52 protein-coding genes, 1 tRNA gene and 1 pseudogene (1 of these 54 only partly in view) are annotated in these 55442 nt (G+C 69.5%); 27 read left to right on the forward strand and 27 right to left on the reverse strand.

Annotation, left to right across the window (positions count from 1 at the left end; all coding sequences use genetic code 11):
- Positions 1 to 139: 139 nt before the first annotated feature.
- Entirely contained in the window at positions 140 to 3664 is a 3525-nt protein-coding gene (locus METY_RS01855; protein ID WP_244593472.1) for a PAS domain-containing hybrid sensor histidine kinase/response regulator, read from the forward strand.
- Positions 3665 to 3804: 140 nt separating this feature from the next.
- Here the strand turns inward: METY_RS01855 and METY_RS01860 are convergent, their stop codons facing one another.
- Both METY_RS01860 and METY_RS01865 read right to left on the reverse strand, forming a co-directional pair.
- Positions 3805 to 4476 (reverse strand): response regulator, encoded by a 672-nt coding sequence (locus METY_RS01860; protein WP_200819570.1) that lies wholly within the window; start codon positions 4474 to 4476, stop codon positions 3805 to 3807.
- A 140-nt stretch (positions 4477 to 4616) separates the two neighbouring features.
- Positions 4617 to 5180, reverse strand: a complete 564-nt coding sequence (locus METY_RS01865) for a secondary thiamine-phosphate synthase enzyme YjbQ (RefSeq protein ID WP_103119682.1) — start codon at positions 5178 to 5180, stop codon at positions 4617 to 4619.
- Here METY_RS01865 and METY_RS01870 point away from each other — a divergent pair.
- The gene (locus METY_RS01870; RefSeq protein WP_103119683.1) at positions 5179 to 6135 is read left to right on the forward strand and encodes an alpha/beta hydrolase; all 957 of its coding nucleotides are present in this window, start codon (positions 5179 to 5181) and stop codon (positions 6133 to 6135) included. The two genes, METY_RS01865 and METY_RS01870, sit on opposite strands and share 2 nt — an antisense overlap.
- Before the next feature lie 7 nt (positions 6136 to 6142).
- Here METY_RS01870 and METY_RS01875 read toward each other — a convergent pair whose 3' ends face one another.
- The 3 genes from METY_RS01875 to METY_RS01885 all read right to left on the reverse strand — a co-directional run bounded on the left by METY_RS01875 (position 6143) and on the right by METY_RS01885 (position 7909).
- Positions 6143 to 6355 (reverse strand): hypothetical protein, encoded by a 213-nt coding sequence (locus METY_RS01875; RefSeq protein ID WP_020187760.1) that lies wholly within the window; start codon positions 6353 to 6355, stop codon positions 6143 to 6145.
- Positions 6356 to 6430: 75 nt separating this feature from the next.
- Positions 6431 to 7243, reverse strand: coding sequence for a creatininase family protein (locus tag METY_RS01880; RefSeq protein ID WP_103119684.1), 813 nt, complete (start codon positions 7241 to 7243; stop codon positions 6431 to 6433).
- Between the two features lie 18 nt (positions 7244 to 7261).
- Positions 7262 to 7909: a pyroglutamyl-peptidase I family protein gene (locus METY_RS01885; protein WP_244593473.1), complete on the reverse strand. Its 648-nt coding sequence runs from the start codon at positions 7907 to 7909 to the stop codon at positions 7262 to 7264.
- Between the two features lie 46 nt (positions 7910 to 7955).
- Between METY_RS01885 and METY_RS01890 the strand changes: the two genes are divergently transcribed.
- The 4 genes from METY_RS01890 to METY_RS01905 all read left to right on the forward strand — a co-directional run bounded on the left by METY_RS01890 (position 7956) and on the right by METY_RS01905 (position 11205).
- Positions 7956 to 8771: an ABC transporter ATP-binding protein gene (locus tag METY_RS01890; protein WP_103119767.1), complete on the forward strand. Its 816-nt coding sequence runs from the start codon at positions 7956 to 7958 to the stop codon at positions 8769 to 8771.
- Between the two features lie 94 nt (positions 8772 to 8865).
- Positions 8866 to 9354 carry a MarR family winged helix-turn-helix transcriptional regulator gene (locus METY_RS01895; protein ID WP_103119686.1) on the forward strand — a complete coding sequence of 163 codons (489 nt, stop codon included), beginning with the start codon at positions 8866 to 8868 and terminating at the stop codon, positions 9352 to 9354.
- Positions 9355 to 9502: 148 nt separating this feature from the next.
- On the forward strand, positions 9503 to 10252 hold the full coding sequence (locus tag METY_RS01900) for an SDR family NAD(P)-dependent oxidoreductase (protein ID WP_103119687.1): 750 nt from the start codon (positions 9503 to 9505) through the stop codon (positions 10250 to 10252).
- A complete protein-coding gene (locus METY_RS01905) occupies positions 10252 to 11205 on the forward strand; it encodes a DMT family transporter (RefSeq protein ID WP_103119688.1) in 954 nt (317 codons plus the stop codon). Before METY_RS01900 ends, METY_RS01905 begins: the two co-directional genes overlap by 1 nt.
- Before the next feature lie 51 nt (positions 11206 to 11256).
- Here METY_RS01905 and METY_RS01910 read toward each other — a convergent pair whose 3' ends face one another.
- The 5 genes from METY_RS01910 to METY_RS01930 form a co-directional block, all read right to left on the reverse strand.
- On the reverse strand, positions 11257 to 12144 hold the full coding sequence (locus METY_RS01910; RefSeq protein ID WP_103119689.1) for an NAD(P)-dependent oxidoreductase: 888 nt from the start codon (positions 12142 to 12144) through the stop codon (positions 11257 to 11259).
- A gap of 9 nt (positions 12145 to 12153) precedes the next feature.
- The gene (locus tag METY_RS01915; RefSeq protein ID WP_103119768.1) at positions 12154 to 12999 is read right to left on the reverse strand and encodes a carbohydrate ABC transporter permease; all 846 of its coding nucleotides are present in this window, start codon (positions 12997 to 12999) and stop codon (positions 12154 to 12156) included.
- Positions 13000 to 13207: 208 nt separating this feature from the next.
- Entirely contained in the window at positions 13208 to 14134 is a 927-nt protein-coding gene (locus METY_RS01920; protein ID WP_200819572.1) for a carbohydrate ABC transporter permease, read from the reverse strand.
- 155 nt (positions 14135 to 14289) lie between these two features.
- A complete protein-coding gene (locus METY_RS01925; RefSeq protein WP_103119691.1) occupies positions 14290 to 15594 on the reverse strand; it encodes an ABC transporter substrate-binding protein in 1305 nt (434 codons plus the stop codon).
- Positions 15595 to 15667: 73 nt separating this feature from the next.
- Positions 15668 to 16729 carry an ABC transporter ATP-binding protein gene (locus METY_RS01930; protein WP_103119692.1) on the reverse strand — a complete coding sequence of 354 codons (1062 nt, stop codon included), beginning with the start codon at positions 16727 to 16729 and terminating at the stop codon, positions 15668 to 15670.
- A gap of 207 nt (positions 16730 to 16936) precedes the next feature.
- On the opposite strand from METY_RS01930, the gene METY_RS01935 reads away from it, so the two are divergent.
- Positions 16937 to 17908, forward strand: a complete 972-nt coding sequence (locus METY_RS01935) for a 2-hydroxyacid dehydrogenase (protein WP_103119693.1) — start codon at positions 16937 to 16939, stop codon at positions 17906 to 17908.
- Positions 17909 to 17939: 31 nt separating this feature from the next.
- On the opposite strand, the gene METY_RS01940 is transcribed toward METY_RS01935, so the two are convergent.
- Both METY_RS01940 and rpmB read right to left on the reverse strand, forming a co-directional pair.
- Positions 17940 to 18551 carry a queuosine precursor transporter gene (locus METY_RS01940; RefSeq protein ID WP_103119694.1) on the reverse strand — a complete coding sequence of 204 codons (612 nt, stop codon included), beginning with the start codon at positions 18549 to 18551 and terminating at the stop codon, positions 17940 to 17942.
- A gap of 28 nt (positions 18552 to 18579) precedes the next feature.
- On the reverse strand, positions 18580 to 18888 hold the full coding sequence (gene rpmB / locus METY_RS01945) for a 50S ribosomal protein L28 (protein WP_103119695.1): 309 nt from the start codon (positions 18886 to 18888) through the stop codon (positions 18580 to 18582).
- A gap of 275 nt (positions 18889 to 19163) precedes the next feature.
- Between rpmB and METY_RS01950 the strand changes: the two genes are divergently transcribed.
- The 9 genes from METY_RS01950 (at position 19164) to METY_RS01985 (ending at position 28964) form a co-directional block, all read left to right on the forward strand.
- On the forward strand, positions 19164 to 20033 hold the full coding sequence (locus METY_RS01950) for a DUF3108 domain-containing protein (RefSeq protein WP_244593474.1): 870 nt from the start codon (positions 19164 to 19166) through the stop codon (positions 20031 to 20033).
- Between the two features lie 227 nt (positions 20034 to 20260).
- A complete protein-coding gene (locus METY_RS01955) occupies positions 20261 to 23749 on the forward strand; it encodes a helicase-related protein (RefSeq protein WP_103119696.1) in 3489 nt (1162 codons plus the stop codon).
- A 5-nt stretch (positions 23750 to 23754) separates the two neighbouring features.
- A complete protein-coding gene (locus METY_RS01960; RefSeq protein WP_103119697.1) occupies positions 23755 to 24081 on the forward strand; it encodes an RNA-binding S4 domain-containing protein in 327 nt (108 codons plus the stop codon).
- Between the two features lie 201 nt (positions 24082 to 24282).
- Positions 24283 to 24972 (forward strand): carbonic anhydrase, encoded by a 690-nt coding sequence (locus METY_RS01965; RefSeq protein ID WP_103119769.1) that lies wholly within the window; start codon positions 24283 to 24285, stop codon positions 24970 to 24972.
- An 11-nt stretch (positions 24973 to 24983) separates the two neighbouring features.
- Positions 24984 to 26048, forward strand: a complete 1065-nt coding sequence (locus METY_RS01970) for a SulP family inorganic anion transporter (protein WP_444849061.1) — start codon at positions 24984 to 24986, stop codon at positions 26046 to 26048.
- Positions 26018 to 26515: a hypothetical protein gene (locus METY_RS21725; RefSeq protein WP_444849062.1), complete on the forward strand. Its 498-nt coding sequence runs from the start codon at positions 26018 to 26020 to the stop codon at positions 26513 to 26515. Before METY_RS01970 ends, METY_RS21725 begins: the two co-directional genes overlap by 31 nt.
- A 98-nt stretch (positions 26516 to 26613) precedes the next feature.
- A complete protein-coding gene (gene fdxA, locus METY_RS01975) occupies positions 26614 to 26952 on the forward strand; it encodes a ferredoxin FdxA (RefSeq protein ID WP_103119698.1) in 339 nt (112 codons plus the stop codon).
- A 333-nt stretch (positions 26953 to 27285) separates the two neighbouring features.
- Positions 27286 to 27867, forward strand: a complete 582-nt coding sequence (locus tag METY_RS01980; RefSeq protein ID WP_103119699.1) for a CarD family transcriptional regulator — start codon at positions 27286 to 27288, stop codon at positions 27865 to 27867.
- A 227-nt stretch (positions 27868 to 28094) separates the two neighbouring features.
- Positions 28095 to 28964, forward strand: a complete 870-nt coding sequence (locus METY_RS01985) for an RNA polymerase factor sigma-32 (protein ID WP_024816596.1) — start codon at positions 28095 to 28097, stop codon at positions 28962 to 28964.
- A gap of 50 nt (positions 28965 to 29014) precedes the next feature.
- Here METY_RS01985 and METY_RS01990 read toward each other — a convergent pair whose 3' ends face one another.
- The 3 genes from METY_RS01990 to METY_RS02000 all read right to left on the reverse strand — a co-directional run bounded on the left by METY_RS01990 (position 29015) and on the right by METY_RS02000 (position 33367).
- Positions 29015 to 30445 (reverse strand): calcium-binding protein, encoded by a 1431-nt coding sequence (locus tag METY_RS01990; RefSeq protein WP_103119700.1) that lies wholly within the window; start codon positions 30443 to 30445, stop codon positions 29015 to 29017.
- A 215-nt stretch (positions 30446 to 30660) separates the two neighbouring features.
- Positions 30661 to 32007, reverse strand: a complete 1347-nt coding sequence (locus tag METY_RS01995) for a hypothetical protein (protein ID WP_103119701.1) — start codon at positions 32005 to 32007, stop codon at positions 30661 to 30663.
- A gap of 67 nt (positions 32008 to 32074) precedes the next feature.
- Positions 32075 to 33367 carry an adenylosuccinate synthase gene (locus METY_RS02000; protein WP_103119702.1) on the reverse strand — a complete coding sequence of 431 codons (1293 nt, stop codon included), beginning with the start codon at positions 33365 to 33367 and terminating at the stop codon, positions 32075 to 32077.
- Between the two features lie 279 nt (positions 33368 to 33646).
- Here METY_RS02000 and METY_RS02005 point away from each other — a divergent pair, with 279 nt between their 5' ends.
- A complete protein-coding gene (locus METY_RS02005) occupies positions 33647 to 34519 on the forward strand; it encodes a VOC family protein (RefSeq protein ID WP_103119703.1) in 873 nt (290 codons plus the stop codon).
- Between the two features lie 100 nt (positions 34520 to 34619).
- Here METY_RS02005 and rpoH read toward each other — a convergent pair whose 3' ends face one another.
- Entirely contained in the window at positions 34620 to 35501 is an 882-nt protein-coding gene (rpoH, locus tag METY_RS02010) for an RNA polymerase sigma factor RpoH (protein ID WP_103119704.1), read from the reverse strand.
- Positions 35502 to 35666: 165 nt separating this feature from the next.
- On the reverse strand, positions 35667 to 36683 hold the full coding sequence (locus METY_RS02015; RefSeq protein WP_244593475.1) for an RluA family pseudouridine synthase: 1017 nt from the start codon (positions 36681 to 36683) through the stop codon (positions 35667 to 35669).
- Between METY_RS02015 and METY_RS02020 the strand changes: the two genes are divergently transcribed.
- Both METY_RS02020 and METY_RS02025 read left to right on the forward strand, forming a co-directional pair.
- Entirely contained in the window at positions 36682 to 37068 is a 387-nt protein-coding gene (locus METY_RS02020; RefSeq protein WP_103119706.1) for a DUF6476 family protein, read from the forward strand. The genes METY_RS02015 and METY_RS02020 overlap by 2 nt on opposite strands.
- Before the next feature lie 139 nt (positions 37069 to 37207).
- A tRNA-Glu gene (locus METY_RS02025) sits at positions 37208 to 37283 on the forward strand.
- A gap of 99 nt (positions 37284 to 37382) precedes the next feature.
- On the opposite strand, the gene METY_RS02030 is transcribed toward METY_RS02025, so the two are convergent.
- From METY_RS02030 to METY_RS21730, 3 genes and pseudogenes are all read right to left on the reverse strand, one after another.
- Positions 37383 to 37949 carry an SCO family protein gene (locus tag METY_RS02030; RefSeq protein ID WP_103119707.1) on the reverse strand — a complete coding sequence of 189 codons (567 nt, stop codon included), beginning with the start codon at positions 37947 to 37949 and terminating at the stop codon, positions 37383 to 37385.
- The gene (locus METY_RS02035) at positions 37946 to 39463 is read right to left on the reverse strand and encodes a galactose oxidase-like domain-containing protein (RefSeq protein ID WP_244593476.1); all 1518 of its coding nucleotides are present in this window, start codon (positions 39461 to 39463) and stop codon (positions 37946 to 37948) included. The genes METY_RS02030 and METY_RS02035 overlap by 4 nt, the downstream gene beginning before the upstream one ends.
- Positions 39463 to 39861 (reverse strand): annotated as a pseudogene (locus METY_RS21730) (RICIN domain-containing protein); the annotation flags it as partial. The pseudogene METY_RS21730 and the gene METY_RS02035, both read right to left, overlap by 1 nt.
- 284 nt (positions 39862 to 40145) lie before the next feature.
- Here METY_RS21730 and METY_RS02045 point away from each other — a divergent pair.
- Positions 40146 to 40361: a hypothetical protein gene (locus METY_RS02045; protein WP_103119710.1), complete on the forward strand. Its 216-nt coding sequence runs from the start codon at positions 40146 to 40148 to the stop codon at positions 40359 to 40361.
- 49 nt (positions 40362 to 40410) lie between these two features.
- Here the strand turns inward: METY_RS02045 and METY_RS02050 are convergent, their stop codons facing one another.
- Positions 40411 to 41868 carry an NAD-dependent succinate-semialdehyde dehydrogenase gene (locus METY_RS02050; protein ID WP_103119711.1) on the reverse strand — a complete coding sequence of 486 codons (1458 nt, stop codon included), beginning with the start codon at positions 41866 to 41868 and terminating at the stop codon, positions 40411 to 40413.
- 108 nt (positions 41869 to 41976) lie between these two features.
- Positions 41977 to 43248, reverse strand: coding sequence for a D-amino acid dehydrogenase (locus tag METY_RS02055; protein WP_103119712.1), 1272 nt, complete (start codon positions 43246 to 43248; stop codon positions 41977 to 41979).
- Between the two features lie 196 nt (positions 43249 to 43444).
- Between METY_RS02055 and METY_RS02060 the strand changes: the two genes are divergently transcribed.
- Positions 43445 to 43963 (forward strand): methylated-DNA--[protein]-cysteine S-methyltransferase, encoded by a 519-nt coding sequence (locus METY_RS02060; protein WP_103119713.1) that lies wholly within the window; start codon positions 43445 to 43447, stop codon positions 43961 to 43963.
- An 18-nt stretch (positions 43964 to 43981) separates the two neighbouring features.
- On the opposite strand, the gene METY_RS02065 is transcribed toward METY_RS02060, so the two are convergent.
- The 3 genes from METY_RS02065 to ftsH all read right to left on the reverse strand — a co-directional run bounded on the left by METY_RS02065 (position 43982) and on the right by ftsH (position 47626).
- On the reverse strand, positions 43982 to 44998 hold the full coding sequence (locus tag METY_RS02065; protein WP_103119714.1) for a DUF808 domain-containing protein: 1017 nt from the start codon (positions 44996 to 44998) through the stop codon (positions 43982 to 43984).
- A 152-nt stretch (positions 44999 to 45150) separates the two neighbouring features.
- Positions 45151 to 45480 (reverse strand): hypothetical protein, encoded by a 330-nt coding sequence (locus METY_RS02070; RefSeq protein WP_103119715.1) that lies wholly within the window; start codon positions 45478 to 45480, stop codon positions 45151 to 45153.
- Positions 45481 to 45712: 232 nt separating this feature from the next.
- Positions 45713 to 47626, reverse strand: a complete 1914-nt coding sequence (ftsH, locus tag METY_RS02075) for an ATP-dependent zinc metalloprotease FtsH (RefSeq protein WP_103119716.1) — start codon at positions 47624 to 47626, stop codon at positions 45713 to 45715.
- A gap of 241 nt (positions 47627 to 47867) precedes the next feature.
- Here ftsH and METY_RS02080 point away from each other — a divergent pair, with 241 nt between their 5' ends.
- The 3 genes from METY_RS02080 to METY_RS02090 all read left to right on the forward strand — a co-directional run bounded on the left by METY_RS02080 (position 47868) and on the right by METY_RS02090 (position 50040).
- Positions 47868 to 48188 carry a DUF1476 domain-containing protein gene (locus METY_RS02080; protein ID WP_103119770.1) on the forward strand — a complete coding sequence of 107 codons (321 nt, stop codon included), beginning with the start codon at positions 47868 to 47870 and terminating at the stop codon, positions 48186 to 48188.
- 28 nt (positions 48189 to 48216) lie between these two features.
- On the forward strand, positions 48217 to 49017 hold the full coding sequence (locus METY_RS02085) for an HpcH/HpaI aldolase family protein (protein WP_103119717.1): 801 nt from the start codon (positions 48217 to 48219) through the stop codon (positions 49015 to 49017).
- 174 nt (positions 49018 to 49191) lie between these two features.
- The gene (locus METY_RS02090; RefSeq protein WP_103119718.1) at positions 49192 to 50040 is read left to right on the forward strand and encodes an SH3 domain-containing protein; all 849 of its coding nucleotides are present in this window, start codon (positions 49192 to 49194) and stop codon (positions 50038 to 50040) included.
- Between the two features lie 73 nt (positions 50041 to 50113).
- On the opposite strand, the gene METY_RS02095 is transcribed toward METY_RS02090, so the two are convergent.
- Positions 50114 to 51325, reverse strand: coding sequence for an NADP-dependent isocitrate dehydrogenase (locus METY_RS02095; protein ID WP_103119719.1), 1212 nt, complete (start codon positions 51323 to 51325; stop codon positions 50114 to 50116).
- Between the two features lie 189 nt (positions 51326 to 51514).
- Between METY_RS02095 and METY_RS02100 the strand changes: the two genes are divergently transcribed.
- The 3 genes from METY_RS02100 (at position 51515) to purB (ending at position 54980) form a co-directional block, all read left to right on the forward strand.
- Positions 51515 to 52708, forward strand: a complete 1194-nt coding sequence (locus METY_RS02100; protein WP_103119720.1) for an MFS transporter — start codon at positions 51515 to 51517, stop codon at positions 52706 to 52708.
- A 65-nt stretch (positions 52709 to 52773) separates the two neighbouring features.
- Positions 52774 to 53592, forward strand: a complete 819-nt coding sequence (locus METY_RS02105) for an RNA methyltransferase (RefSeq protein ID WP_103119721.1) — start codon at positions 52774 to 52776, stop codon at positions 53590 to 53592.
- Between the two features lie 80 nt (positions 53593 to 53672).
- Positions 53673 to 54980, forward strand: coding sequence for an adenylosuccinate lyase (purB, locus tag METY_RS02110; RefSeq protein WP_103119722.1), 1308 nt, complete (start codon positions 53673 to 53675; stop codon positions 54978 to 54980).
- A 201-nt stretch (positions 54981 to 55181) separates the two neighbouring features.
- Here the strand turns inward: purB and METY_RS02115 are convergent, their stop codons facing one another.
- On the reverse strand, positions 55182 to 55442 hold the 3' portion of the coding sequence (locus METY_RS02115) for a GNAT family N-acetyltransferase (protein ID WP_103119723.1). 222 nt of this gene lie beyond the right edge of the window; only the last 261 of its 483 coding nucleotides appear in the window; the start codon falls outside the window, past its right edge — the gene reads right to left on this strand; the stop codon is at positions 55182 to 55184.

Consider the following 55442-nt stretch of genomic DNA (forward strand, 5'->3'; position numbering starts at 1 on the left):
CCCCGGTTCATTCGGGGAATCCAGGCTGGTTATCGAGCGTCACGTCGACGGAAGGCTGGATGCCCCGGACAAACCGGGGCATGACGACTTTGAATTTGCGAGCACTCTGAGCTTCCTGGCGGACGTCTGGGTCGGGCGCGTGCTTTTTGGGCTGGAGGCGAACGTGCAGGGCTGGATCATCGTCGCGGTCGCCGCCGCCTATCTCGCCCTTCTGCTCGGCGTCGCGGCCTACGGCGAAGCGCGCCGGCCCGCCTGGCTCGCCGGCCGCATACGTCCGCATCTCTATGCGCTCGGCCTCGGCGTCTACTGCACCGCCTGGGCCTTCGCCGGCGCGATCGGTCTGGCGGCGAGCTCGGGCTGGACCTTCTTCGCGCTGACGCTCGGCGCAGTGGTCGCGATCGGCGCGTTCCGACCGCTCGTCGCGCGCGTGGTTCGGCTCGCCAAGGCCAACAACATCACCTCGATCGCCGACCTGATCGGGGCCCGCTACGGCAAGAGCCAGCGCGTCGCGGGCCTCGTTGCGATCGCCGCCGTGATCGGCGCGACGCCCTATCTCGCGCTGCAGCTCAAGGCGATCACCCTCGCGCTGGGGACGGCGCTGGGGCGCGATCTGCCGGTCGACCCCGCGCTCGCCGCCGCGCTCGCTCTCGCGGTCTTCGCCTGCCTGTTCGGGACCCGCCAAGTGGAGGCGACCGAGCGCCACGAAGGGCTGATGCTGGCGATCGCGACCGAATCGGTGGTCAAGCTCGGGGCGTTCCTCGCCGTCGGCGCGTTTGTGGTCTGGAGCCTATTCGACGGCCCAAAGGACCTCTACGCCCGGGCGTCCGCGGCCGGCGTGCTGGCGCCCTTCGAACACGCGCCCTCGGCCGCCTCCTTCGCCGCGCTCGCGCTGCTCTCGTTCCTCGGCGCTTTCCTGCTGCCGCGCCAGTTCCACGTCACGGTGGTCGAGGCCCGCGACGCCGACGAGACCGCCACCGCGGCCTGGCTGTTTCCACTCTACGCCCTGGCCATGAGCCTGTTCGTCGCGCCGATCGCGGCGGCAGGACTGACAATGTTCGGAGCCGGGCGCGGGGTCGATCCGGACGTCTACGTCCTCGCCCTGCCGCTCGCCGGCGAGGCGCCCTGGGTCGCGGTGATCGCGCTCACCGGCGTGCTGTCGGCCGCGACAGCGATGGTGCTGGTGGAGAGCGTCGCTCTCTCCATCATGGTGTCGAACGACCTCGTCATTCCCGCCCTGCTTAAAGGCCCCGAGACCTCCCGCCCGGACATGAGTCGCCGCCTGCTGGGCTTCCGGCGGCTCGCGATCCTGGTGATCCTCTTGGGCGCCTACGCCGCCCACCGGCTCGCGGGCGCGGCGCAGCTGGCGAGCCTCGGCCTCTTGTCGCTGGCGGCGATCGCCCAGCTTGCGCCGGCCTTCTTCGGCGGCCTCGCCTGGCGGCGCGCGACCGCGCGCGGCGCGATCGCCGGTCTCTCCGTCGGGCTTGCGACCTGGGCTTGGACGCTCGCCGTGCCGGCTCTGGCCAGCCACTGGCCGGGTTCGGTCGCGTTCCTGGACGATGGCCCCTACGGCCTCAGCTGGCTCGCGCCGCGCAGTCTGTTCGGCGCCGGCATGGCCGATCCGCTGGCGCACGGCGTGTTCTGGAGCCTGCTGCTCAACACGCTCGCCTTCGTGCTCGTCTCCCTGCTCCGCGCTCCGTCCCAGATCGAGAGCCAGCAGGCGGAAGCCTTCGCGGACGGGGGCGCGCCGCCTGCGCCGGCGCAGGCTGGCGGCAGCTTGCGCCCCTGGCGCTCGCGCGTGACGACGAGCGACCTCGTCCAGACCGTCGGGCGCTACCTCGGCGCCGAACGGGCCGACCGGGCCTTCGCGGGCTTCGCCCGCGGTCGCGGCGTGCCGTTGGAGTCGAAAGCGGAGGCCGACGTGCAGACGCTGCGCTTCGCCGAGCACCTGCTCGCCTCCGCCATCGGCGCGGCGTCGTCCCGTCTCGTGCTGTCGCTGCTGCTCAGCCGCCGCAACGTGACGACCCAGGACGCGCTGCGCCTGCTCGACGACGCCTCCGCCGCCATGCAGTCGAACCGCGACGTGCTGCAGACCGCGCTCGACAACGCCCGCCAGGGCATCACCGCGATCGACCGGGACATGAAGCTGGTCGCCTGGAACCGCGAGTTCCGGGAGCTGTTCGACCTGCCGGAGCAGATGATCCACGCTGGCGTGGGGCTGGACGACATCTTCCGCTTCAACGCCGCCCGCGGACTCTACGGCCCGGTCCACGAGGAGGAGTTCGTCGCCGACCGCATCCAGCGCTTCGTGGTGCGGCTGGAGACTTTGCGCACCCGCCTGCAGCCCTCGGGCCGCGTGATCGAGATCCGCTCCGCCCGCATGCCGGACGGCGGCGTTGTGACCACCTACACCGACATCACCGAGACGGTGAACGCCCAGCAGGCGCTGGAGCTCGCGAACGAAAACCTCGAGCGCCGAGTGCGCGAGCGCACCCGGGAGCTGACGCGCCTCAACCAAGAGCTCGCCCGCGCCAAGACGGTCGCCGACGAGGCCAACATCTCGAAGACGCGCTTCCTCGCCGCCGCCAGCCACGACATCCTGCAGCCGCTGAACGCCGCGCGCCTGTTCGCGACCAGCCTGGTGGAGCGCACGACCCCTGAGGAGGACTTCGGCCGGCTCTCGCGCAACGTCGACGCCTCGCTGGACGCGGTTGAGGAGATTCTCTCAGCCCTCCTCGACATCTCTCGGCTCGACACCGGCGCGATGAAGCCAGAGCTCTCGGTGTTCCGCCTCGACGAGATCACCGGCCAGCTCGGCCGGGAGTTCGCGCCGGTCGCGGCCGAGAAGGGGCTGAAGCTCGCCGTGGTGCCCACAAGCCTCGCCGTGCGCTCGGATCGTCGGCTCCTCCGCCGCCTGCTTCAGAACCTCGTCTCCAACGCCATCAAGTACACGCCCGCAGGACGCGTCATCGTCGGCGTGCGCCGGCTGCCGGACAGCCGCATCCGCGTGGAGGTCTGGGACACCGGCCTCGGCATCGCCTCAGGCCAGCAACAACTGGTGTTCCGCGAGTTCAAGCGTCTCGAGCAGGGCGCGAAGGTCGCGCCGGGCCTCGGCCTTGGCCTGTCGATCGTGGAGCGCATCGCCCGCGTGCTCGACCACCCCCTGACGCTGCGCTCCAAGCCGGGAATGGGCTCGGTGTTCTCCATCGAGCTGCCGACCGCGGTGGCGCTTCCTGCGCCGAAGCCCGTCGAGGGCCTCGTCGGCTCGCGTGGCGCCGCGCTCGTGGGGCTCGTGGTGCTCGCGATCGACAACGAGCCGGCGATCCTCGACGGCATGGCGACGCTGTTGAGCGGCTGGGGCTGCACCGCGCTCACCGCCGCCAACCAGCGCGAGGCCGAAGCGCTGATGCGCGCGCGCAAGCTAACGCCGGACGCGCTGCTCGCCGACTACCATCTTGACGAGGCGGACGGGCTTGAGGCGATCGTCAATCTCCGTTGGAAGCTCGGGCAGCCCATCCCCGCGATCCTGATCACCGCCGATCGATCGCCGGGCCTGCGGGAGCAAGCCGCGGAAAAGGACATCCAGGTGCTTCCGAAGCCGATCCGCCCCGCCGCGCTCCGCGCGTTGCTCGCCCAGCTCCTCGCCCAGCGCGCCGCGGCGGAGTGAGCGATCGACCCTGACGGGGGCGTCGAGGCTGAGCCCCTCGCTCCGCTCTCCGTGGTCCGGACATGCGAACGGCGCCGAATCCGATTCGGCGCCGTCGCTTCGTCAATCGTGCTCTGGACGGCTGCGCCGGAGCCGGGCTGTCAGCTCGCCGCGCGCTCCGGCCACTGGCCGGCTTCGATCTTGGAGGCGGCGATGACCGCCTGAGTGCGGCTCTCGACGCCGAGCTTGGCGAGGATCGCGGACACGTGGGCCTTCACAGTCGCTTCGGAGACGCTGAGCTCATAGGCGATCTGCTTGTTGAGCAGGCCCTGGCTCAGCATCATCAGCACGCGCACCTGCTGCGGCGTCAGCGTGCCGAGGCGGGAGACGAGCTTCGCGGTCTGGTCGTCGGTCGCCAGCGAAAGGTCGAGGTCCGGCGGCGTCCAGTTGTCTCCCGCCAGCACGGCGCGCACGGCGACTCGCATCTGGGACACGTCGAGGGTCTTGGGGATAAAGCCCGAGGCGCCGAAGTCCATGCAGCGACGAATGGTCGCCGGATCCTCGTTGGCCGACACGACCACGACCGGGATCGCGGGGTATTGCGCGCGGAGGTACATCAGGCCGGAGAAGCCGCTCACGCCGGGCATCGTGAGATCCAGCAGCACCAGATCGAAGGAGGAATCCTCCTCGAGAGCTTTGGTGGCGGCGTCGAAGGATCCAGCTTCGACAATCTCGGCCGCCTCTTCCTTCACCGCTTCTTTAAGTGCGGTGCGGAACAGCGGGTGATCGTCGGCGATGAGCAGGCGGTACGCGGAGGAGTCGGCGATCGTCATCATGAAGTCGTCTTAGCGCCCCCGCCACACGGAAGTCGATGCGTTACGTAGTCCGTGCCCACATCTTCAACACGTTCGCAGCGAAAGACGCAAGATTTCGTTGCAGCGCGAAGACCTTCCTTCCCCTGATGACAGCGCTGTCATAGCGTCGCTCCGATAAAATGAGCCACGATTTCCCGATCGTGGGGCCGATCGCGATGCTCGACGAGATAAATTCCCTGCCACGTCCCGAGCGCAGGGGCGCCGGCGATGACGGGTATCGAGAGCGAAACGCCGGTCAGCATGGTCTTCACATGGGCGGGCATGTCGTCCGGCCCCTCGAGGTCGTGCCGCCATCCAGCGTCGCGCGGGGCCAGCCTGTCCAAGGCGTCCAGAAGGTCGTCGCGCACCTCCGGGCTCGCGTTTTCCTGGATGGTCAGGGAGGCGGAGGTGTGGCGCACGAACAGCGTCAGGAGGCCGTCTCCGGCGCCCCCTTCGGTCAGCGCGGCCGCCACACGCGCGGTCACGTCGACGAGGCCCGGTCCGCGCGTGCGCACGGCGATGCGCGCGATCGATTGATGCGGCGCGGGGCCTGAGGACACGCCGGCGACTGTGGAATCCTGGCTCATCGGCTGAACGTCGCGCCGTCCCGGGCTTGCGGAAAGACCCCCGGCGGCGGTTTCCTTCCAGTCCCGCCGCGCCGCCAGCTTTCCGGACGCCACCATGACGCCGCTTCTGACGATTGACCCCGCCGCCTTCGCGCCCGACGCGGCTCCGGAGGGGACCGTCGCCCTGAACGAGCGCCTGATGGCGCAGGCCGCCGGCGCGCCGGACGCGTGGTCCATCGGCCCCGCGGCGGTGCGCGAGCGACGCAAGCTGGGGCTCAGCCCCTTCATCGGGGAGCCGAAGTCAGAGCGGGCCGAGATCGTCGCGATCCCGGGTCCGGGCGGCCCGCTGCAGCTCAGGGTGATCGCAGCCCCGGCGCGGGCGACCGGCGTCTATCTCCACATCCACGGCGGCGGCTGGACCTTCGGCTCCGCGGACCAGGACGACCCGCGCCTCGATCGCCTCGCCGCGAAGCTCGGCCTCGCCTGCGTATCGGTGGAGTACAGGCTCGCGCCGGAAAACCCCTATCCCGCCGCCCCCGACGACTGCGAGGCGGCGGCCCTCTGGCTGGTCCGCGAGGCGAAGGAACGGTTCGGCGTGGAACGGCTGCTGATCGGCGGCGAATCGGCCGGCGCGCATCTCGCGGTGGTCACCCTGCTGCGGCTGCGCGACCGGCATGGGCTGACGCCTTTTTCCCGCGCGAATCTTACCGCCGGCTGCTTCGACCTCGGCCTCACGCCGAGCGCCCGCAGCTTCCGGCCGGAGGGCCTCGTGCTCGGCGCGCGTGACCTCAGGATGTTCGTCGCCCAGTACCTGCAGGGCGGCGAGGACCGTCAGGCGCCCGACGTGTCCCCGCTCTACGGCGACCTCGCCGGACTGCCCCCCGCGCTCTTCACGGTGGGCGGGCGCGACCCGCTGGTGGACGATACGCTGTTCATGGCCGCCCGCTGGACCGCGGCGGGCAACAGTGCGGAGCTCGCCGTCTGGCCGGGCTCCCCCCACGTCCACGTGGCGCTGCCCGACCCGCAAGCCGAACCGGCGCTGAAACGGATCGAGGCGTTCTTGAAGGAGTGAGGCGGCGCTACGACGCCTTCGCGACCGTGGTCAGAAGCGTGCGGGCGACGTCGGCGGTGACCCGCCGCCGGTACTTCCGGTGGACCAGCTGGCCGTTGTGGTAGACGTCATGCTCCACGTAGAGCATCTCGCCGTCCCAGCGCAGAACGTTGTCGCTCTCCGTGGTCTCGATCACCGCGAGACCCTGGATCAGCTGCCCCTCCTGACGAACGTCCTGCATGGCGGTCGGCTTCCTGTTCTTGAACCTTTTTCGGCGCCCATGGTGGGACGGCTTGCGGCGCTTGTCGAGCCGATCTCAGCGGTCCAGGGGGCCCTTCGACAGCCGGTCGAGCGCGAACCGGCTCACGTCGCGGAGCAGTGCCACGAAAGCCGCCGCGCCGTGGTCGAGAGCGGCCTCGCCCGCTTCCGCCGTCGCGGAGGCGGCGTCGCCGACCGCGCCGGACAGGTGGAGGTCCTGCGTCATCCAGCCAAATCCGGCCGGCGTCGCGGCGCGGAGGTGCGTGAAGTCGCGCTCCATGGCGTAGGTCGCGGAGCGGAAGTGCTCGGCGCGGTCCATCTGCACGAGCTCGGGGCGTAGCGCGCGGATGACCGATGTCTCGATCTCGCCGCCGTGGATGCCGTGCCGGAGCTCGTCGGCGGAAAACAGGCCGGCCGGATAGCCCAGCCGGTGCCAGCTGGTGACCACCGCCAGCATGCCGTGGGCGATCCGAAGATTGCGCGCCACCACGTCGAGCGCGGAGGTGTTGCCGCCGTGGCTGTTGAGCAGGATCAGCTTGCGCACGCCGGCGCGCGCCACCGAGGCCCCGATCTCGGTCCAGGCGCGGATCGTCGTTTCGGCCGAAAGGGTCAGCGTGCCCGGGAAGGCGAGATGTTCTGCCGAAGCGCCGATGGTCTGCATCGGCAGCACCGTGACCGGCAGATCCTCCGGGACCAGCTCCAACGCGCGCTCGAGATAGCCGTCGCCCAGCATGGCGTCGACGCCGACGGGCAGGTGCGGCCCGTGCTGCTCGACGGCCGCCACCGGCAGCACGGCGATCCAGGTCGCCACGTCGCCGTTGCGGAACTCCTCCGTCGTCATCTCGGTCCAGCGGCGGCGGGGCAGCGTCATCGTCGATCCTCGGAGGCGTCAGCTTTCCGCGGCTGAGGCCGCCGCGAAACGCCTGCTATGCATCAGAAGCGCGCGGACCGCACGCCTCATATCGTCCAAAGGCAGCGTCGGCCGGCCGCCCTGCGCCGCGGGCAGACCCTCGGCCGCCTGCTCCGGCAGCAGCGGCAGATGCAGGAACGCCGCGTGCAGGCCTTCGACGCCAAGCGCGAGGTAGAGCGTCTGGTTGCAGAGATGGCGGCCCGCGTCGTGGGAGAGGACGACCGGCAGCCCGTCGCGCGCAAGCTGGTCGGCTGCGCCCGCGAGGTCCGGCCAGGTGGCGTCGCGCGTGTACGGCCCGCTGCCATCGACCGGCCCCAGCGCGCCGCAGCGTCCGCAGACGTCCGGCGTGCGCAGGTCCCGATCGTTCCGGGCGATCCGCTCGAGCGCGAGGTCGGCGCGGCCGGCCGCCTGCCCCATGAGCAGGATGTGCGTCGGTCGATGGGCCGCGAGCGCGACGCGCAGATGGCCGGCGATCGCTTCCGTGTCGACGGGGAGGCGAACGAAGGCGACCGGCCCGCCCCAGAGCGCGGTCAGCGTCGCGCGCTCGTCCTCCAAGGCGTCGAGCAGGCGCTCGGAGCAGTTCCAGCCGCCGTCGAAGGCGCCGAAGGCGGTGATCACCAGGCTCATGTCGCCATCATAGCGGAGCCCGCGCCGCGTCGGCATAGTGCCGCCGATGACGCACAGCCTATCGCCCACGCCCTTCGTCGCGCTCGAACGGGTGTCCAAGACCTTCGCCCAGATCAAGGCCGCTCCGCGAGCCCAAGGGGGCGAGCCCTCGGACCGTCCGATCGCCGCGCTCGACGGGTTCGACCTGAGGGTCGGCGAGGGCGAGGTGGTGGCGCTGCTCGGTCCGTCCGGCTGCGGCAAGTCCACCGCGCTTCGGATGATCGCAGGCCTGACCGAGCCGACCTCGGGCGCCGTCGTCTGGCGCGATCCGGCGGCGGCCGGAGACATCGGCGTGGTGCTGCAGGACCCTACGCTCGCGCCCTGGTCGACGGTTGCGGACAACGTGCGCCTGCCGCTGCGGCTGAAGGGACTGGGCCGCGCGGCTTCGGAGCCGCGGGTGGCGGAGGCGCTGACGCGCGTCGGGCTCGCCGACCGAGCCGGGGCCTATCCCGGGGAGCTCTCCGGCGGCATGCGTATGCGTGTCTCCATGGCGAGGGCCCTCGTCGCCCGCCCGCGCCTGCTGCTGCTCGACGAACCGTTCGGCGCGCTCGACGAGATCACCCGCTTCAAGCTCAACGACGAGTTGCTGGCCCTGAGACGCGAGCATGGATGGGCGGTGGTGTTCGTGACCCACTCCGTCTTCGAATCCGTCTATCTCGCCGATCGGATCGTGGTGATGACGCCGCGGCCCGGCCGGGCGGCGGCCGAGATCGCCGTGTCGGCGGACGAACCGCGCTCTTCAGGCTTTCGCATGAGCCCGGCCTACGCCGCGCTCTGCCGAGGGGTGTCGCAGGCGCTCGAGGCTGCAACCGAAGCGGGATAACAATCATGGCGCCTACGCCTAAAGAGTGAGGCGCCGCAGTCGACTTTAAGAAGTCTCTCACGCATAGCATCGGCTGGGCGGCCGAGGCAGATCAATGAAAAGCCCTTACTCCAAGACCGTCGGTTACGAGCTTGTTCACGCGGCGCGGCTGCACCGCGCCCGCGCCGCGCAGCTCCTCAGTGAACTCGGCCTATTTCCAGGGCAGGAGCAGGTTCTGACGCTGCTCGCCGGCGAAGACCGCACGATGGGCGATCTCGCCGCTCATCTGCGCGTGCGGCCTCCTACGGCCTCGAAGACCGTCGCTCGCCTCGCCGCGCAATCTCTGGTCGAGCGCCGGTCGGCGCCGGGCGGCGACGGCCGCGTGGTGCGCGTCGGGCTCACGGACGAGGGCCGGCGCCGTGCCGAAGCGGTCGAAGGCGTCTGGGCGAGGCTTGAGGCCGAGATGGTGGAAGGGCTGGACGGCAAGGACCGCAAACGGCTGAAGAAGCTGCTCCGCAAGATGGGCCGCACCCTCGGCGATCAGCTGGGCGGAGCGCCGGCGCCCGCGCCGGCGGACGACCTCGCCGAAGAGGCCGACGAGTAACCGTCGCCCTCGCCCTTGGGCCGTCGCATGAGCGGCGCTCATGCCCGGACGCCGCAAAGCGGGCTTGTTCTTTTTTTCATCTCGTGAACATTTTTGGCCTCCGGTCGCGCCGACGAGAAGATCGGCCGATCCCGTTCGAGGATGCGCCTTGGCCAACATCTATGATTTCGCCGACCGCGCCGCGGTCGTCACCGGGGGCGCGCGCGGCATCGGCCGCGCCGTCGCCGAACGTCTGATCGAAGGCGGCGCGCGCGTCGCGCTGTGGGACCGCGACGCGGCGAAGGCCGAAGAGACGGCCCGCGAGCTGGGACCCGCCGCCCTGGCCGTCGCCGTCGACGTGACGGACTACGGTTCGGTGGAGCGCGCCCGCGACGCCACGCTCGACCGATTCTCCCGGATCGACGTTCTGGTGAACAACGCCGGGATCGCCGGCCCCAACGCGCCGACCTGGGAGTATGACCTCGACGCCTGGCGCCAGGTGATGGCGATCAACCTCGACGGCCCGTTCCACTGCTGCCGCGCGGTGGCGCCTGTGATGATCGGCCAGGGCTACGGCCGCATCGTCAACGTCGCCTCGATCGCCGGCAAGGAGGGCAACCCGAACGCCCCCGCCTACTCCGCCTCGAAGGCGGCGCTGATCGCGCTGACGAAATCGCTGGGCAAGGAGCTCGCCGCCTATGACATCGCCGTCAACGCGGTGACGCCGGCGGCCGCTAAGACTGAGATCTTCTCGCAGATGACCGAGGAGTTCATCGGCTACATGCTATCGAAGATTCCACGCGGACGATTCGTCGAGGTGGAGGAGGTCGCGAGCCTCATCGTGTTCGCGGCGTCCAAGGAATGCTCCTTCACCACCGGATCGGTGTTCGACGTGTCGGGCGGCCGGGCGACCTACTGATGGCCGACGGCTCCCCGCGGTTCGCGGGCAATCTGGAGGCGACGAGCGAGGCGGCGCGCGCGGCGCGGCTGAAGGGCATCGGCCTGATGCTGGCGGCGCTCGCCTGCTTCGCGTGCCTCGACGCGATCGCGAAGACGCTGAATCACCAGATGCACGCGATCCAGGCGGTGTGGGCGCGGTACGCCTTTCACTTCCTGCTGGCCTTCGTTTTTCTGAATCCCTGGACCACGCCCGGCATCACGCGGACGAAGAAGCTGCCGCTGCAGATCGGGCGGGCGACGCTCCTGGTGCTCTCGACCGCCAGCAACTTCGTCGCGCTGAAGTACCTGCAGCTCGACGAAGCGATGACCATCACCTTCGCGACGCCGTTCGTGGTCGCGATTTTGGCCGGACCGATGCTCGGCGAGTGGGTCGGGCCCAAACGCCTTGCGGCGATCCTGGTCGGCTTCCTCGGCGTGCTGGTGGTGACCCGGCCGGGGCTCGGCGGGATCCATCCCGCCGCGGCGCTGTCGTTCCTGAACTGCCTGTTCTACGCGCTCTACATCATCACCACGCGCATGCTCGCGGGGCATGACGCCACCTCGACCACGCTGTTCTACTCGAGCCTGATCGGGGCCGCGCTCGTGACGCCGCTCGCGCCTTTCGTCTGGACCTGGCCGACGTGGCAGGGCTGGGCGCTCATGGTCGCTGTCGGCGGTTTCGGCGCGCTCGGCCACTACTTCTTCATCGCCGCCCACAGGCTCGCGCCGGCGGCCGTCCTGTCGCCGTTCATCTACACCCAGCTCATCGCCGCGGCGGCGCTTGGCTTCGTGATCTTCGGCCATGTGCCCGGCCTGTGGACGCTGGCGGGCGCCGGCATCGTCATCGGCTCGGGGCTCTACCTGCTGATGCGCGAGCGCCGCGGCCGCGTGGTGAAGACGGCAGACATCGCCCCCGCCGGACCGGAGCGCTGACGCGGGGGGCGCCCGCGTCTGTCCGGAGTCCGGCGGGAACGACGTCGTCCCTTACGCCTTCTCGATCGTCACGCCGTTGGCCTTCGCCACCAGTTCGGCGATCACCGGCACGTATTCGTCGCCGCGGCCCTGGCTGACAGCGTGGGCGAACATGTTCTTCACCGCGTTCGACAGCGGGTTCGACATCGCGAGGCCGTTCTCGAGCGACTCGAGGTAGAGGCAGTCCTTCAGCGCGTTGCGGGCGGTGAAGCGGAAGGCCTCGGTCTCGCCGTCGATCGCCGAGCGCATGAAGGTGTCGTAGTAGCCGTTCATCATCCGCGTTCCGCGCATCCAAGCGTCGAAGGTCTTGGGCGCGATGCCGGACTTGATGGCGACGGCGAGCGCCTCGGAGTAGAGCGCGCCGTAGCCCTGGGCGACGAAGTTGTTCACGAGCTTCAGCGTGTGGCCGGCGCCGAACGGCCCGACATGCACAACGTTCGAGGCGTAGGTCGACACGATCGGCTTCACCCGCGCGAAGGTCTCGGGATCGCAGCCGACCATGGTGTCGAGCTTGCCCTCCCACGCCTCGTTCGGCGTGCGGGCGAGCGGCGCGTCGACCAGCGTGACGCCGATCGCCTGCAGCTCGGCGTGAAGTTTGGCGGTCGAGGTCGGATCCGCCGTCGAGGCGTCGATCACCAGCGCGCCGGAGGCGAGCCGCCCCTTCAGGCCCGCCACGGTCTCCTCGACCTGCGGCGAACCCGTCACGCAGATCACGACCACGTCGGAGGCGCCGGCGAGCTCGTCCAAGCTCTTCGCTTCGGTCGCCCCGCGCGCGACGAGGTCCTCGACGGCCTCTCGCTTGCGATGCGCGATCACGGTGAGCGGATAACCCTTCTCGACCAGGTTCTTCGCCATGCCGTGTCCCATGAGGCCAAGGCCGACGAAACCGATGCGCTCCATTCCCAAGGCTTACTCCTTCACGGCGCCAGTCATCGACGAGACGTAGTAGTCCACGAAGAACGAGTAGAGGATGACGACCGGCAGGGACCCGAACAGCGCGCCCGCCATCAGCGAGCCCCACTCGTAGACGTCGGAACGCACGAGCTCCGTCAGCACGCCGGTCGGGATCGTCTTGCCCTCCGACGACTGGATGAAGGTCAGCGCGTAGATGAACTCGTTCCACGACAGCGTGAAGGCGAAGATGCCCGCCGAGATCAGGCCGGGCACCGCCAGGGGCAGCATGATCTTGGTGAGGATCTGCCAGCGGCTGGCGCCGTCGATCAGCGCGCACTCCTCCAGCTCGTACGGGATCGAGCGGAAGTAGCCCATCAGCAGCCAGGTGCAGAACGGCACAAGGAAGGTCGGGTAGGTCAGGATCAGCGCGAACTTTGTGTCGTAGAGCCCGAGCTTGAACACCATCAGCGCGAGCGGGATGAACAGGATCGACGGCGGCACGAGATAGGCGAGGAAGATGCCGAGGCCGACGATCTTGGAGCCGCGGAAGCGCAGGCGCTCGATCGCGTAGGCCGCGAACACCGAGGCGACCAGCGACAGCGCGGTGGCGCAGACCGAGATGACGACCGTGTTCCAGAGCCAGTTCGGGTACGAGGTCTGGAACAGCAGATACTTGATGTGGTCGAGCGTCGGTTTCGCCACCCAGAACGGGCTGTAGTTGGCGTAATCGGTCAGCTGCTCGTTCGGTTTGATCGCTGTGATCGCCATCCAGTAGAACGGGAACAGCAGCACGAACACGAAGATCGCGAGCGGTATGTAGATCGTGACGATCTTCCGCGGCAGCTTGTCGTGGAACCCCATGCCGCCTTCGTCGGCGACCTTGGCCTTCTTCGCTCGCGGCGCGGCGGCGGTGTGGACGGCGGTCATGAAAGCCTCGCAGTCGTCATCCCGGCCGCAGCGAAGCGGAGAGCCGGGATCGTGCGCCGGGAAAGGCGCTTTGTCCTTGGGGCGATCCCGGCTCTGTGCGGCTGAGCCGCTTCGTCCGGGATGACGATGAGGGGCCGTTCCATCAGTCCGCTCCCCCCTGCTGCCACTTGCGGCGCTGCAGGCCGAAATAGCTGAACAGGATCGCGCCCAGCAGGAACGGGATCATTGCGACCGCGATCGCGGCGCCTTCGCCCAGATTGCCGCCGGGGATGGCGCGCTGGAACGAGAGCGTCGCCATGAGGTGCGTCGCGTTCACCGGCCCGCCGCGGGTCAGCACGTAGATCAGCTGGAAGTCGGTGAAGGTGAAGAGCACCGAGAAGGTCATCACCACCGCGATGATCGGGGTAAGCATCGGCAGCGTGACGTGGCGGAAGCGCTGCCAGGAGGTGGCGCCGTCGAGCGTCGCGGCCTCGTGCAGCGAGGGCGAGATGGTCTGCAGGCCGGCGAGCAACGTGATGGCCACGAAGGGGATGCCGCGCCAGACGTTCGCCGCGATCACCGAGGCGCGCGCGGCCCAGGGATCGCCCAGGAAGTTGATGTTGCTGTCGATGATCCCGAGCTTGATCAGCGCCCAGGACAGCACCGAGAACTGCGCGTCGAAGATCCACCAGAAGGCGATCGCCGACAGCACGGTCGGCACCACCCATGGCAGCAGCACGACGGCGCGGAAGAACGCCTTGAACGGCAGGTGTTCGTTCAGGATCAGCGCGAGCCAGAGGCCGAGCGCGAACTTCAAGATCGACGCCACGAGCGTGTAGAAGATCGTGTTGAACACCGACAGCAGGAAGACGCTGTCTTCCATCAAGAGCTCGTAGTTCTCGAGCCCGATCCAGATGCCGTCGCGCCCGATCGTGGTGTCGGTGAAGCCGAGATAGACCCCAAGCCCGAGCGGATAGGTCAGGAACACGAGCAGCAGGATCGCCGCCGGCAGCATGAAGACGAGGCCGAGGAGGTGCCGGCTGTGCGCGATCCGCGACGTCAGCGAGCGCCTTGCGGCCGGATGGGTCAGGTGATCTGCGGCGGCGGTCATGCGTGCCTCTGGGCCGTCATCCCGGACGGCGGCGAAGCCGTCGAGCCGGGATCGTCATCAGGAAAGCGCCTCGTCCGGCGGACGACCCCGGATCGGCCTTAAAGCCGTCCGGGATGACGCTCCTCAGGGTCGGATCACGTCCGGTAGTAGCGCTCGGCGCGCTTGGCGGCGCGCTTGACCGCCTCTTCCGGGCTCCGCTGGCCGGTCACGGCTTCGGCGAACATGTCGACGAGCACGTAGTCCGCCATGAAGCCCGCCGATGCGGTGCCGAGCGGGCCGGCGTAGCCGTTCGGGCGGAGCGTCTCCGAGGCGACGGCGTAAGGAGCGGCGAGCGGGTCGGCGGTCCATACCGGGTTGTTCGCGTAGCCCTTCAGCGTCTGGCAGCAGTAGCCGCTCGACTGCGTGACCCAGTCGGCCATCTGCGCCTCGTCGTACATGAACTGCATGTACGCCTTCACCGCGTTGGGGAACTTCGTGTACTTGAACGCGATCAGCGTCGTGACCTGGAACAGCTCGACCTTCTTGCCCACCGGTCCCACGGGGAAGTTCGTGGTCTTCAGATCCGCCGCCATCTCGGCGAGCTTCGGATCCTTCTTGGTGGCGTAGGCGAGTGAGATGCCGTTGGCGGTCATCGACACTTCGCCCGCGAGGAAGGCGCGGTTGTTGTTGACGTCGAGCCAGCTCTCGGTGCCGGGGATGAAGGTCTTGTAGAGCTCGGAGGCGTACTTCACCGCCGCGATCGTCTCGGGGCTGTCGAGCACCACCTTGCTGTTCTCGTCGACCACTTGGCCGCCGTGGCTCCACAGCAGCCAGTGCGCGTAGTTGTTGCCGTCGCCGACGCCGTGGCCATGGGTGAAGCCGGCCGGATGGTTGATGCCCTTGAGCGCCTTGCAGAGCTCGAGGAAGCCCGCGGTGTCCTTCGGGAACTCGGAGAAGCCGGCCTGCTTGACCCAGCTGTCGCGGTAGCACACCGCGTTGCCGATGACCGCAAGCGGCAGGCCGACGAACTTGTCGCCGCTCTTGGCGTAGGACGCCGGACCTTCGTACCAGCCGCCATGGGCCGAGCCGATCTGGCCGGCGATGTCGCTCACGTCCAGCAGCTTGTCGGGATACTGCTGCGGATCGTCGAACCACACGAACATGATGTCCGGACCCGAGCCGACGTTTGCGGCGACCGCCGCCTTCGGACGGATGTCCTCCCAGCTTTCCTTGTCGATCCGAACCTCGACGCCGGTCGCTTCGGTGAACTTCTTGGTGTTCGCGATCCAGGCGTCTTCGTCGCCCTTCACGAAGGGGGACCAGCGCAGGACGCGCAGGCTTGCGCCCTTCTCCGGCTCGATCTTGGCCGCGCCTTGCGCAAAGGCGGGTACGCCGCCGATCAGAGAGGCCGCGCCGAGGCCGGCGCCGGTCGCGAGCACGTCGCGTCGGGTAAACTTCATCGGTTCCTCCTTGGGACGTCCGCCGATCGTTCTTGAGCGCCGGCGGTGCGTCGGAAAAAGACGTCGGGACAAATCAGATTCGGACGCCGGTCTCCGCGTCGAACAGGTGGACCAGGCCCGGGTTCGGAGCGAGCATGATCCTGTCGCCGGGGGCGATGGAGATCCGCTCGCGGAAGATGCCGACGACCTCCTTCTGGCCGAGCTTGGCGAAGACCTGGGTCTCGGAGCCGGTCGGCTCCACCACCACCACTTCGGCCGGAAGTCCGCTGTCGGACACCGTGAAGTGCTCGGGCCGCACGCCGTAGATCGCCGGGCGGCCGTCGGAGGCCGCAGGCGCGCGGGCGAGCGGCAAGTCCACTCCGTCGTCGGTGCGGAAGGTGGCCGAACCGTTGGTCGCCACCTTGCCCTTGATGAAGTTCATGGCCGGCGAACCGATGAAGCCCGCGACGAAGGTGTTCGCCGGGTTGTCGTAGAGATCCAGCGGCGCGCCGATCTGCTCGACGATCCCGTCGTGCATCACCACGATCTTGTCGGCCATGGTCATGGCCTCGATCTGGTCGTGGGTGACGTAGACCGTCGTGGTCTTGAGCCGCTGGTGCAGCTCTTTGATCTCGGTGCGGACCTCGACGCGCAGCTTGGCGTCGAGGTTCGACAGCGGCTCGTCGAACAGGAACACCTGCGGATCGCGCACGATGGCGCGCCCCATGGCGACGCGCTGACGCTGACCGCCGGAGAGCTGGCGCGGGTAGCGGTCAAGCAGCTTTTCCAGCCCGAGGATGCCGGCCGCGGTCTTCACGCGGGCGTCGATCTCGGACTGCGGCGCCTTCTTGAGCTTCATCGAGAAGCTCATGTTGTCCGCCACCGTCATGTGGGGGTAGAGCGCGTAGTTCTGGAACACCATGGCGATGTCCCGCTCCTTCGGCGGCACGTCGTTCACGACCCGCCCGCCGATCAGGATCTCGCCGCCGGTGATGCTCTCGAGACCCGCGATCATCCGCAGCAGCGTCGACTTTCCGCAGCCCGACGGCCCGACCAGGATGACGAACTCGCCGTCCTGGATGTCGACGCTGACGCCATGGATGACGGCGGTCGAACCATAGGCTTTGCGAACGTCGCGAATCTCGACGGATGCCATTCAGTGTCCTCCCTGCGCCGGCCGCGCTCTCGAGGGCGCCGCTCGGCAGAGCCGTCATACGCGATCCGCGCATCAGGCCTGCGCATATTGCACAGATGTTCGGAAGGCGCACAAGAAAATCGGAAGGCCGCTTTCACGTTTTGTGATGGCCTCCGGGAGCGGCTAAAGTCCGCGCGCTCCTCGTCAATCAATCAACAGGATCGCCTCATGACGCGCCCCGTTTTGCTCCTGACCGGCCGCCCGCCGGAGGCGACGCTCGCTGCGCTGGAGGAGGTTTTTGAGACCCATCGCCTGTGGGAAGCGAACCCCGAGGACACCCTCCTTTCGGAGATCGCCGAGGGCGTCCAAGCGATCGGCGTGTTCGGCAAGCGGCCGGTCAACGAGGCGCTGCTGTCGCGCTTCCCGAACCTCGCGATCGTGTCGAACTTCGGCGTCGGCTACGACCTGGTGGACGCCGGCTGGGCCTCGAAGAACGGGGTCGTCGTCACCAACACACCCGATGTGCTGAACGACGAGGTCGCCGACACCGCGGTCGGCCTGCTGATCGCCGCAGTGCGCGAGTTCGGGCCCGCGGAGGCGCATGTGCGCGAAGGGCGCTGGGCGAAAGAGGGCCCCTACCGGCTGACCTCGAGCCTGCGCGGACGCACGGTCGGCGTCGTCGGCATGGGCCGCATCGGGCAGGTGATCGCAAAGCGCCTGCAGGCCTTCGATCTGCCGATCGTCTACCACTCGCGCAAGCCGAACCCGGAGGTGAGCTTCCGGCACTACCCTGATCTCGTCGCCATGGCCCGCGACGTTGATACGCTGATCGTCATCATCCCCGGCGGACCGTCGACGGCGAAGCTCATCAACGCCGAGGTTCTGGAGGCGCTGGACTCCAACGGGGTGGTGGTGAACGTCGCGCGCGGCACGGTGATCGACGAGCAGGCGCTGATCGCCGCGCTTCGGGACGGGGTCATCCTGGCGGCCGGGCTCGACGTGTTCGAGAAGGAGCCGGAGGTGCCGGCCGAGCTGATCGCGCTCCCGAACGCCGTTTTGCTCCCGCATGTCGGCTCGGCCTCCGTCGCCACCCGTGCGGCGATGGCGCAGCTGGTGGTCGACAATCTCACCGCCTTCGCCAAGGGCGAGCCGCCGCTCACGCCGGTGGCGGAGACGCCGTTCTCAGGCTGGAAAAGCTGAGGCCTCCGCTAGCCGTCGCATCTCGCGCGGATCAACGCGCGGCCGTGGCCGTCTCGAACGGGCGGACCGCGCGCATCAGCGCGGCGTAGGGGGCGAGCAGGACGAACGCCCCCACGATCTTCACAAGGAAGTCGAAGCCCGCGAGGCTGATCCACAGCGGAACCGCCGGGCCGACGCCGAACGGCGTCACGGGGGCCGACATCGCGGCGTCGCCGGCGAAGGCGAGCGTGAAGAAGACAGCGGTGTCGACGGCCGAGCCGAGAAGGCTCGCGGCCAGCGGCGCCCGCCACCACGCCAACCGGCGCAGCTTCGAGAACACCGCGACGTCGAGCAATTGGCCGAACAGGAACGCGGCACCAGACGCGATCGCGATGCGCGGCGCAGCCAAACCCAACGACAGCAGCACGGCGGCGGCAAAGCCGACACAGACCACGCGGCGCGCGAGGGCGGGGCCGAACCGTCGGTTCGTCAGGTCCGTGACGAGAAAGGCGAGCGGATAGGTGAACGCGCCCCAGGTCAGCTTGTCCCCGAGACCGAAAGCCTCGACGGGATGCTGGACCAACACGTTCGACGCCGCGACGACCAGGGCCATCGCGGCGGCGGGAACGATCAGACTGGCAGGACCGAGAGCGGGACGCGCCATGAGGTGCGCCCTCCGCGGGACCGCAAGATCAGGAGGCAGCGGCCTCGGCGGCCGGAGCGTCGCCAGACTTGGCGATCTTGCGCTTCAGCTCGCGCGCGCCCTGGCTGAGGTCGAGCTCGGACGCCTTCGTCAGGAAGGCGTCGAGGCCGCCGCGGTGCTCCACCGAACGCAGAGCGTGGGCGGACACCCGCAGGCGGACCGAACGGCCGAGCGCCTCGGAGATCAGCGAGACCTGCACCAGGTTCGGGCGGAACTTGCGCTTGGTCTTGTGGTTCGAGTGGCTGACCTTGTGGCCGCTCAGCACGGCCTTGCCGGTCAATTCGCAGCGCCGCGACATGGGCTGACTCCTGAAAGTGTAGGTCTTCGACCCGTGTGTCGCCGCCGTTCGGACCAGTCGATCCGGGCGCGGGCGCCACGAGCCTCGAATTGAGAAGGCGTCGCTATAGACGCGAGGGCTCGAAGCGTCAAGAAATCAAAGCCGCGCGGGCCCGCCGAGCGAAACGAAGCCTCACAAAGGACCGAATCGGCCTTAGGCTGTATCCTTCGTTTCGTCGCACGCGTCGAACGCGCGCCGTCGTCGACCCAGTCGCTCCGCGAGACCTCAGCCCGCCCATGCCCACGTCAACGCCCGTCTGGACCCGCCGGCGCCTTGGCGCCTCGGCGCTCGCGCTCGCCGCCCTCGGCTGGGCGATTCCCGCCGCCGCGGCCGAAACCCGCGTCCGCGCCCGCTACGACCTGACGCTCGCCGGTTTCGGCATCGGCGCGGCTTCGATGCAGGCGGGGTTCAAGGGCTCATCCTACGACATGAACGTGAGCGCCCGGATGACCGGCCTCGCGAAATTCCTGACCGGAGGCCGCGGCGCCGCCACCTCGCGCGGAGCGTTCCGCGCCGACCATGTGACGCCGACCGCCTACGCCATCAACACCAAGTCCGGCGAGAAGGGCCAGGTGATCCGTTTCGCGCTGGTGTCCGGCGCCGTGCGGACCATGTCGGTCGAGCCCCCGCCCCGGACGGAGGGCATCGTGCCGATCTCCGAAGCCGACAAACGCGGCGTGGTCGATCCCGTGAGCGCGCTGATGATGCCGGTGGCGAGCGGCGGCGACCCGCTGGCGCCCGCGGCCTGCGACCGCACGCTGCCCGTGTTCGACGGCCGCCAGCGCTTCGACGTGGGGCTGAAGTTCGACCGCTTCGAGACGGTGAAACCCTCCACCCCAGGACCCGGCCAGTACGAAGGCAAGGTCGTCGTCTGCAAGGCGGCGTACAAGGCGATCTCCGGCCACCGGCCCGGCCGCAAGCAGGTCGAGTTCATGGAGAGCAACAAGGACATGGAGATCTGGCTCGCGCCAGTCGCCGGGACGCCTGTGTTGCTGCCATGGAAGATCGCCGTGCGCACCGAGATCGGGATGGCGGTCATTGCGGCCAGCTCGTTCACCGTCGGCGCGCCCGCGCAGCGCGCGTCGATCGAGGACAAGGATCTCTGATCCCGCTCGTGGGGCCCGAGGCGGCCTGGGGCTTTCAGCCGCAGAGCGCGGCCTCCGCAGAGCCCATCCGAAATCACGAGTCGATTCAAGCCCTTGGAACGAATCGCGAATTTCTTCCGAGTCGCCGATTCGCCCCCCGTTCGTTCCAGACTCGTTCCGGTCGAGCACCCTCATCCTTGACTCGCGGGGCGTGCATCCCGCCGCGTCGAGATGCTAAGGAGAGGTGAATGACCGACGTCGCAGAGCTTGCGCCGGCCGCCGCCTCGGACCTCGCCGCGCCTTTCCGCGGCCGTGGCGTCACGGCGGTGCTCGGACCCACCAACACCGGCAAGACCCACCTCGCCATCGAGCGCATGGCGGCGCATGGCTCCGGGCTGATCGGCCTGCCGCTGCGCCTGCTCGCGCGCGAGGTCTACGGCCGGCTGGTCGAGAAGGTCGGCGCGGAGAAGGTCGCTCTTGTCACGGGCGAGGAAAAGATCAAGCCGCTCGGCGCGCGCTACTGGGTCTCGACCGTCGAGGCCATGCCTCGCGACCTCGACGTCGATTTCGTCGCGATCGACGAGATCCAGCTCTGCGCGGACCTCGACCGCGGCCACGTTTTCACCGACCGGCTGCTGAACCGTCGGGGCCGCTACGAGACCCTGGTGCTCGGCGCCGCCACCATGCGGCCCTTGGTGGAGCGCCTGCTTCCCGGCGCGAACATCGTCACCCGGCCGCGCCTGTCGCAGCTCTTGTTCGCCGGCGAGCGCAAGATCACCCGTCTGCCTCCCCGCACCGCGATCGTCGCCTTCTCGGCCGAGGAGGTCTACGCCATCGCGGAGCTCATCCGTCGGCAGCGCGGCGGAGCGGCGGTGGTGCTCGGCAAACTCAGCCCCCGCACCCGCAACGCCCAGGTCGCGATGTACCAGGCGGGCGACGTCGACTACCTCGTCGCGACCGACGCGATCGGCATGGGGCTGAACCTCGACGTCGACCACGTCGCCTTCGCCGGCGACCGGAAGTTCGACGGCCACCAGCACCGCCGGCTGAACCCGGCCGAGATGGCCCAGATCGCGGGCCGCGCCGGCCGCCACCTCAAGGACGGCACCTTCGGCACCACCGGACGCTGCGCGCCGTTCGAGCCGGAGCTGGCCGAGCGCATCGAGGCTCACAGCTTCGACAGCGTCCGGGTGCTGCAGTGGCGGAACGGGAAGCTGGACTTCGCTTCGCCCGGCGCCCTGATCGACAGCCTGTCTCGACCTCCCGCGGAGCAAGGCCTTACGCGCGCGCCTGACGCCGACGATGTCCGCGCCCTGATGACCCTCGCGCGGGATCCTGACGTGAGGGACGCTGCGCGGGGCCGCGCGCGGACCGAACTGCTGTGGGACGTCTGCCAGGTGCCGGACTACCGCAAAATCGCGCCCGCCCAGCACGTCGAACTTCTCGCGGAGCTCTATGGTTTTCTGAGCTCTGCGGGTAAGGTCCCGACCGACTGGTTCGCGCGGCAGGTCGCAATGACAGACCGCGCCGACGGGGACATCGACACGCTTTCCGCGCGCATCGCGCATATCAGGACCTGGACGTTCGTCGCCAATCGCACGGATTGGCTGAGCGCCCCGGACCACTGGCAAGGAGTGACGCGCGGCGTCGAGGACAAGCTTTCGGACGCGCTGCACGAGCGGCTCGCCCAACGCTTCGTCGATCGCCGAACCAGCGTTCTCATGCGCCGCCTCAGGGAAAAGGACATGCTCGAGGCCGAAATCAACAAGGACGGCGACGTGGTCGTCGAGGGCCACCACGTCGGACGGCTCGCGGGCTTCCAGTTCGCCCCGGACTCGTCGGCCGACACCGTCGAGGGCAAGGCGCTGCGTGCGGCGGCCTCGAAGGCGCTCGCGGGCGAGATCGAGGCCAGGGCCAACCGGTTCTCCAATGTGGGCGACGGCGACGTGGTGCTCGCCTCCGACGGCGCGGTGCGCTGGCAGGGGGAGCTCGTCGGCAAGCTGTCGAAGGGCGACAAGACGCTCAGCCCCCGCATCCGCATCCTCGCCGACGACCAACTGACGGGCGCGGCGCGCGAGCAGGTCGAAAAGCGGCTTGACCAGTGGATCCGCGCGCATGTGCAGAAGCTGCTGGGGCCGCTCGCGGCGCTGGAGCAGGCCGAGGACGTCGCCGGCGTAGCCCGCGGCGTGGCGTTCCAGCTCGTGGAGGAGCTCGGCGTCCTCGACCGTGCGCAGGTGGCGGAGGAGGTCAAGGGCCTCGACCAGCCGTCACGCGCGGCGTTGCGCAAGTACGGCGTGCGCTTCGGCGCGCATCATCTCTACCTCCCGGCCCTGATGAAGCCGGCGCCGAGGGCGCTCGCCGCCCAGCTCTGGGCGCTGAGCCACGGCAAGGACTCGGACGGCAAGGTTGACGACATCGCCCACCTCGCCGCCTCCGGGCGCACCTCGATCCCGGTCGATGCCGAGATCGACAAGGGCGTGTACCGGGCGCTCGGTTACCGCGTCTGCGGCGAGCGGGCGATCCGCGTCGACATCCTCGAGCGGCTCGCCGACCTGATCCGCCCCGCGATCGCCTGGAAGCCCGGCCAGTCCGGCGCGATCCCGGCCGGCGCGTTCGGCGGCAACGCTTTCACCGTGACGGTGGCGATGACCTCGCTCGCCGGCTGTTCGGGCGAGGATTTCGCGACCATCCTGAAGTCGCTGGGCTACCGCATGGAACGGCGGCCCAAGGCTCAGGCGCCCGTGTCGCCTCCCGTCGCCGCCGCGCTCGCAGCGCCTGAGGCGGACGGCGCCGAGGCCATCGCGCCGGTCGACGACGTCGCGGAAACCGTCGAAACCGCCGCGCCCGACGTGGCTGAGCCCGACCTGTCGGTCGAGGGCGCAGTTTCCGACCTCAGCGACGAGGAGGTCGCCGCGACCTCCGACGAGCCGACGTTGAACGACGCCGCGGACGCCGACGACGCGGTCGTCGCCGCGGACACGCCGGTATTCGACGCCGGCGACCAGGCGCCCGCTCTGATCGACCCGATTGACGCCGACGAGCCGGAGCCGGAGACGGTTGAGGCGGCGTTGGAGGACGAAGGCGTCGAGACGCCGGAACTTACGGCCGAGATCGCGGAGGCCGCGGCTGAAAGCGCCGCCGAGGCCGCGCTCGACGCCGCGCCGGAAGCGCCCGCCGCCGACGCGGTGGCGACCGAGCCCGAGATGATCGAGGTGTGGCGTCCCGCGGGCTTCGGCCGGCGCGACAACCAGCGCCCTCGCGGCCGCGAACAGGGCCGCGCCGGAGAGCCGCGCGGCGAACGTCCGCATCAGGCGCGCGGACCCCGTCGCGAGAGCGGCGGCGCCGGGCAGCCGCGCCGTGAAGGCGGGGAGCCCCGTCGCGAAGGCGGGGAGCCCCGTCGCGATGGGGCGGGCCGCCCCGCGGGCGAGCGTCCTCGCTTCGGAAGCGACCGCAACCGCGGCGAAGGCCGGCCGGGCGGCGGCGAGCCGTTCCGCGGCCGTCGCGACGGCGGGCGCCCCGGGCAGGATCGCCCGCGTCCCGACCGCGAGGACCGTGGCGCGCGGCACGCCGCGCCGCCGTCGGCTAAGCGGCCCGATCGCGCGCCGGACCCGGACTCGCCCTTTGCGAAGCTCGCGGCCCTCAAGGCCCAGCTCGAGCAGGGCGGCAAGGGGAGCCCCGGCAAGACCGGCGGCAAGCCCGGCAAGGGTCCCGGCAAGAACGGCGACGCGGACGCCTGAACCCGATGGCGGGACCGGAGGACGTCGCCCCGGCCCGCCTGCGCATCGACGTCTGGCTGTGGCGCGCGCGGGTCGTGAAGACCCGCGCGCGGGCGGCTGAACTCGCGCAATCCGGCCACGTCCGCGTTAACGGCCAGCGGATCTCCGCGGCGGGCCGCGGCGTGAAGATCGGCGACGTCCTCACCATCGCTCTTGAGCGGACCGTCCGCGTCCTCCGCGTCGCCGACTTCGGCGACCGTCGCGGACCTGCGACGGAAGCGCGCGCCCTGTTCGAAGACTTGGCGCCGCATCAGAATGACAATGCTGCGCCGCAGGACGATCCCCTGGAATAACGCAACGATAATGCGTTCCAAAGCGATCGTCCGCACGCATCGTTCAAAAGCTCATTTTTCAGGCATATCTCACCGAATTCTAACTTTTCTGACGTTTCCGTGAGGAAGGTTGTCGGCCGATCTCATCGCCATTGTTATCGATGGAAGCACGCGATTTCGCGGTGCAGCATGCTTTCGTCGAACCTCTGCGAGGAGCTGGACATGGCCGACATCTTCGACGCCGCCCTGCGTTTCCAGGGTGAAGTCTTCACCAAGGACAAGGCGCTCTACCAACGCCTCGCCCGGGACGGGCAGAGCCCAAAAGCGCTGGTGATCTCCTGCGCCGACAGCCGCGTCGCGCCCGAACACATCACCCAGGCAGGGCCGGGCGAGATCTTCGTCTGCCGCAACGCGGGGAACATCGTCCCGCCTTTCGCGCAGATGAACGGCGGCGTGTCCTCGGCGATCGAATACGCCGTCGTGGCGCTGGGCGTCGCGGACATCGTGGTGTGTGGGCATTCCGAGTGCGGGGCGATGAAGGCTCTGCGTCATCCCGCGAGCCTTGAGCCGATGCCCAACGTGAAGGCTTGGCTCAAGCACGCCTCGGCCGCCCAGAGCATCGTCTGCGAGGCCTACCCGCCGGACATCGACGAGGCTGCGGCCTGTCGGGCGCTGTCGATGGAGAACGTAGTGGTGCAGATCAACCATCTGCGCACCCACCCCTCGGTCGCCGCCAAGCTCGCCCGCGGCGAGGTCCGCCTGCACGGTTGGTACTTCGAGATCGAGACCGGCACGATCTTCGCCTACGACGGCGAGGCCGGCCGGTTCGAGCCGATCCGTGGCGACCGGCCCACGCCCGTCGCGGTCGGCCCTGCGCGTCCTGCGGCGCCGCTTGCCATCGCGGCGGAATGAGGAGCGCGCCCGTGACCCTGTCCGCTCTGAAGCCGTCCCTTCCCGCCTCGCTGAGCCGGGATCTCCCCGCCTCGATCGTGGTCTTCATGGTCGCCCTGCCGCTGTGCATGGGCATCGCCGTCGCCTCCGGCGCGCCGGCGGAACTGGGCCTCGTCACCGGCATCGTCGGCGGCGTGGTCGTGGGCCTGATCGGCGGCTCGCCGCTCCAGGTCAGCGGTCCGGCCGCGGGCCTCGCGGTCGTGGTGTTCGAGATCGTCCGTGAGCATGGCCTCGAGATGCTGGGGCCCATCCTGCTGCTCGCCGGCGCGCTGCAGATCGCCGCCGGCCTGCTCGGCCTCGGCAAGTGGTTCAAGGCGATCTCGCCCGCCGTGGTTCACGGCATGCTCGCGGGCATCGGCGTGCTGATCGTGGTGGTCCAGCTCCATGTGCTGATCGACGGCGCTCCGCTGCCGAACGCGCTCGAAAGTCTGATCGCGATCCCCGCCGCCTTCGGCGACGTGATGCGGCTGACCACGGTGAAGGGTCCGGCGGCGCTCGCGGTCGGCCTCACGGCCATTCTGGCGATGACCGCCTGGGAAAAGCTTCGCCCGGCGAACCTGAGACTCATTCCCGGCGCGCTGGTGGGCGTGGCGGCGGGCACGGCGCTGGCCGCGGCTTTCGCGCTGCCGATCAAGCGGGTGGAAATTCCGGAGTCGATCCTCGGCGGCCTGAACCTCACCGACGCCGCTGGCCTCGCAGGGCTGATGGCGCCTGGGCCGCTGCTCGCGGCCGTGATCATCGCCGTGATCGCCAGCGCCGAAACGATGCTGTCGGCGGCGGCGGTCGACAAGATGCACGCCGGACCGCGCACGGCCTATGACCGCGAACTCTCGGCGCAGGGCGTGGGCAACGCGATCTGCGGCGCGCTGGGCGCGCTGCCGATGACGGGCGTCATCGTGCGCTCCTCGGCCAATGTGCAGGCCGGCGCCGTGTCGCGGTGGTCGGCGGTGCTGCACGGCCTGTGGATCCTGGCCTTCGTCGCCGCGATCCCGGGGCCCTGGAGGTTGTGCCGACCGCGGCCCTGGCCGGCATCCTGATCGTCACCGGTTGGCGTCTTGTGAGCGTCCAGCACGCCCGCGGCCTGTTCCGGCGGCACGGCGCCCTTCCCGCCGCGGTGTGGGCCGCGACGCTCATCGTCGTCGTCGCCGTGGACCTGCTCACCGGGGTGCTTGTCGGGCTCGCCCTCGCGGGCATCGAGATCGTGCCGCACCTGAAGCGCCGCTACCTCGTCGTGCGCCGCCACGAGACGAAGGACGGCGGCTTGGACATGCGGCTCGCGGGGGCCGCGACCTTCCTCCAGCTTCCCCAACTCGAGAAGGAGCTCGCCGCCGTGCCGGAGGGCGCGACCGTCACGCTGCGGACCAGCCATCTCTCCTACATCGACCACACCACGTCGGAGATGATCGCGGATTGGGCCGAACGCCGCACGGGCGGAACGCGGATGCCGGTCGATCGCTCGGCCCCCAGTCACGAGCGGAGGCTGGCGAACGCCCTTCCCGCCTGACCGCGACAGGCGGACGCGACCCCGGGGGCGGCGGCCATGCCGCCCTTGCGAAGCACCCGCGCGTCCGCTACGTCACCGGTGCGAACCGGGAGACTGGCATGACCTACGTGGTCACCGACAATTGCATCCGCTGCAAATACACGGACTGCGTGGAGGTGTGCCCCGTCGACTGCTTCTATGAAGGCGAGAACATGCTCGTCATTCATCCCGACGAGTGCATCGACTGCGGCGTCTGCGAGCCCGAGTGCCCCGCGGAGGCCATCAAGCCGGACACCGAGCCGGGGTTGGAAAGCTGGATTAAGCTGAACGGCGAGTACGCGAAGAGCTGGCCGAACATCACTGTGAAGCGCGACCCGCCGGAGGACGCTAAGGAGTTCGACGGCAAGACGAACAAGCTCGAGGAGTATTTTTCTCCCGAGCCCGGCCAGGGCGACTGACGCTCGCTCACGCGCGGCAGGGCTGTTGCGCGTGTGCATCTCTTCGTTGATTTTCGCGTCCGTTCGTGCTATCCCTGCACAACGGTCAAAAACGACGCGCGCCGCCTCGCCGCCATCCCGACGGCTTCAGATTTCGGCACAAAACCGAACAGGCTGAATCCTTCAGAGCCGCCTTCGGCCTGGAGCGCGGTCGTTTTTCTCTGACGAAACGAGGCTTCGGACGGCTGAGCTGGCTCTCGGACGTGCGGGTCTCGGCGCGATCGCCCCGGCGGTTTCCGGGAACGAGGGATGTCCTGGCCCGACCGGCCACGACGAGACGGAGTTCAGAGCAGCATGAGCACCAAGAAGATCTCCCCGAGCCGGCATGGTTTCAAGCCGCTCGAGCACGTCGTCTATCCGTCGCATGGCGTCGGCCAGATCGTCGCGATCGAGGAGCAGGAGATCGCCGGCCATACGCTGGAGCTCTTCGTCATCAGCTTCGAGAAGGACAAGATGACCCTTCGGGTGCCGGTCGCGAAGATCGCGAGCGCCGGCATGCGCAAGCTCTCGGAGCCGACCGTGGTCGCCAAGGCGCTCGAGACGCTGACCGGCCGCGCCCGCGTGAAGAAGACGATGTGGAGCCGTCGCGCGCAGGAGTACGAAGCGAAGATCAATTCGGGCGACATGATCGCGATCGCCGAGGTGGTCCGGGACCTGTACCGCGCCGACACCCAGCCGGAGCAGTCCTACTCCGAGCGCCAGCTCTATGAATCGGCGCTCGACCGCATGATGCGCGAAGTCGCCGCCGCCGAGCGGCTGAGCGACATTGAAGCGCAGAAGCTGATCGAGGCGCAGCTCGCCAAGGGCCCGCGTCGCGGCGGCAAGGCCGAGGACATCGAGGTCGACGGCGAGACCGAGCAGGACGAAGCCGCCTGATCGCGGCCAGCGCCCGCTTCTAGGACTGCAAAAGCCCGGCTCCGCCGGGCTTTTCTTTGTTTACGCGTGCGCGCTAGCGCGGTTTGCCTGCCTTCAAGGCCTTGAAACGGCGTGATCACGAAACCGTGATCAAAAATCTCCAGTGGGACCATGTCCTTTTTCGGGTCTCACGCGTTTGGCCTCCCGTGAACGCCGTCGTGACGACGGCGCCAACGGGGAGTGCCGAGATGTCGCAGATGGCCGGAGTTCGCCGCCGCTTCGTTCGGGCCGCCATGGAGGCGCCCTTCCTCGAGCGGCAGGAAGAACACGATCTGGCCGTCCAATGGAAAGACCAGAAGGATGAGCAGGCGCTGCACCGTCTCGCCGCGGCTCATATGCGCCTGGTCATCGCCATCGCGGCCCGCTTCCGTCATTACGGCCTGCCCATGCCCGACCTGATCCAGGAAGGCCACGTCGGCCTTCTGGAGGCGGCCGCCCGGTTCGAGCCGGAGCGCGAGGTGCGTTTCTCCACCTACGCGACCTGGTGGATCCGCGCGGCGATCCAGGACCACATCCTCCGCAACTGGTCGATCGTCCGCGGCGGCACGAGTTCCGCCCAGAAAGCGCTGTTCTTCAACCTCCGCCGCCTGCGGGCCCGCCTCAGCCGCACCGGGGAGGCGATGATGCCCGGCGCGCTGCACACCAAGATCGCGGAAGCGGTCGGCGTCTCGGTGAAGGACGTCGCGGTGATGGATTCGCGCCTGTCCGGCCCGGACATGTCGCTGAATGCGCCGATGGTCGACAGCGACCCGAACTCGTCGTCCGAGCGGATGGACTTCCTGGTCGACACGCAGCCGCTTCCGGACGAGACGGTGGGCGACTCGATCGACGGCGAACGCCGGGTGCGATGGCTGCGGTCCGCTCTCACCGTCCTCAACGAGCGCGAGCTGAAGATCGTCCGCGCCCGTCGCCTGGCCGAGAACGCCGTGACGCTGGAGGCCTTGGGCGAGCGTCTCGGAATTTCCAAGGAACGCGTTCGCCAGATCGAGAACCGCGCGCTCGAGAAGCTCCGTCGCGCGCTCGTCGAGCAGCAGCCCCAAGCGACCGCCGCGATGTAAGGTGAGGTCCGCGGCGAGACTTCATTCGCCGCGTCCTTGAGCCTGCCGGCTCAAACGATGATGACGCTCGTCGCGTCCACGACGCCGGTCAGATGCTGGAGCCGCGCGAACACCACCCATCCGCCGTCGCCCTCGGCGTCATAGGCGATCTCGCCTGTCCGGGCGTCGAACAGCAGGTGTTCGTAGATGTCGGCGGCGGTCGTCGCGCCCTTGGTGAAGGCGGTGAAGGCCGCGTCGTCCAGCATGATGTGGTCTTCGGCCGCATCGAACGTGCGGATGACGTCCACGTCGCCGTTCGGAGCCTCCGCGAAGCAGAATGAGTCGGCCCCAGCGCCGCCGTCGAGCGTGTCGACCCCCAAACCGCCCATCAGCGTGTCGTCGCCTCCGCCGCCCTTCAGCCAGTCCGCGCCACTGTAGCCGCGCAAGAGATCGTCGCCGTTCGAGCCGAGGATCGTGTTGGCGAAGGCGTTCCCGCGCAGTTGCAGGCCGACGTCGCCCAGTCCACGCAGGATCTCGATCTCCTGGCCGGAGCCGAGGGCGAAATCCGCCGTCGTCCGCACCGTATCGACCCCGCCCTTCTTCGCTTCCTCGACCACGTCATCGGACGAGTCCACGGTGTAGACATCGTCTCCCGCCCCGCCGCGCATGGTGTCGGCGCCGCCGCGGCCAATGATGATGTTGGCGTTGGAGTTGCCACGCAGGAGGTTGTCGAGGGCGTTGCCGATGGCGCTTACCGCTACGCCGTCCTTCAACCCGAGCTCTTCGATGTTCGCTCCCAGCCGCCAGTCGACGTCCGCAAAAACTCCGTCGTAGCCGCCATCAGCGCGCTCCACGATCACGTCGTTCGAGCCGACGCCACTGTAGAAGTCGTTGCCGAGGCCCCCGATCAACCGGTCGCCCCCTCCTCCGCCGAGAAAGAGGTCGTCGTAATCAGACCCGACGATACGATCCGCGCTGCCGGCCCGGCCGTTCAGCACTGTTTGAAAATGGCCCTCGCCTTCAAAGCGTAGGGAGGAGGCGTCGAGCGATGAGCGGTCAGGATCGGCGACCAGCCAAAGCTGGCCGTAGTCCCCCCGCCCGCCGACAAAAACAACATCGAGCGCTTCGAGCTGGCTCCCCAGCAGATAGATATTTGCCGACGAATAGAACTCGATGCGTTCGATGTTCGAGATCTGCGAGTTCAGGTAATAGCCTCTGGCGCCGACCAGCGTGTCCACGCCGTCGCCGCCGTCGATGGTGACCTGGTCACCGGACCAGACCTCCGCCAAGATCGTGTCGTCGCCGGCGCCCCCATCCACTACGACCCGATCAAGATCATCAGCCGCCAGAAAATCCGCGCCGTCGCCCCCGCGCAGCGTGTCGCCATCGCGGGCCGCCCAAAGCGTGTCGGCCCCGCCGAGCCCCAGAAGCTCGTTCGGCCCTGACGGCGTGCCGCCGCTCTCCAACCAGTCGTTGTCGTCCGTCCCGCGGATTACAGCCATCGCGCATGCCCCATCGCTCTCGAGCCATCGCGAGGTGGGCCGACGACGACCGGACTGCTCCGGATGGTCGAGCCGAGTTTGAAAAGTTGAAAGACCCCGCCTTGATGCGGGTTATACATCGATCGACTTGACGGGCACCCAACAGACGCGCCGCAAGCGGCGGCTGAGCGCCCCTATCGCAGATTAAGCTTAATCCGGCGCGACCTGGGGGCAGCCTACTGCTGCACGCCGGAGGTCGAGCCGCCCCAGGCGCCGAAGGCGTCGGCGAAAGCCTGGGTCCCCGGCGTGCCCTTCTCGAGCGTCAGCACCGCCCGGCGACCGTTGTCGTACAGGATCGGGATGTCGAGCCAGCCGCGATCGCGCAGCAGCTGCTCGTTCAACGTGCGCTCGTTCTCGATGTTCGACAGCCCGATCAGGAAGAAGCCGTTGGTGACGCGCACCGACAGGCCCTGCACGGGCGCGCCGCGGGTCGCTTCGTCGGCCTTCATCAGGATGCCCGGAACGTTGGCGACGCCGGCGTTGGCGAAGTTCTCCGGAAGCCGGAACTGCACCTCGATCGTGTGGCTGGCCGGCAGGGTGGCGTCGGCGTTGCGACGGATCGTGATGGTCGCCTTGATCTTGCGCGCGGGAATGTCGATGTCGCCGCGGATCGCGGTCTCGAGCGGCTGGCTCTGCCCGGCGTTTACGGACTCGGTGCGCCACAGCACCGTGCCCTCGGTCTGCTCGCCGGACTGCTGGTCGGAGCCCTCTTCATAGAGGATCGCGCGCTGGGCCACGAGCGGCCCCGGCTGCGACTGGGTTTCGGCGGGCGGAGCGGCCGGAGCGGCCGTCGGCGCGGCCGGGGGAGCCTGCGGGGCGGGCGCCGGCTCGGCCTGCGGCGCGGGCGCGGTGGGTTCGGGCGCGCGGGCGACGTCCGTCGACGGAGCTTGCGGCGTGGGTGCCGGGGCCGGCTCGTCGAGCAGGCGGTCGCTGTCTTTGCCGCCGTCGGGCTTAGGGGCGTTCTGCGGCGTGGGAGCCGGGGCGTCGGTCTTCGCCGTCTCCACCGGAGCCGTCTGCGTGGATCCGCCGTTAAACAGCGCCGCAATCTGGTGCCGTCCGGCCAGAGCGCCGGCGACCACTGCGATCACGACAAGCGCGGCCAAGGCCACCAGGAGTCCGGAGCGCCGGGCCTTCGGCGCATCGGCGCGCTCGCCTGCCGCGCGGACGATGGGGCGGCCGTCGGCGCGGGCCGCGGGCCGGTTCGCCGGACGATCCTCCGCCTTCGGCGCCGCAGGGGCCGCCGCATTCGAGGCGGCCTTCGCCACGACGGGAGGTTCCGGCGCGCGCGGCGGCTCGGGCGCGGCCGCCGGAGCGGGCGCGTGGGCGGCCTCGACCTTTCGGATCGCCTCTTCGAGCTGCATGCGCTCCCGGGCGATGTCCTCCTCGGCGATCGGAGGCTCGATGCTGCGCAACTGCCGGATGATCGCGCCGCGCGCGCGTTCGTAGACCGCGCGCCGGTTCTCGCCCGTGTTGGTCTCAAGCCCCGCGACCGCGCGCGAGAGAACTGGGAAATAATCCGCCATGAATCACGACATACGGCAGCGCCCGGCCCTCGTCGAGGGCCGGGAAGACACGGAGTCGCGCGGTTTTTCAGTCTTCGAAGGGATCCGCCACAAGAATCGTGTCGGCGCGCTCGGGAGAGGTCGACACCAGCGCCACCGGGCACTCGATCAGCTCCTCGATTCGCCGCACGTACTTGATCGCCTGCGCCGGCAGATCGGCCCAAGAGCGCGCGCCGGCCGTGGTTCCGGACCAGCCCTCGATGGTCTCGTAGATCGGCTTCACGCGCGCCTGGGACCCCTGGCTCGCCGGCAGGCGGTTGATCTGCCCGCCGTCGAGCTCGTAGCCGACGCAGACCTTGATCTCGTCGAAACCGTCGAGCACGTCGAGCTTGGTCAGCGCGATGCCGTCGATGCCGGACACGCTCGCCGTCTGGCGCAGCGCGACGGCGTCAAACCAGCCGCAGCGGCGCGGGCGGCCGGTGACGGTGCCGAACTCGTGACCGCGCTCGCCAAGGCGGCGGCCGATCTCGTCGGTCAGCTCCGTCGGGAACGGACCTTCGCCCACGCGGGTGGTGTAGGCCTTGGCGATGCCCAGCACGTAGCCGATGGCGCGCGGGCCGAGGCCGGAACCGGTCGCCGCCTGGCCGGCGCAGGTGTTGGACGAGGTCACGAACGGATAGGTGCCGTGGTCGACGTCGAGCAACGCGCCCTGGGCGCCCTCGAACAGGATGCGGTCGCCGGCGCGGCGGCGCTGCTCCAGCAGCTCCCAGGTCGCGGCGACGTAGGGCAGCACCTTGGGCGCCGCCGAAGCCAGCTCGTCGTAGATCGCGTCGACGGTCAGCTCGGGCAGGTTGAAGCCGCGGCGCAGCGCGTTGTGGTGGCTGAGCAGACGCTCGATCTTGGGCTTCAGCGTCGGCAGGTTGGCGAGGTCGCGCACGCGGATGGCGCGGCGGCCGACCTTGTCCTCGTAAGCCGGGCCGATGCCCCGCTTGGTGGTGCCGATGCGGGTGCCTTCGCTCGAGTCCTCGCGCAGGGCGTCGAGCTCGCGATGCACCGACAGGATCAGCGTGGCGTTGTCCGCGACCTTGAGGGTGTCAGGCGTCAACTCCACGCCCTGCCCCTGCAGGCGGCCGATCTCGTCGGCCAGCGCGTGGGGATCGACCACCACGCCGTTGCCGATGATCGAAAGCTTGTTCTTCCGCACCACGCCGGAGGGCAGCAGGCTGAGCTTGTAGGTGACGCCGTCGATGACGAGGGTGTGGCCCGCGTTGTGGCCGCCCTGGAAGCGGACGACGACGTCCGCCTTCTCCGAGAGCCAATCGACGATCTTGCCCTTGCCTTCGTCGCCCCACTGGGCGCCGACCACGACGACGTTCGCCATCTTGCAAAAATCCTTCCGCCAGACCGGCCGAGGGCAAAAAAAGACCCCGGCTCGGGAGAGCCGGGGTTCTCCCGCGGCTTGCTATCGGATCGGGGCCGGCGTGGCAAGGCGGAGGGCCGCAACGTGGCGGCGGCGCTCGCCGCCAGGCGATCCAAGGCATGCGTCTGAGCGACAGAGACGGCTTGCGGTCCCGCACGATCTTGCAGTGACGCAACGTCAAGCGGGTGGCGGGTCTTCGAAAGCGAGCCGATATCTCAAGGAGTTCAGAGGATCACTCACATGGCCGACGCCGCATCCGCTTCATCCGCCCTTCCCGACGCGCTGCGCCTCGGCGTCGCCGAACTCGGCGTGTCCGATCTCGGGCGCTCGGTCGCCTTCTATGAAGGCGTGGTCGGGCTTCGGACGGTCGACCGCGCAGCTCGGGTCGCGACGCTCGGCGGCGCCGACGGCTCGGCCGTGCTCCGCTTGGTGGAGACGCCCGGCGCCCGGCCGAAGCCGAAGGACGCGCCGGGCCTGTTTCACGTCGCGATCCTCGTACCCGAGCGACGCGACCTCGCCGTGGTTCTCGCGCGGCTCGCCCGCGACCGGGTCCGTCTCGGCGCTTCGGACCACCTGGTGAGCGAGGCGCTCTACCTCGACGATCCCGACGGCAACGGCCTCGAGATCTACCGTGACCGTCCAAAGGCCGAGTGGCCCTACCGCGACGGCGCGCTCAGGATGGCGACCGAGCCGATGGCCGCGCAGGAGGTCCTCGCCGAGCTCTCGCCCGGCGCGGATCTCGACGCCGCGATGCCGGGGGGAACCGTCGTCGGCCACGTCCATCTTCAGGTCGGGGATCTCGCGGCGGCGCGCAGCTTCTGGATCGACGCCGTCGGCTTCGCCCTCACCACCACCTATCCCGGCGCGCTCTTCATGAGCGCGGGCGGCTACCACCATCACGTGGCCGCGAACGTCTGGTCCTCGCGCGGGCGCGGTCCGGCGCCCGAGGACGTGGCGGGACTAAGGTCGTTCGAGGCGGTCCTGCCGGACGCGAACGCGCTCGACGTCGTCGCCACCCGCTTGGAGGCCGGGGGCGTGCGCGGCCTCCGCGACGAGCGCGGCGTGACTGCGAGCGATCCATGGGGCTCGACGATCGTCTTCGTCGCGCCGTAAGCGCTTTTCCGGAGCCTCAAGGGTCAGCCGGACATGAAAAAGGCCGCCACGGCGTACCGTGGCGGCCCTCTCGATGGACAGCGCGCGAGGCGGGGGCCGTTTAAGCCCGCGCCTCGATCTCCGCGACGTTCTTGCGAACCGCGTCCTGCACCTTTTCAAAGGCGCGCACCTCGATCTGGCGCACGCGCTCGCGCGACACGCCGAACTCGCTCGAGAGCTCTTCCAGCGTCAGCGGATCGTCCGCCAGACGTCGCGCCTCGAAGATGCGGCGCTCGCGGTCGTTCAGCACCATCAGCGCGCCCGAGAGCGCCTGGCGGCGGTTGTCGAGCTCCTCGTTCTCCACGAGGCGGCTCTCCTGGCTGTCGCTGTCATCGACCAGCCAGTCCTGCCACTCCGAGGAGCCTTCGTCTTCGCGCAGCGGCGCGTTGAGCGAGGCGTCGCCGCCGAGACGGCGGTTCATGTCCACCACGTCCTGCTCATTGACGCCGAGCTTGACCGCAATCTGCTTGACCTGGTCCGGCCTGAGATCGCCCTCGTCCAGCGCCGAGATCTGGCTCTTCGCCTTGCGCAGGTTGAAGAACAGCTTCTTCTGGTTCGCGGTGGTGCCCATCTTCACCAGCGACCAGGAGCGCAGGATGTACTCCTGGATCGAGGCGCGGATCCACCACATGGCGTAGGTCGCGAGCCTGAAGCCCTTCTCGGGCTCGAAGCGCTTCACAGCCTGCATCAGGCCGACGTTGCCCTCGGACACGACCTCGCCGATCGGCAGGCCGTAGCCGCGGTAGCCCATCGCGATCTTGGCGACGAGGCGAAGGTGGCTGGTGACGAGCTTGTGGGCCGCGTCGCGGTCGCCATGCTCACGCCAACGTTTGGCGAGCATGTACTCCTGCTGCGGCTCCAGCATGGGAAATTTGCGGATCTCGTCGAGGTACTTCGAGAGACCGTTGTCGCTTACAAGGATTGGGAGTGCGGCCGAGGCCATATGCGTCTCCTTCGTCTAAGGCCCCCGCCCTTGCGGCAGGCCCTGTCGCGACCGCGGGATGCGCCGATCGCTCTGTTGTCCGCAGTATAACGCGAGGCGTGGCCGAAAGGTGTCAAAACCGCTTCACGGCGCCGTGCGTTTACGCATGGCCGATCTTTGATCTTCTCAATGATCCGGCCGGACCCTCAGCGCCGTCGCGAGGGCCGCGAGGTCGTCGGGGAGCGCGCTCTCGAACCGCATCGTCTCGCCGGTCGCAGGGTGCGCGAAGCCGAGGACGGCGGCGTGCAACGCCTGCCGGCCGAGGCCGAGGAGCGCGGCGCGGGCGTCCTCGTCAAGCTTCGAGGCCTTGGTCCGATGGCTCGCGCCATAGACCGCGTCGCCCATCAGCGGATGGCCGAGCGAGGCCATGTGCACGCGGATCTGATGCGTGCGGCCGGTCTCGAGCCGGCACTCCACCAGACTGGCGTCCGACGCCTCGAAGCGCTCGAGCGTCTCCCAGTGGGTGACGGCGAAGCGCCCGTCGCTGCGGATCGCGATCTTCTCGCGGTTGCGCTCGCTGCGGCCGAGCGGCGCGTCCACCACGCCGCGGGGATGCCGTGGCAGCCCCCAGACGAAGGCGAGGTAGGAGCGCGCCAGCGGGCCGGTGCGGCCATGGTCGGCGAACTGAGCGCTCAGCGCCCGATGGGCGAGATCGTGCTTCGCGACCACCATCAGCCCGCTGGTGTCCTTGTCGAGCCGGTGCACGATGCCAGGGCGCGCCACGCCGCCGACGCCGGACAGGCTCGCGCCGCAATGGGCGAGCAGGGCGTTGACGAGCGTGCCGTCGGCGTGGCCGGCGGCGGGGTGCACCACGAGGCCGGCGGGCTTGTCGATGACGATGAGGTGGTCGTCCTCGAACACCACGTCGAGCGCGATCGCCTGCGCCTGCGGCGCGGCGGGCGCGGGCGGCGGCGCGGCCACCACATAGGTTTCGCCCGCGTTGACCCGTGCGGAGGGGTCCTCTAGCGTCCGCGCGCCCGCCGAGACGGCCCCCTGGCGCATCAGCGCCTGCAGGCGGGCGCGGGACAGGTCCGGCAGCCGGGCGGCGAGAAAGCGGTCGATCCGCTCGCCGGCGTCGTCCGGGCCGGCGACGACGGACAGCACGCCGGGGGCCGGCGCCCCTTCAGGAACGGATTGAGACATGACGGCGCACGGCGGCTCGAACGGAGCCCCTCTCGGTGATGGCGCGGACGACGAGGATCCCCGCGTCCAGCGTGTCTACGCCCGCCTCCGCAGACTGACGATTGTCGGCGGCCTGACGATGGGCGTGGGCTTTCTCGCGCTGATCTCGGTGATCGCGTACCGCGTCGTCAAGTCGACGCCCGCGCCGAGAGTCTTCGTCGAGCGCGCCCTGGCGCTTCCCGGGGGCGCCCGCGTGGTCTCGACCGCCGCCGACGCCGGGCGCATCTTGGTGACGGTCGAGAGCGAGGGACGCCTCAGCGTACACGTGGTCGACGCCGCGACGCTCACGGAGACCGGCCGCCTCGACCTCGCCCCCGGCGGCCCCTCCGCGCCCCCGCTGCGCTGACGCGCTCGTCGCTCCGCCCTCTCGCAACCTCGCCGCGCCGAACCGCCGCAGAGCGCGGGGAGGTCCACCGTCTTCGAATTGTCGCAGCCGAGGCTTGCCGCCGCGGCCGATCGCGGCTATAGGGTGCGCCGCGCGAAACGCTCCCATCGTCTAGCGGTCTAGGACGTCGCCCTCTCACGGCGAAAACAGGGGTTCGAGTCCCCTTGGGAGCGCCACGCTCTATGATCTCCCATAACATTCGCATCTTAGCGCCAGGCGGCGCGCCTGGTTCTCCAGGTGCGGCAGTGTTCGTTCGAGCGCTCCGCGGCTCCGCCTCATCCTCCTTCGATCCACCGCCGCAGGCGGGCGGCGATGGCCTCGGGCGGGTCGCTTGGGGAGATGCGGTCGACGAGGAGGCCGTTGGCGTCGACGACGAACAGGCCGGAGCTGTGCTCCATGGTGTAGCCGCCGTCCGGCAGCCCCGCCTTGCGGGCGGAGGCGCCAAAGGCCCGCGCCGCCGCGGCGACCTCGGCCGGGGAGCCTGTAAGCCCCACGATCCTGGGGTCAAAGGACGCGAGGAAGGCTTTTAGCGCGCCCGCGTCGTCGCGCTCTGGGTCAATGTCGATGAAGAACGCCCGGAGGCTTTCCCCCGCGCGGCCGAGCAGCTTGAGCGCCAACGCAAGGTCGTTGAGGGTCGTCGGGCAGACGTCGGGGCACCGCATGAAGCCGAACACGACGACGTAAGGCGCGCCGTCCAGCTGGAGCGCGTCGAGCCGGCCGCCGTCGGTCCGGTCGAGCGCGAACGGGCCGACCTGGGTCACCGCCGCAGTCAAACCGTCGAGGCTGGCGCCCAAAGCCGTGAGCGCGATCGCGGCTGCGGCCAGCAGGCCCCGGCGCCTCATTGGATCCTCACGATCTTCGCCACGCTCGGCACGCCGCGGGCGTTCATGGCGAACAGCATCCAGTCGCCCTTGAGCAGCGCGCTCGTCCGCGGCAGCCGGATCTGGTAAGTGAGGCCGTCGGTGGTGGCGGCTCCCACGGCCAGCCGGCGCTGGTCGTTGTTGACCGAGTGCGTGACCGCCCCGAGCCGCACGATCGCGAAGTTGCGGACCGGTCCGTCGGTCGTCACCGTGAAGGGCCCCGTCGCCGGCGTGGTCGCAGGGGCTGTCAGGATCGTGGGGCGCGCCGCCGGCGTTCCGTCGGAATTCAGCAGATAGGGCGGCGTCAGGATCTCCGCGTCCGGGTGGTTCGTCGTGCAGATTCCGCACAAGCCGCCGCCGCCGACGAACACCCGGCCGTCGAGCATCAGCACCGCCACGCTGTGGTAGTTGCGCGGCACGGTCATCGCGGCGAGCCGCACGAAGGTCCCGCTGCCAGGGCTCCACAGCTCCGCGGCCATCACCGACTTGTCGTCGCTGAAGGCGATGGGCACGTTCATGCCGCCTGCCACGACCACCTGTCCGTTCGGCAGCGGGACGGCGTTGGCGAAGGCGCGCGGAAACTGCATCGGCCCCTGCTTGACGACCGGCACGGGGAGCGAGGGCCCACGGCTGAAGTCGATGACGTAGGCCGCGTCTGAGGCCTGCAGGCTCTCATAGGCCGGCGCGCCCCCGAGCTTGAGCAGCTTATTGGCGGCGTACATCACCACGTCGCCGTTCTGCGAATAGACGTCGTCGCCGCGGGCGCCGGCGGAGGCGATCGCTCCGGCGCCGCGGACGTCGATCCAGTGCATGGCCGCGCTCGGACCCGCCTTGAGGACGTAGTCGTTGCTCCAGGCGAACAGCCACATGTGGTTGTCGGAGCGGAAGGGCCCGTCGGGGTCGGGGCCGGCCAGGTCCTCCCCGTTGACGTTCGGCAACTCGCGCCAGCCCTGGGCCGCGTTCCACACCTCGCTCGTCTTGTATCCGATGCCCCCGCTCCACGAGCCGCCGACGGTGAGGACGTCCCCGTTCGGAAGCACGGTGTCTCCCTGGTAGCCGCGAGGAACGTTCATGGCCGCGCCGGTCGTCCAGGTGTTGGAGCCCGGATCGTAGATGCTGGTCTTGGCGCTGCTCGACCCGCCGTTGACGAGGATCCGCCCGTCGGTCAACACCGCGGTGCCCGGGCAGAACATGTCGTGGCCGGTGTTCGAGATCGTCATGGACGACGACGTTCCCGTCTGCGGGTCGAAGATCGTCGTGAAGGTCTTCCCCTGGTCTTCCCCGAAGCTGAACCGGTCGTGCGACGCCCACAGCAGGATCTTGCCGTTGCGTAAGGTCGAGGCGGCGACGGGAACGAGCGGCAGCGAGATCCGGCTGGACCAGAGCGAGGGCTTCGGCTGCGCGGACAGCGTCCATTTCTGGCTCGCCGCCCCCCGCAGGGCGCACGCGTTACGGGGGCGGCGTCGTCGATCGAGACGCTCGCGACGTCGAGGCACTCTCCGGACGCGACGGACACGATCTCGGCCCAAGCGGCGTTCGCGCGCAGGGTCCACGACTGGCTCGCCTCGCCATTGCAGGGAAACTGGGTGACGCCCGGGCCGTCGACCGCGCGCGCCGCAAGGCACATGCCGCTCGCGGCGTTCACGATCCGGTACGCCCCAGCGGTCGCCTTGAAACGCCACTGCTGACGGCTGAGGTCGAGGCAGCGGTTCTGCGCGACGGCGGACCCCACCCCTGCGCCGACCGCGGGAATCTCGGCGCACATCCCGCTGTTCCGGTTGACGAGCAGCACCACGGCCCGCGTCGGCTTCAGCGAGGTCTGGGCGTGGGCCGGCCCCACCGCCGCCGCGAGCGCCGCGAGCAAGACGCATCCCGAGACAACTGTTCGCATCATGGCTTCGCGCGGGCTGGAGACTTAGGCGCGCGGAGAGTTCCGCCCCACGCTACAGGGGGCAAGATCGACTATCAGCGCGCGCGCATCTCCCAATTTCCAGTGCGCGGATGCGGCCTACACCTTTCGGCGTATGGGCGTGCCTGCCCCTCTGTTCGTTGGTTGTGCATCGTAGGCGACGCGCGTTCCCAGCAGTCGTTCGGGCCGATATAAGCAAACGACAAAGTGTCTCGCCCTTCGCCGTCGCGGGCGTCGGAAGCGGGCCACGCGCATGGGAGGATGAAGCGATGGAAGTGCGCAGCGCGCTCGAGGCCGTGTGCTCCAGCCCGATGACATGGCCGAAGCCGCAGCGGCGGGCCTTCCTCATCGGCCTGCCCGTGACCCTGCCGCTGTGGCTGGTCGCCGCAGGGCTCGGCCTTCTGGTCCTGGTCGCGACGACGGCTTTTGTGAATGCGACGAGCCTCGTCCAGGAGGCCTGGGCGGACATTCGCGGCGCGGACTGACGGGACGCGCCGCGCCGCCTTCGTCGCTAGGCCGGCTGATGACGTCGCGTCACAGCCCGCCGATGCTGAGGTACTTCATGTCGAGATAGTCGTCCAAGCCGTAGTGCGAGCCTTCGCGGCCCATGCCGCTCTCCTTCACGCCGCCGAACGGCGCCACCTCGGTCGTGATCACCCCGTCGTTGACCCCGACCATGCCGTACTTCAGCGCGCCCGACACTCGGAACGCCCGGGCGAGGTCGCGGGTGTAGACGTAGGCGGCGAGCCCATATTCGGTGGCGTTGGCGGCGGCGATGGCCTCGGCCTCGGTCTCGAACGGGATCAGCACCGCGAGCGGCCCGAAGGTCTCGTCGCGCGCCACGGTCATGCCCGCGTGGCCGCCTGAAATCACCGTCGGCTCGTAGAAGGTTCCGCCGAGCGCATGCCGGCGGCCGCCCGTGAGCAGCCGGCCGCCCTTCTCCAGAGCGTCCGCCACATGGGCCTCGACCTTGGCGAGCGCGGCGTCGTTGATCAGCGGCCCCTGCAGCGCGCCCTCGGTGAAGCCGGAGCCGACGACGAGGCTCTTCGCCCGCGCCGCCAGCCGCTCCGCGAAGGCGTCGTGGATCGAGGCCTCGACATAGAAGCGGTTGGTGCAGACGCAGGTCTGGCCGCTGTTGCGGTACTTGGCGGCGACGGCGCCCTCGACCGCCTTGTCGAGATCGGCGTCGGCGAAGACCAGGAACGGCGCGTTGCCGCCGAGCTCCATGGAGACGCGCTTTACGCCCTTGGCCGCCTGTTCGCTCAGCAGCTTTCCGACGCGGGTGGAGCCGGTGAAGGTGATCTTGCGCACGTCGGGATGGTCGGTGAGGGCCTTCCCGATCGCCGGCGCGTCGCCGGTGACGAGGTTGACCACGCCGGCAGGAATGCCGGCACGCTCCGCGAGCACGCCCCAGGCGAGCCCGCTGTAGGGCGTGAACTCGGAGGGCTTCGCCACCACCGTGCAGCCGGCGGCAAGCGTCGCGCCGAGCTTGCGGGCCAGCATCGAGAACGGGAAGTTCCAGGGCGTGATGGCCCCGACGACGCCCACCGGCTCCCGGGTCACGAAGAGCTTGCGGTCCGGCCACGGCGAGGGGATGACGTCGCCGCGAACCCGGCGGGCCTCCTCCGCGAACCACTGGACGTAGGCTGCGCCGATCATGATCTCGCCCTTCGCCTCGGCGAGCGGCTTGCCCTGCTCCAGCGTCAGCATGGCGGCGAGGGCGTCGGCGTTGGCGCGGATGTCGGCCGCGAGCGCCTGCAGCAGAGCGGCTCGGTCGGCCGCGGTGCGCGCCGCCCAGGCCGGAAAGGCGCGGTTCGCGGCCTCGATTGCCCGCGTGGTCTCAGGCGCGCCGGCGAGAGGTGCCGTGCCGATCTCCTCGCCGGTCGCCGGGTCGTGAACGGGCAGCGTCTTGCCGCCGTCCGCGGGCGTCCACGCGCCGTCGATCAGGAGGGCTTCGCGGAAGAAGGGGCTGGTGCGGATCTGGTCGCGCATGGTGAGAGTCCTTGCGTCGGCGTTTTTGGAGCCGGCGCTCCCGGGGGGCGGGCGCGCCTCGATCGATGGAAACCTGTCGCGGCGCGGCTGAACCGCCAGGGTCGGACGTCAGGCGGGAATGGCCTGCAGGTAACGGCTCGCGGCCAGGTCGTCGCTCGCGATTTCCGGCGAGCGGCCGGAGATGAGGTCCGCGAGCACCCGGCCCGAGCCGCAGGCCATGGTCCAGCCGAGCGTTCCGTGACCGGTGTTGGTGAAGAGGTTGCCGAGGCGCGTCGGGCCGACGATCGGCGTGCCGTCCGGGGTCATGGGCCGAAGCCCGGTCCAGAAGCTCGCGGCCGTCAGGTCGCCGCCGGTCGGGAACAGGTCGCTGACCGAGCGCGCCAGCGTCGCCCGCCGCGGAGCGCGAAGCGCGCTGCTGAAGCCGGCGAGCTCCGCCGTGCCGCCGACGCGGATGCGGTCGCCGAGCCGGGTGATCGCGACCTTGAAGGTCTCGTCCATCACCGTCGACTGCGGAGCTCCGTCCGGGTTGGCGACCGGCAGCGTCAGGGAGTAGCCCTTCACGGGATAGACCGGCAGGGCGATGCGATGCGGGCGCAGCAGCGCCGGGGTGTAGCTGCCGAGCGCCGCCACATAGACGTCCGCCCGCAGAGCCTCGCCGGCGACGGTCCGGACGCCCGTGACGCGGTCGCCCTCCGCTTCCACGCCCGCGATCGGCACGCCGTAGCGGAAGCTCACGCCGAGGCCCTCGCAGATCGCGGCCAGGCGCTGGGTGAACAGATGCGCGTCGCCAGTCTCGTCGCCCGGCAGCCGCAGGCCGCCGACGAAAATCCCGGCGACGTGGGCGAGCGCCGGCTCCGCCGCTACGCAGCCGCTGGGGTCGAGCACCTCGTAGGGCACGCCGTAGGCGTCGAGCACGCGGGTGTCGTCGCGGACATGGTCGAGCTGCTTCTGCGTGCGGAACAGCTGCAGCGTGCCCCGCTCGCGGTGGTCGTAGGCGATCCCGGTCTCCGCCCGCAGCGCCCGCAGGGCGTCGCGGCTGTACTCCGCGATCCGGACCATGCGGCCCTTGTTGCGCTCGTAGGCGGCCTCGGTGCAGTTGGCGAGCATACGGGCGAGCCAGCCGTAGAGCTCCGGCGACAGCTGCGGCCAGACCACCAACGGCCGGTGGCGCATCATCAGCCACTTCAGCGCCTTCACCGGAATGCCCGGCGCGGCCCAGGGCGACGAGTAGCCGGGGGAGACCTGGCCGGCGTTGGCGAAGCTCGTCTCGAGCCCGGCGCCGGGCTGGCGGTCGACCACCGTCACCGCGTGCCCAGCCTTCGCAAGATAGTAGGCCGTCGTCACGCCCACGACGCCGCCGCCGAGCACCAGAACCCGCATTATCGCCCCCTCGCCGTCGAGACGCCGTCCGCGCGCCGTCGCCGCACGCCGAGACCGTCATAGCCTAAGGGACGCCCCGACGTCCGACGGATTTCGAACCCGCAGGACAGATCGGACGTGAGCGCAGAGCGCTGGACCTTCGAGCCGATTCGCGGCGAACCTCTTTGGACGCCGCTACGACCCGGGGGCCGAGACCATGGACTATGCGCGCCGGGAGACGCCGTCGCCGGTCGGACGCCTGACGCTGCTCGCAGGCGGCCGCGGTCTGGCGGCGGTGCTGTGGGAGAACGACGATCCCCGCCGGGTGCGGCTCGCACCGGCGCAGGACGGCGACGCGCGAGCGACCCTCGACCGCGCGGAGGCTCAGCTCGCCGAGTACTTTCGGGGCGAGCGGCGGACCTTCGAGCTCGACCTCGACCTCCAGGGCACGCCGTTCCAGACGGCGGTGTGGCGGGCGCTTCTCGCAATACCCTTCGGCGAGACCCGCAGCTACGCGGCGATCGCGGCGGCGATCGGGCGTCCCGACGCGTCGCGGGCGGTAGGCGCCGCGAACGGGCGCAATCCGCTCTCGATCGTCGCGCCGTGCCATCGGGTGGTGGGGACGACCGGCAAGCTCACGGGGTTCGCCGGCGGCCTCGCCGCCAAGGCCTTCCTGCTGGCGCTCGAGCGCGGCGCGCCCGCCCAGCGCGAACTCTTCGCCCCGCCGGCGGCATGACGTCCAACGTTTAGGCCGTCACAGGCCTTTGGTCGTCGCCGCCGCCGACCGCGGCTTGGACTTGGCGGGCGTCACGGCGCGGGCGATCGGCGCGATGACGTAGCTGACCAGCGGCACCAAAGCGGCGCCGACGATCAGCCCGACAATGCCCGCGCCGGCCGCCGCTACGATCCAGTGCACCGCGCCGGCCGCGAACGGCAGAGCGTGCGCGGCGGCTTCGGCGACGCCCTCGATCCCATGGTGGAGAGCAGGGACGAGGCCTTCCAGCCCGTGCACGATGATGCCGCCGCCGACCCAGACCATGGCGGCGGTGCCGACCACCGCGAGCGCTTTGAGAAACACCGGCATGCCGACGACGAGGCCGCGCCCGAACGCCCGGCGCAAGCCTGCGAGGGACGAGGTGTCGGGCGTCTTCGCCATCGCGACCCCGACGTCGTCCGCCTTCACGATCAGCGCGACGACGCCGTAGACCGCCGCCGTGATCGCGAGGCCCACGGCCGCGAGCACCGCCGCCTTCATCCACACGCTGTCGTCGGCCGGAATGCCCGAGAGCGTGATCGCCATGATCTCGGCGGACAGAATGAAGTCCGTCTTGATCGCGCCGGCGATTTTCGCCTCTTCAAGACCGGACGCGGCGGCTTGGTCCTTGGGAGCCTCCTCAGCCGCGTGATCCTCGTGATGGAAGAGGGCCTCCATGATCTTCTCGACGCCCTCGTAGCAGAGATAGGCGCCGCCCAGCATCAGCAGCGGCATGATCAGCCAGGGCGCGAAGGCGCTGAGCAGGAGGCAGGCCGGCAGCAGGATCAGCAGCTTGTTGCGGATCGATCCGAGAGCGATCCGCCAGACGATCGGCAATTCGCGATCGGGCTTGAAGCCGACCACGTAGCGCGGCGTCACCGCGGCGTCGTCGATCACGACGCCCGCAGCCTTGGCGCCGGCCTTGGCCGTCTGTGCGGCGATGTCGTCGAGCGATGCGGCCGCCACCTTGGCGATAGCCGCGACATCATCCAGCAACGCGATCAAACCGACGCTCATCGCCCCTCCTTAAACCGTCTCGGTGCGCCGTCGGCGGCGCAGCGCTGATATGTGGGCGACGTGCGGCCGAAGTCACGTAGGGTCGCCGCGACACGCCGACGGCCGCCCGGAAGCCGGACGGCCGTCGCGTCGATCAAATCTTAGATACTGGCTTACTTCGGCTGCTGGCCGGGAGTGGCGCCGACGGTGCCGGGGGAATGCTTGGAAGGGTCGACGGACGTTGCACCCGGCCGCTTCTCGCCGCCCTGCGCCGCGGTGTCCTTGCCTTCCTGCTGACGCTGCACGTCCTGCGGGCTCGTGGCCACGCCGCCGGATGTGTTGTTCATCGCGCCGGTGGTCTTCGGCGAGGTCGTCTTGGACGGATCGTTCGGGGCCGACGTGGCGCCCTTATCCGTGGTCGAGGGGGTCGTCGGCTTGTCCTGCGCGTGCGCGGCTCCGAGAGCAAGAGCGCTGAAAGCGGCGGCCAGAATGAGATGTCGCATGGGTTTTCCCTATCGAGTTTGTTGTTCGATGTTCGGTTGACAACTCGTCGGGAGGGCAGACGTTCCCTTATGCAGGGTGAACTTTTGACTACCTGCACCTGTTGCTTCGTCTCGCCGCGCAGATGACCGCGGTTGCATCGATCCGCCCGCTCGTCGCCACAGCCGAGCCCCAAACGACAAAGGCCGGCCCCGCGGGGCCGGCCTTTGTTCATTTTGAGTCGACGCTGAAGCGTCAGGCCTGCGGCTGCGGCTCGAGCCCAGCGTCGGGCCGCGGGCGCGGCTTGCCGGCGGTCGGCACCGCCGAACCACGCGGCGCGGGCGGCTCGTCCGATACGTCGCGCACCGGCGGCTTGCCCGCCAGGATGTCCTTGATCTCCTGGCCGGTCAGCGTCTCGTACTCGAGCAACGCCTTCGCGACGAGGTCCATGGCGTCCTTGTTCTCAGTGATGATCCGTCGCGCGGTCTCGTAGCCTTCGTCGATGAAGCGTTTGATCTCGTTGTCGATCTTCAGCATCGTCGTGCCCGAGACGTTCTGCTGGCGCGCCACCGACATGCCGAGGAACACCTCGTCCTGGTTCTCGCCATAGGCGACGGTGCCGAGCTCCTTGGAGAAGCCCCAGCGCGTCACCATCCCGCGAGCGATGTTGGTCGCCATCTGGATGTCGGACTGCGCGCCGGCCGTCACCTTCTCGTCGCCGAAGAACACCTCCTCCGCCACGCGCCCGCCCATGGCCATCGCGAGGCGCGAGGTGAGCTGTTCGTAGGAGATCGAGATCTGGTCCTTCTCGGGCAGGTACTGCACCATGCCGAGCGCCCGGCCGCGGGGAATGATCGTCGCCTTGTGGATCGGATCGTTCGCCGGCGTGAACAAGGCGACCACGGCGTGGCCGGCCTCGTGATAGGCGGTGACCTTCTTCTCCTCGTCCGTCATCACCATGCGGCGCTCGGCGCCCATCATGATCTTGTCCTTCGCCGAGTCGAACTCGGCGGCGGTGACCATGCGCTTGGAGCGGCGGGCGGCGAGCAGCGCGGCCTCGTTGACGAGGTTCATCAGGTCGGCGCCGGAGAAGCCCGGCGTGCCGCGCGCGACGGTCTTGAGGTCGACGTCCGGCGCCAGCGGCACCTTGCGGACGTGAACCTTCAGGATCTTCTCGCGGCCGATGATGTCGGGGTTCGAGACCACGACCTGGCGGTCGAAGCGGCCCGGACGCAGCAGCGCGGGATCCAGCACGTCCGGCCGGTTGGTCGCGGCGATGAGGATGATCCCCTCGTTCGCCTCGAAGCCGTCCATCTCCACCAGCAGCTGGTTGAGGGTTTGCTCGCGCTCGTCGTTGCCGCCGCCGAGGCCGGCGCCGCGATGGCGGCCGACCGCGTCGATCTCATCGATGAAGATGATGCACGGCGCGTTCTTCTTCGCCTGCTCGAACATGTCGCGCACGCGGCTCGCGCCGACGCCGACGAACATCTCGACGAAGTCGGAGCCAGAGATCGTGAAGAACGGCACGTTGGCTTCGCCGGCGACCGCGCGGGCGATCAGCGTCTTGCCGGTGCCGGGAGGGCCCACGAGCAGCACGCCGCGCGGGATCTTGCCGCCGAGGCGCTGGAACTTCTGGGGATCGCGCAGGAACTCGACGATCTCTTCGAGGTCGCTCTTCGCCTCGTCGACGCCCGCCACGTCCTCGAAGGTCACGCGGCCGTGCGCCTCGGTGAGAAGCTTGGCCTTGGACTTGCCGAAGCCCATGGCTTTGCCCGCGCCCCCCTGCATCTGCCGCGACAGGAACACCCACACGCCGATCAGCGCGATGAAGGGCAGCCACTGCAGGAGCAAAGCGACGAACCACGGCATGTTCTCGCCCGGCGGACGCGCCGAGATCGCGACGCCCTTGCCGTAGAGCCGCTGCACCAGCGACGGATCGTCAGGCGCATAGGTCTGGAACTGGGTGCCGTCGGTGTACTGGCCCGAGATGTTCTGGCCCTCGATCGTCACGTTGCGCACGCGGCCGTTGTCGACCTCGGTGAGCAGGGTGCTGAACGAGATGTCGTTGGTCGCCGCGCGCTGTCCCGGGTTCTGGAACAGCGTGAAGAGGGCGAGCAGGAGCAGAACGATGATCACCCAGAGGGCGAAGTTCCGGAAATTCGGGTTCATTGCGGGCCTTTCGCAACCGGCGCGGCGGCCGAGGACCCGCGCGAGACGCGCTGGGGCTTAAACCGCCGAGCGCAATGTAAGACCGCGTTTGGCGAATGCCAAGGCGATCGGAGGGAACGATCGCCCCGCCGTTCCGCGCCCGTGACGATAGTCTAAGGATTAGACGCGAAAGGCGCGTGGCTTCGCCATAATTCCCGGATGTAGTTCCGTCGGGCGGCGACGGGATGGCATGGACACGACGATGACAACCTTCGATCAACGCGAGCAGGCCTTCGAAGCCATGTTCGCGCACGATGAGACGATGAAGTTCAGCGCCTACGCCAGGCGAAACCGGCTGCTGGGCCTGTGGGCCGCCGAAGCGCTCGGGAAGCATGGCGAGGACGCGCAGGCCTACGCCAAGGCCGTGCTGCTGGCCGACTTCGAGGAGCCGGGCGACGAGGACGTGTTCCGCAAGGTGCGCCGCGACTTCGACCTCCGGGGCGTCGAGATCGCCGACGCCACGCTCCGCGCGAAGATGGCCGAGCTTCTGGCCCTCGCCGTGGTCCAGTTGAAGAACGAATGACGCCCCTTCCCTCTTTCGGAGCCCCTGCATGACCTCAACGGCGGTTGGTCCGGGCGCGCTCGGCGCGGCGTCGTTCGCCAATGGCGCGCCGCACTTCAACGGGTGGGTTCAGGCGCCCTCGACCCTGGTGGTGGAGACCATCGCCCGCGCGGGCTTCGCGTCAGTCACCCTCGACGCCCAGCATGGCTTCGCCACCTTCGACCGCATCGTCGAAGGCATCGCGGCGGCTGCCCTCGCCGCACGGCCGGCGCTGGTGCGCCTTCCGCTCGACGGCTTTTCCCTCGCCGCCCAGGCGCTCGACGCAGGCGCTGCCGGGGTGATCGCTCCGATGATCGACGACGCCGCCATGGCGCGGGCCCTCGTCGCGGCGGTGAAGTTCCCGCCGACCGGTCGGCGGAGCTGGGGCCCGAACCGCGGGCTTTCCTTCTCCGGCCTGTCGCGCGACGGCTACCTCGCCGAAGCGAACCGCCGGACGCTCGCGCTCGCCATGATCGAGACCGCCGAGGCGCTGGCCGCGCTCGACGACATTCTCGCGGTCGATGGCCTCGACGGCGTGCTGATCGGGCCCAACGACCTGTCCGTCGCCCTGAGCGGAGGCGTGGCCGTCGACCCCGACCACCCCGCGGTGATCGAAGCTCTCGACGCGATCGTCGCCGCGGCCCGGCGCGCGAAGAAACCGGCGGCGATCTTCGCCAACACCCCGGCTTTCGCCGCGGACTACGTGCGGCGCGGGTTTTCGTTCGTCTGTCTCGGCCCCGATCTCGCCTTCCTGCAGCAGGGCGCCGCGCGCGCCCTGGCCGAGGTGGGCGAGGCGTCCGGGCGGCCTTGAGTCCGCCGCACGTCCGCCATTTTTCCCAGCTTTCAGATGTGAAACTTTCAGTTGGGCTCGCGCGTTCTTGATGCGCGCTCGATCCGGTGGTCCCGGCGGCGTGGCGGGGTTCGAGGAGCCGGGCGGGAATCCCGTTTAGAGACAACAACGACAGACTCAGGGAGTTTCGACGTCATGCTCACCACAGCCAAGTCGCTGCTGGCCGCCGCGGGCGTTCTCGCGCTGACGGCCGGCGCCGCGAGCGCCGCCCCGGCCATCGCCACCACGAACCTCAACGTCCGGTCCGGCCCAGGCACGGGCTACTCCATCGTCGACGCGCTGCCGGCGGGCGAGCGGGTCAACGTCATCGGCTGCTCCGCCGGCTGGTGCGAGATCAGCATGGGCGGCAGCGGGTCCGGCTTCGCCAGCGCGAGCTATCTCGACATCGGCGGTTCCGCGCCGTCCCGCGTCGTGATCGAAGAGGACGAGTATCTGGTCCCCGGCTACGAGATCAGCGGCTATTACGAGAGCCGGCCGTACTACTACGCCAACGGCCTCTATTTCTACGGCGGGCGCTGGTACAATGATCGCCCCGGCTACCGCGGTTGGCGGCGCGACTCGTGGCGGCGCGACGTCACCTGGAACATCCGCGACCGGCGCGAGCGCGAACGCTGGGAATCCCGCCGTGACGGCCGCAGGGAGCGGATCGAAGATCGGCGTCGTGACGAGCGCTTTGAACGTATCGGCGAGCGCCGCGAGCGGATCGAGGATCGCCGCGAACGCCTCGACGACCGTCGTGAGCGCATCGAGGACCGTCGCGAGCGGATCCGCGACCGCGGCGACGACCGTCGGGTCGAGCGCGTCGAGCGCGACCGCCGTCCGGAAGGCCTGGGCGGCTTCGGCGGCGATCGCGGCGGTGACAGGGGCCGCGGCGAACGTGGCGGCTTTGAGCGCGGCGGCGGCGAGCGCGGCGGGTTCGATCGCGGCGGGGATCGCGGCGGCGGCGGCGAGCGCGGCGGCGGTCGGGAGCGCGGGGACCGCTAGGTCGAACGCATCTGGAAGCGGAAACGGGCGGCCCTTTGGCCGCCCGTTTTGTTTGGCGTGGAGCGCGTGAGGCTCAGGCCATCGCCTTCTGCAGATTGGCGTCGATCTTGTCGAGAAAACCCGTGGTGGTGAGCCAGGTCTGCTGGTCGCCGACGAGCAGCGCCAGGTCCTTCGTCATGAAGCCGCTCTCGACCGTATCGACGCAGACCTTCTCCAGCGTCTCGGCGAAGCGCTTCAGTTCGGCGTTGTCGTCGAGCTTGGCGCGGTGGCCGAGGCCGCGGGTCCAGGCGAAGATCGACGCGATCGAGTTGGTGGACGTCGCCTTGCCCTTCTGGTGCTCGCGGTAATGGCGCGTGACGGTGCCGTGGGCCGCTTCCGCTTCCATGACCCGGCCGTCCGGCGTCGTCAGCACCGAGGTCATCAGGCCGAGCGAGCCGAAGCCCTGCGCCACCGTGTCGGACTGCACGTCGCCGTCGTAGTTCTTGCAGGCCCAGACGTAGCCGCCGGACCACTTCAGCGCCGAGGCGACCATGTCGTCGATCAGGCGGTGTTCGTACCAGATCTTCTTGGCGGCGAACTGGTCCTTGAACTCGGCGTCATAAATCTCCTGGAAGATGTCCTTGAAGCGGCCGTCGTAGGCCTTGAGGATCGTGTTCTTGGTGGAGAGGTAGACCGGGAAGCCGCGGTTGAGGCCGTAATTCAGCGAGGCCCGGGCGAAGTCGCGGATCGAGTCGTCGAGGTTGTACATCGCCATGGCGACGCCGGAGCCGGGCGCGTCGAAGACCTCGTGCTCGATCGTCTGGCCGTCCTCGCCGACGAACTTGATCGTCAGCTTGCCCTTGCCGGGGAACTTGAAGTCGGTCGCGCGGTACTGGTCGCCGAAGGCGTGGCGGCCGACGACGATCGGCTGCGTCCAGCCCGGCACCAGCCGCGGTACGTTCTTGCAGATGATCGGCTCGCGGAAGATCACGCCACCCAGGATGTTGCGGATCGTGCCGTTCGGCGAGCGCCACATCTTCTTGAGCTTGAACTCCTCGACGCGCTGCTCGTCGGGGGTGATCGTGGCGCACTTCACGCCCACGCCGTGCTTCTTGATCGCCTCGGCGGCGTCGACCGTCACCTTGTCCTCGGTGGCGTCCCGGTTCTGGACGCTCAGGTCGTAGTAGTGCAGGTCGACGTCTAGATAGGGGTGGATCAGCTTGTCCTTGATGTACTGCCAAATGATCCGCGTCATCTCGTCGCCGTCGAGCTCGACGACGGGGTTGGCGACCTTGATCTTCGACATGGGCGGACAGCCTTTCGCAGTGAGGCGCGGCGCTTTGGCGCAGCGGCGGGTCGCCGGACATCTACCATCGCCGGCCGCGCTGCGGAAGAAGGCGGGCCCTCGGAAACGCAAGGGAGCGCCGCGCGAAACGCGCGTGGCTTTCGCATTTGCGAACGCTAGAAACTCGCTCCTGCCCCCGAGGAGAGCGTCATGACGAACGTCGCCGAAACGGCCGCCGGCGCTGCCCCAGCCGCCGACCAGAAGCTCGTGCTGTTCGCGGCCGTGGCCTGCGGCGCGATCGTCGCCAATCTGTACTACGCGCAGCCGCTGGTGGACCTGATCGCCCGCGATCTCGCGCTGGCGCCCTCCGCCGCGAGCGGCGTGGTGTCGCTCACCCAGATCGGCTACGGCGTCGGGCTCATCCTGCTCGCGCCGCTGGTCGATCTCACCGAGACCCGCCGCCTGCTCACCCTGACGCTCGGCGCCGCGGCGCTGGCGCTTGCCGCGACCGCCCTCGCCCCCTCCGGCGCGGCGTTCTTCGCCGCCTCCTTCGCGATCGGCGTCGCCTCTACGGCCGCGCAGATGCTGCTCCCGATCGTGGCGAACGCGGCGCCTGCGGAGACGCGCGGCCAGACGGTCGGCACGGTGATGAGCGGCCTGCTGCTCGGCATCCTGCTCGCCCGTCCCGTCGCGAGCGTGCTCGCGGACGTCGCGGGGTGGCGCGCGGTGTTCGGGCTTTCGGCCGCGCTGATGGTGGCGATCGCCGTCGTGCTGCGCGCCTATGTGCCGTCGCGCACCCCGCAGGGCGGCATGTCCTACGGAGCCTTCCTCGGCTCCATGCTGACGCTGCTGAAGCGACACCGCGTCCTGCGCCGGCGCGCCGCCTACCAGGCCGCCATGTTCGCCGTGTTCAGCCTGTTCTGGACCGCGGTCCCCATGCGTCTCGCCGAGACCTACGGCTGGTCCCACAGCTGGATCGGCCTGTTCGCTCTGGCGGGCGCGGCCGGCGCGCTGGTCGCGCCCTGGGCCGGCAGGCTCGCCGACGCCGGCCTGACGCGGCCCGGCACCCTCGCGGCGCTCGTCATCGCGGCCTTCGGCTTCGCGGTCGCCGGCCTCGACGGCTGGGGCGGGGTCGCCGCCCTGCTGTTCGGCGCCGTCGTTGTGGACGTCGGCGTCCAGATCAACATGCTGCTCGGCCAGCGCGCCATCTACAGCCTGGACGACGCCGCGCGCGGCCGGCTGAACGGGCTCTACATCGCCATGCTGTTTCTCGGCGGAGCCGCCGGCTCGGCGCTCGTCAGCCCGTTGATGACGACGTGGGGATGGCCCGCGGTCGCGATCGCCGGCGCGCTGATCCCGCTGGCGGCGCTGGCCTTCGCCGTGTTCGACGACGGGCGGGACTGAGCTTGCGCGCAAACCCGGCCGCGCCGTGCTAAGGCCACGCGCTCGCCCGAACCGCACGTGACGCCATGGCCGGAACCGACCACACCAAAGCCGCCCTCGCCGCCGCCCTTCCCTCGGGGCCCGCGGTCATCCTCGTGGCTCCGCAGCTCGCTCAGAACGTCGGCTCGGTCGCGCGCGCCATGGCGAACTTCGGGCTGGCGGAGCTTCGGATCGTCGGCGCGCCCGGGAGCACCGACGACCCCTCGGCGCGCGCCTTTGCGGCCGGCGCGGACTACGTGCTGGACGCCGCCGTCCATTTCGAGCGGCTGGAGGACGCGCTCGCCGACCTCGACCTCGTGATCGCGACCACCGCGCGCGAGCGCGGCCAGGCGAAGCCTGTCGACGCGCCGGCCGAGGCCGCCGCCCGGCTCGCGGCCCATATCGGCGGGGGCGGCCGCGCCGGCGTGATGTTCGGACGCGAGCGGAATGGGCTTGAGAACGAGGAAGTGGCGCTCGCGGCCCGCGTGATGACCTTCCCGGTGAACCCGGCCTACGCCAGCCTCAATCTCTCCCAAGCCGTGCTGCTTGTGGGCTACGAGTGGTTCAAGGCCGCGACCGGCGGCGCCGCGCCGTTCGACATGCCGACCCGCTCGCCGCCCGGCAGCCACGCCGAACTGGTCGCGCTGTTTACGCACATCGAAGGCGAACTGCGCGAGGCGGGCTTCTTCCGGTCACCTTCGAAGACCGCCTCGATGGTGATCAACCTCCGCAACATGATCCAGCGCATGGAGCCGACCAAGCAGGACCTGCAGACCCTCCACGGCGTCGTGTCGGCGCTGGTGGAAGGTCGCCCGGGGCCGGAGGGTCGCAAGCGAACCGTGCTGAAGCCTCTCGTCGAGGACTGAGCGCGACGACCGGAAACGCGTGACGCCCGGCGCGGATGTGCTAAGGCAGCGCCGTCCGACGCCCGGAGGCCTGAACGCCCATGATCCCCCGTTACTCCCGCCCCGAGATGGCCGACATCTGGTCGCCCGAGACCCGGTTCCGCATCTGGTTCGAGATCGAGGCGCACGCCTGCGACGCGCTGGCCGAGCTCGGCGTAATCCCGAAGGAGGCGGCGAAGACCATCTGGGAGAAGGGCGGCGCGGCGACCTTCGACGTGGCCCGCATCGACGAAATTGAGCGCGAGACCAAGCACGACGTCATCGCCTTCCTGACCCACTTGGCCGAGTTCGTAGGCCCCGACGCGCGCTTCGTGCATCAAGGCATGACCTCGTCCGACGTGCTCGACACCTGTCTCAGCGTGCAGCTGGCGCGCGCCAGCGACCTGCTGATCGCCGACGTCGACCGGCTGCTGGCGGCGCTGAAAAAGCGCGCCTTTGAGCACAAGCACACGCCGACCATCGGCCGCAGCCACGGCATCCATGCGGAGCCGACCACCTTCGGGCTGAAGCTCGCCGGCTTCTACGTCGAGTTCGAGCGCGCCCGCGAGCGCCTCGTCGCGGCCCGCAAGGAGATCGCGACCTGCGCCATCTCGGGCGCCGTCGGCACCTTCGCGAACATCGACCCCGCGGTCGAAGCCCACGTGGCGGAGAAGCTCGGGCTCTCGGTCGAGCCGGTCTCGACCCAGGTCATCCCGCGCGACAGGCACGCCATGTTCTTCGCGGTGCTGGGCGTCGTGGCCTCCTCCATGGAGCGGCTCGCGATCGAGGTGCGCCACCTGCAGCGGACGGAGGTGCTTGAGGCCGAGGAGTATTTCTCGCCTGGCCAGAAGGGCTCCTCCGCCATGCCGCACAAGCGCAACCCGGTGCTGACCGAGAACATCACCGGCCTCGCACGCATGGTGCGCGCCTACGCCCTGCCGGCGATGGAGAACGTGGCGCTCTGGCATGAGCGCGACATCTCGCACTCCTCGGTCGAGCGCATGATCGGCCCGGACGCGACGGTGACTCTGGACTTCGCGCTCAACCGCATGGCCGGCGTGATCGAGAACCTGCTGATCTACCCCGAGCGCATGCAGGGCAACCTCGACCGCCTCGGCGGCCTGGTGCACTCCCAGCGCGTGCTGCTGGCGCTGACCCAGAAGGGCGCGAGCCGCGAGGACGCCTACCGCCTCGTCCAGCGCAACGCCATGCCGGTCTGGCGCGGCGAGGGCGACTTCCTCACCCTGCTGAAGGCGGACGCCGACGTGCGCGGCTACCTGAGCGACGCCGAACTCGAGGACACCTTCGACCTCGGCTACCACTTCAAGGCGGTGGACCAGACCTTCGCCCGCGTGTTCGGCGAGAGCTGAACCCTTCGGCCGGCGTCCCGGCTTCCCGCCGGGACCCGGGAGCGGCGCCGGCGTGTCGCCGAGGCGCTGGACGTCGCCGTTATGGGGCGTGGCGCAGGCTTCCGGCAATCCGCCTGCGGAGGCCGGCTCCCGCCGGGCCGGTGGGCCCGAAAGCCCGTACCGTCAGGCTGGCGGCCTGAGCGACGTCGTCGCGGCCGCCGCTCAGCCCAGAGGCTTCTCCAGCACGTAGTAGGTCGTGCGGTCGTAGCCCTCGTGCCGGGCTTCGGCGGTGATCGTGAAGCCGAGGCGCCGGAACACGTCGATGTTCTGCGGCATGGAGGCCCGGACCTTCAAGGTCAGCCGGGCGCGCGCGACCTCGCGCGCCAAGGCCTCGGCCTCGCCCACCAGCGCGCGGCAGACGCCGCGGCCGCGCGCCGAAGCGTGGACCGCCACGCGGCCGAGATAGACCGCGTCGTCCTGCGG

The sequence above is a fragment of the Methylopila sp. Yamaguchi genome (genome assembly GCF_002897035.1).
Taxonomy (GTDB): Bacteria; Pseudomonadota; Alphaproteobacteria; order Rhizobiales; family Methylopilaceae; genus Methylopila.

Bases quoted from the DNA above. Each gene is read 5' to 3' on its own strand.
- METY_RS01860 (WP_200819570.1), bottom strand. From the start codon at position 4,476: ATGACGATCGCCGACTCCTCCGCGTACCGCCTGCTCATCGCCGACGAT.
- METY_RS01870 (WP_103119683.1), top strand. From the start codon at position 5,179: ATGACGCCGCTTCTGACGATTGACCCCGCCGCCTTCGCGCCCGACGCG.
- METY_RS01865 (WP_103119682.1), bottom strand. From the start codon at position 5,180: ATGGTGGCGTCCGGAAAGCTGGCGGCGCGGCGGGACTGGAAGGAAACC.
- METY_RS01875 (WP_020187760.1), bottom strand. From the start codon at position 6,355: ATGCAGGACGTTCGTCAGGAGGGGCAGCTGATCCAGGGTCTCGCGGTG.
- METY_RS01880 (WP_103119684.1), bottom strand. From the start codon at position 7,243: ATGACGCTGCCCCGCCGCCGCTGGACCGAGATGACGACGGAGGAGTTC.
- METY_RS01885 (WP_244593473.1), bottom strand. From the start codon at position 7,909: ATGAGCCTGGTGATCACCGCCTTCGGCGCCTTCGACGGCGGCTGGAAC.
- METY_RS01890 (WP_103119767.1), top strand. From the start codon at position 7,956: ATGACGCACAGCCTATCGCCCACGCCCTTCGTCGCGCTCGAACGGGTG.
- METY_RS01895 (WP_103119686.1), top strand. From the start codon at position 8,866: ATGAAAAGCCCTTACTCCAAGACCGTCGGTTACGAGCTTGTTCACGCG.
- METY_RS01905 (WP_103119688.1), top strand. From the start codon at position 10,252: ATGGCCGACGGCTCCCCGCGGTTCGCGGGCAATCTGGAGGCGACGAGC.
- METY_RS01910 (WP_103119689.1), bottom strand. From the start codon at position 12,144: ATGGAGCGCATCGGTTTCGTCGGCCTTGGCCTCATGGGACACGGCATG.
- METY_RS01915 (WP_103119768.1), bottom strand. From the start codon at position 12,999: ATGGGGTTCCACGACAAGCTGCCGCGGAAGATCGTCACGATCTACATA.
- METY_RS01925 (WP_103119691.1), bottom strand. From the start codon at position 15,594: ATGAAGTTTACCCGACGCGACGTGCTCGCGACCGGCGCCGGCCTCGGC.
- METY_RS01930 (WP_103119692.1), bottom strand. From the start codon at position 16,729: ATGGCATCCGTCGAGATTCGCGACGTTCGCAAAGCCTATGGTTCGACC.
- METY_RS01935 (WP_103119693.1), top strand. From the start codon at position 16,937: ATGACGCGCCCCGTTTTGCTCCTGACCGGCCGCCCGCCGGAGGCGACG.
- METY_RS01940 (WP_103119694.1), bottom strand. From the start codon at position 18,551: ATGGCGCGTCCCGCTCTCGGTCCTGCCAGTCTGATCGTTCCCGCCGCC.
- rpmB (WP_103119695.1), bottom strand. From the start codon at position 18,888: ATGTCGCGGCGCTGCGAATTGACCGGCAAGGCCGTGCTGAGCGGCCAC.
- METY_RS01950 (WP_244593474.1), top strand. From the start codon at position 19,164: ATGCCCACGTCAACGCCCGTCTGGACCCGCCGGCGCCTTGGCGCCTCG.
- METY_RS01955 (WP_103119696.1), top strand. From the start codon at position 20,261: ATGACCGACGTCGCAGAGCTTGCGCCGGCCGCCGCCTCGGACCTCGCC.
- METY_RS01960 (WP_103119697.1), top strand. From the start codon at position 23,755: ATGGCGGGACCGGAGGACGTCGCCCCGGCCCGCCTGCGCATCGACGTC.
- METY_RS01965 (WP_103119769.1), top strand. From the start codon at position 24,283: ATGGCCGACATCTTCGACGCCGCCCTGCGTTTCCAGGGTGAAGTCTTC.
- fdxA (WP_103119698.1), top strand. From the start codon at position 26,614: ATGACCTACGTGGTCACCGACAATTGCATCCGCTGCAAATACACGGAC.
- METY_RS01980 (WP_103119699.1), top strand. From the start codon at position 27,286: ATGAGCACCAAGAAGATCTCCCCGAGCCGGCATGGTTTCAAGCCGCTC.
- METY_RS01985 (WP_024816596.1), top strand. From the start codon at position 28,095: ATGTCGCAGATGGCCGGAGTTCGCCGCCGCTTCGTTCGGGCCGCCATG.
- METY_RS01990 (WP_103119700.1), bottom strand. From the start codon at position 30,445: ATGGCTGTAATCCGCGGGACGGACGACAACGACTGGTTGGAGAGCGGC.
- METY_RS01995 (WP_103119701.1), bottom strand. From the start codon at position 32,007: ATGGCGGATTATTTCCCAGTTCTCTCGCGCGCGGTCGCGGGGCTTGAG.
- METY_RS02000 (WP_103119702.1), bottom strand. From the start codon at position 33,367: ATGGCGAACGTCGTCGTGGTCGGCGCCCAGTGGGGCGACGAAGGCAAG.
- METY_RS02005 (WP_103119703.1), top strand. From the start codon at position 33,647: ATGGCCGACGCCGCATCCGCTTCATCCGCCCTTCCCGACGCGCTGCGC.
- rpoH (WP_103119704.1), bottom strand. From the start codon at position 35,501: ATGGCCTCGGCCGCACTCCCAATCCTTGTAAGCGACAACGGTCTCTCG.
- METY_RS02020 (WP_103119706.1), top strand. From the start codon at position 36,682: ATGACGGCGCACGGCGGCTCGAACGGAGCCCCTCTCGGTGATGGCGCG.
- METY_RS02015 (WP_244593475.1), bottom strand. From the start codon at position 36,683: ATGTCTCAATCCGTTCCTGAAGGGGCGCCGGCCCCCGGCGTGCTGTCC.
- METY_RS02030 (WP_103119707.1), bottom strand. From the start codon at position 37,949: ATGAGGCGCCGGGGCCTGCTGGCCGCAGCCGCGATCGCGCTCACGGCT.
- METY_RS02045 (WP_103119710.1), top strand. From the start codon at position 40,146: ATGGAAGTGCGCAGCGCGCTCGAGGCCGTGTGCTCCAGCCCGATGACA.
- METY_RS02050 (WP_103119711.1), bottom strand. From the start codon at position 41,868: ATGCGCGACCAGATCCGCACCAGCCCCTTCTTCCGCGAAGCCCTCCTG.
- METY_RS02055 (WP_103119712.1), bottom strand. From the start codon at position 43,248: ATGCGGGTTCTGGTGCTCGGCGGCGGCGTCGTGGGCGTGACGACGGCC.
- METY_RS02060 (WP_103119713.1), top strand. From the start codon at position 43,445: ATGGACTATGCGCGCCGGGAGACGCCGTCGCCGGTCGGACGCCTGACG.
- METY_RS02065 (WP_103119714.1), bottom strand. From the start codon at position 44,998: ATGAGCGTCGGTTTGATCGCGTTGCTGGATGATGTCGCGGCTATCGCC.
- METY_RS02070 (WP_103119715.1), bottom strand. From the start codon at position 45,480: ATGCGACATCTCATTCTGGCCGCCGCTTTCAGCGCTCTTGCTCTCGGA.
- ftsH (WP_103119716.1), bottom strand. From the start codon at position 47,626: ATGAACCCGAATTTCCGGAACTTCGCCCTCTGGGTGATCATCGTTCTG.
- METY_RS02080 (WP_103119770.1), top strand. From the start codon at position 47,868: ATGACAACCTTCGATCAACGCGAGCAGGCCTTCGAAGCCATGTTCGCG.
- METY_RS02085 (WP_103119717.1), top strand. From the start codon at position 48,217: ATGACCTCAACGGCGGTTGGTCCGGGCGCGCTCGGCGCGGCGTCGTTC.
- METY_RS02090 (WP_103119718.1), top strand. From the start codon at position 49,192: ATGCTCACCACAGCCAAGTCGCTGCTGGCCGCCGCGGGCGTTCTCGCG.
- METY_RS02095 (WP_103119719.1), bottom strand. From the start codon at position 51,325: ATGTCGAAGATCAAGGTCGCCAACCCCGTCGTCGAGCTCGACGGCGAC.
- METY_RS02100 (WP_103119720.1), top strand. From the start codon at position 51,515: ATGACGAACGTCGCCGAAACGGCCGCCGGCGCTGCCCCAGCCGCCGAC.
- METY_RS02105 (WP_103119721.1), top strand. From the start codon at position 52,774: ATGGCCGGAACCGACCACACCAAAGCCGCCCTCGCCGCCGCCCTTCCC.
- purB (WP_103119722.1), top strand. From the start codon at position 53,673: ATGATCCCCCGTTACTCCCGCCCCGAGATGGCCGACATCTGGTCGCCC.